This window comes from Streptomyces sp. NPDC059455 (assembly GCF_042750115.1).
Taxonomy (GTDB): domain Bacteria; phylum Actinomycetota; class Actinomycetes; order Streptomycetales; family Streptomycetaceae; genus Streptomyces; species Streptomyces endocoffeicus.
Genome location: NZ_JBHYVB010000014.1, coordinates 18,340 through 67,986 on the forward strand (window position 1 = coordinate 18,340; position 49,647 = coordinate 67,986).

Below are 49,647 nucleotides of genomic sequence, written 5' to 3' on the forward strand. Positions count from 1 at the left end.
GCCCCCCCGCGGTCCCAGCCCCCCCCCCCGCCCCCCCCCGCGCTCGCCCCGCCCCGGCCCGCCCCGGCCCCCGGGTGCGCCCCCTCATCCCTTCAGCGGACCGGTTACTTCACGTTGATCGCGGTCCAGGCGGCGGCGACCGCCTTGTACTCGGTGGAGTTGGCGCCGTAGAGGTCGGACGCGGCGCTGAGGGTGCCGGTGCGGGCGCCCGCGTACTTGGTCGTCGAGGTCCAGTACGTGGTCAGGGCCCGGTACCAGATCTTGATGGCCTTGTCCCGGCCGATCCCGGTGACGGTCGAGCCGTCGGAGGTCGGGCTGTTGTAGCTCACGCCGTTGATCACCTTCGCGCCGCTGCCCTCGGACAGCAGGTAGAAGAAGTGGTTGGCGGGGCCGGAGGAGTAGTGGACGTCGAGGTTGCCGAGCGTCGAGGACCAGTAGTCCTTGGACGCCCCGTCCTTGCTGGGCTTGTCCTGGTAGCGCAGCGGGGTGCCGTCGCCATTGATGTTGATCTTCTCGCCGATGAGGTAGTCACCGGCGTCCGCGGAGTTGCCCGAGTAGAACTCCACCGCGGTGGCCATGATGTCGGAGGTGGCCTCGTTGAGACCGCCGGGCTCACCGGAGTAGTTGAGGTTCGCGGTGGCCGCGGTCACACCGTGGCTCATCTCGTGGCCGGCCACGTCCATCGCGGTCAGCGCGTTGGCGTTGCCCGAGCCGTCGCCGTACGTCATGCAGAAGCAGGAGTCCTGCCAGAAGGCGTTGACGTAGCTGTTGCCGTAGTGGACGCGGGAGTACGAGCCCACGCCGTTGTTCTTGATGCCGTTGCGGCCGAGGAACTCCTTGTAGAAGTCCCAGGTCTCGGCCGCGCCGTAGTGCGCGTCGACGCCGGCGGTCTGGCGTCCGCCGCCCCATACGTCGTCCGCGTCGGTGAACAGGGTGCCGGTTCCCGAGCTGCCCTGGTTCAGGTCGTACGTCTTGTGGTTGCCCCGTGTGGAGTCGGTGAGGCTGTAGGTGGAGCCGCTCTTGGTGGTGCCCAGGGGCACCGTGCCGCTGTACTTGCTGGTGCCGGTGCCGGTCTCGACGCCCTCCCACTGGGACAGCTTCTTGCCCGTGGTGGCGTCGGTGACGACGTGCAGCTCGCTCGGGGTGCCGTCGGCCTGCGTGCCGGTGACGATGGTCTCCCAGGCCAGGACGGGCGTGCCGGTGGCCGCCCAGACCACCTTCCGTGGCGACTTGGCCTTCTCACCGGTGGTCGCCTTCGGCGCGGCCTTCAGCGCGGTGCCGGAGGCGGCCGAGGGGGCCACGGCGGCGTCGGTGCTCTTGACCGCTATCCGCGCGTCGGTGGCCTTGTTGACGGAGCGCGCGCCGCTGGTCTTCTCGTGGACGACCAGGTCGCCGCCGAGGACGGGCAGCCCCGCGTAGGTGCGCTCGTAGCGGGTGTGAACGGTTCCGTCCGCGTCCTTGATGACGTCGCGGACGAGGAGCTTCTCCTTGGCCCCGAGCCCGAGGGACTCGGCCTGCGCGGAGGCGTCGGCCTGGGCCGCCTTGATCGCGGTGGCGCGCTCGCCCGCGGTCAGCGGAAGCGCCGTGGCGCCCGCCTCGCGGGAGTGCTCCGGCTGGGCGCTGGCCTGGCCGGTCTGCACGCCGATGACGACCATGGCGGCGGAGGCGACGAGCGCCGCCACGCGGACGGTCTTCTTACGGGGGGAGGAAGCGATGGGTCTCACTCGGTCTCCTTGCCTTGGGGCCGCCGGGTCGCGGCCCTGCGTAGGGGGTACGGACAGCCATGGGTGGGCCGTCCGGTCGAGCAGGAGTGGTGCGAGTGGTGCACAGAGAGGTGCATGAGGGCCTTACCGCGGAGTCAGAAGACGTGCGGCGGGCCGACCAGAGATTGTCATTGAACGATCGATTGGGGTAGGCGCGTAACAAGAATTTGACTCGACGTTGTTCAAGTAGGGGCGAATTCGGTCAGCGAGGCATGAGACAACAACGGCTGGTTGATGCCGACTTATGCCACTACGTCATGCCCCTGCCGCATCGGTGCCTCCGGCCGGGGCGGGGGCAGGACCCGGCCGATCGCCCAGGTGGCGAGCGCGGCGGGGCGATCGGCGGGCGCGGAGGGCGGAGTTGCCGTGCGTTGCTGTGTACGCGACGAGAAGGCGATCTGGGTGCGGGGCGCGGGCGCGGCCGCGATTCCCGGGGGCACGGCCCAGCGTCAGAACTCCAGCACCGCCCGGTAGCGCGCGCGTCCGCGGCGGACGTGGTCGAGCGCCTCGTCGATGCGCGCGACCGGGAACGTCTCGACGGCCGGGCGGATGCCGTGCCGCGTCGCGAAGTCCAGCATCCGCCGGTTCTCCTCCGCTGATCCCACGACGCCGCCGACGATCCGTTTCTCGCCCGGCAGCAGGCTCAACGGGTGGAAGCTGAACGACCCGTGGGGAACGCCGACCACGGACAGCGTCCCCTGCGGGCGCAGCGCCGCGAGGTACGTGTCCCACGGCAGATCGGCCGAGACGGTCGAGAGGATGAAGTCGAACGAGCCCGCGGCCCGTTGCAGCCCCTCATCCGCGACGATGAACTCATGGGCGCCGAACCGCCGGGCGTCGTCCGCCTTCGCCGCCGTCGAGGAGATGGCGGTCACATGGCAGCCCCACTTGGCGAGGAACTGGATCGCGAGGTGGCCCAGGCCGCCCACGCCCACCACGGCGACCCGGTCCGTGGGTCGCACCCCGTTCCGGGCGATCGCCGAGAAGACCGTGATCCCGGCGCACAGGAGCGGCGCCGCGTGCTCGGAGGCGAGGGCGTCGGGCAGGGGCTGGACATACCGCCAGTCGCTCGCCCGCACCCGGGTGGCGAACGCGCCGCGGTCGCCGCGCAGCGCCGTGTCGTCCTTGTGCGGGCACAGATACTGCCGGCCGGTGAGGCACCACTCGCAGGTGAAGCACGCCCCGGCCACCGCGCCGACGCCCACGCGCTGACCCACGGCCAGGCGCGTGCCGTCGACGGCGCTGCCCACGGCCTCGACCACACCGACCGCCTCATGCCCCGCGACCACCGGGAACCGGGACAAGCCGTACACGTCGTCCACCAGGCTGACGTCGGTCTGGCAGACGCCGCAGTGCGTCACGGCGACGTCGACCTCCAGGGGCCCCAGGGGCTCCGGCTCGTACTCCAGCCGCTGTACGGGCCCACCGGCCTGCTCCACCGCGTATGCGCGCACGGACATGCGTCCCCACCTCATTTTCTAACTAACTAGTTGGTTGGATTTTTGTACGCTACGCGCCCATGCCCAACGCTGGCAACTAACCAGTTGGTAACCTGACTCCCGTGTCTCCCCGGAAAAGCGATGCCACCCGCCGCCGCCTGCTCGACGCGGCCACCGCCGACTTCGCCGCCCATGGCATCGCGGGCGCCCGGGTCGACCGCATCGCGGCCGCCGCGGACGTCAACAAGGCGCAGCTGTACGCTTACTTCGGGGACAAGCTCGGCCTCTTCGGCGCCGTCTTCCGCCTCCACGCCGACGCCGTCGTCGACGCCGTCCCGTTCACGGCCGACGACCTTCCCCGGTACGCCGTGCGGCTCTACGAGACCGCCATCGAGCGGCCGGAACTGATCCGCCTGGCCACCTGGGCCAAGCTCGAAGGAGTGGTCACCGACAACCTGGTGACCGACAACCTGGTGACCGAGTCATCCGCCGTCACCGTCAAACTCCAGGCGATCGCCGAGGCCCAGCGCGCCGGCCGTGTCACCGCCTCGATCGACCCCCAGGACGTCCTCGCGCTGGTCCTCGCCATGGCCCTGACCTGGTCCGCCGCCGGCCTCTCCGCCACGGCCGCCCCCGACGACCCGCCCAAGGCCCACGCCCGCCGCAAGCGGGCCCTCTCCCAGGCGGTCTCGGGGGGCCGCGGGGGGGGGGGGGGGGGGGGGGGGGTCTCTGGCGCGTGCCCCGGGGGGGGGGCCGCCCGGTTTGGGGGGCGGCCCTCGGTGGTGGTGCGCTGGTGGAACCTCAGACGCTGACGCCGAAGTCCTTGGCGATGCCCACCAGGCCGGAGGCGTAGCCCTGGCCCACGGCGCGGAACTTCCACTCCGCGCCATTGCGGTACAGCTCGCCGAAGACCATGGCGGTCTCGGTGGCCGCGTCCTCGCTCAGGTCGTAGCGGGCGATCTCGGTGCCGCCGGCCTGGTTGACGATGCGGATGAACGCGTTCCGCACCTGGCCGAAGTTCTGGCTGCGGGACTCGGCTTCGTAGATCGAGACCGGGAAGACGATCTTCTCCACGTCGGCCGGCAGGCCGGCCAGGTTGATGTTGATCTGCTCGTCGTCGCCCTCGCCCTGGCCGGTGACGTTGTCACCGGTGTGGACGATGGTCTGGTCCGGCGTGGACTTGTTGTTGAAGAACACGAAGTGCTGGTCGGAGTAGACCTTGCCGTTCGTGTTCACGGCGATGGCACTCGCGTCGAGGTCGAAGTCGGTGCCCGTGGTGGTGCGGACGTCCCAGCCGAGGCCGACCGTGACGGCGGTCAGGCCCGGTGCCTCCTTGGTGAGCGAGACGTTGCCGCCCTTGGACAGGCTTACAGCCATGGGGAGTCCCTTTCGTGGTCTCTATGGTCCGAGGCGACGGGCGAAGCCGTCGTCACCCTCCACAACGCCATGAACGCCCCGACAGGTTCCAGCTCTCTTTACTTTCTTTGCCAAACCCTGATGTCGGGGTACGACGAGATAACAAGATGACGCCGCCGGGGTCGGCAGGCGACCATGGGGGACATGCCCGCGCCCTATGTCATCCGAGGTTCGGTCTCCTTGCCGGAGGCCGAGTTGATGTGGCGTTTCTCGCGGTCCTCCGGGCCCGGCGGACAGCACGTCAACACCAGTGACAGCCAGGTCGAGCTGCGCTTCGACCTCGCCCGCACCGAGGCGCTGCCGTCCGTATGGAAGGAGCGCGCCCTGGAGCGGCTGGCGGGCCGGCTGGTGGACGGGGTGGTGACCGTACGGGCCTCCGAGCACCGTTCGCAGTGGCGCAACCGCGAGACGGCCGCCGTAAGGCTCGCGTCACTGCTCGCGGAGGCGACCGCGCCACCGCCCAAGCCGCGCCGCCCCACCCGGATCCCCCGGGGCATCAACGAGCGGCGGCTGCGCGAGAAGAAGCAGCGGAGCGAGACCAAGCGGGGGCGTACGGGGCGGGGCTGGACGTAGCCCCGGGACGAGCTGGGCGTAGCCCCGGACCGGGCTCGACGTAGCCCCGGGCCGGGCCGCCCGGGCCGCCTGGTCACCGTTCCCCGGGCCGCCCGGTCACCGTTCCCGGTCCACCCGGTCACCGTTCCCCGGCCGCCACGTCTTCGGCGCTCCTCACCTCAGCGCCCTCACCCCAGCGTCCGGTAGCGCCCCCTGAAGTACGTCAGCGGCCCGCCCTCCGCGGCCGGTGCCGCCGCGGCGAGCACCCGGGCCACCACCAGCGTGTGGTCCCCGGCCGTCACCCGCTGCTCGGTGCGGCACTCCAGCGTCGCCAGCGCGCCCACCGCGAGCGGCGCGTCCGTATGCTCGCCCCGCGCCACGGACATGTCCTCGAACAGCAATCTGTCGCTGATGCGACCTTTCATGGCGAATCGTCCGGCGATGTGCCGCTGACCCTGCGACAGGACCGATACCGCCCAGTGGGGCTGTCGCTCCAGGAGCTCGTCCATCCGGGACCCGTTGCGAACGCTCACCATCACCAGCGGCGGGTCAAGTGACACTGACATGAACGCGGTGGCCGTCATGCCGACGTCCTCGCCGCGCGGCCCCTCCTCCGGGTCGTGCGCGGTCACCAGCACCACACCCGCGGTGAACCGCGACAGCGCGATGCGGAACTCGTCCTCGCTCACCCCACCAGCATGGGGGACGGCGGGCTCGGCTGGGCTGGAAGGAGTCGTCGGGAGCACCCTTCGACGCTAACCGCCCCCGGCCGGTCCCCGCATCGGGCCCGGGGACCACTCAGGGTGTAGGTCGCGGGCCGTAGGCCCGGCGCCGAGCCGGAGGGTGTCCGGGCTTCCCGGGCGGCCGCCTTGCATGGCCAGGCGCCCTCGTTCCGGGATTTGCGATCACAAAAACTTGGAGCGCTCCCACCCGCGCTGTTGAAGAAGTGAACACGGTCTGTGACATGAGTCACAGCAGGCGGTAATTGTTGACCCTGTGTACCGAGTGGACAGCTCGCTGTGATTCAGTGGCCGTGGCAATCGGACGACAAGACGCCAGGAGTTTGCTGTCGAGGTCTCGGGGGAGTGCGATCGATGGAGACCGAGTCGGAGCCGTACATCCGCCTCGCGACACTGCGGCAGCTGCACCAGGTAGTCGCCGATCTGAACACCGCCCGCAGCCTCGCCGACACGCTTCAGACCGTCGCCGACGGTGTCATCGCCGGACTCGGCTTCGAGTTGTCGGCCGTCAACCTCGTCCGCCCCGACGGGGACCTCGTCGTCGCCGCGGTCGGCGGCAGCGCCGGGGCCGAGGCGCTGATGGCCGGGCGGGTCGGCTCCCGCTGCTCCTGGGAGCGCCGGCTGTCCATGGGCGAGCGCTGGGGCGATCTGCGCTTCATCCCGTACAGCGAGGGCTGGGTCCTCGACGACGACGACGTCCCGCAGTGGCACACCCCAGGGCCCGCGCCCCGCTTCCCCGACGAATGGCATCCGATGGACCGCCTGTTCGCCCCGCTCTACGCGGCGGGCGCCTCCGGCGGTGAGCTCATAGGCGTCCTGTCCGTCGACAAACCGCGCAACGGCCGCCACCCCGGCGCCTGGGGCCGCGAGGCCCTCCAGATGTACGCCTTCCACGCCGCCGTCGCGATCGGCAACGCCCGGCTGCGCGGCAACATGCAGCGCGCCCTGCTGCGCCTGGAGCGCGAACAGCAGGCGCTGCGCGCCAGCGAGGAGTCCTTCCGGCAGGCGTTCGAGTACGCGCCCAGCGGCATGGCCATCGCCGAGATGGGCGGCGATCAGCACGGCCGGCTGCTGCGCGCCAACGACGCCCTGTGCCGGCTGCTGGGCCGCCCGGCCTCCACGATGCGCCGCTTCTCCTTCTCCGACCTGGTCCACCCCGAGGACATCGGCACCCTGCTGCGCACCTCCGCCGAGGGCGGCCGCGCCGAGCTGCGGCTGGCCCGCCGCGACGGTTCGTACGTCTGGGTCTCGCTGCGCAACTCGGTGGTGGCCGACGCCGCCGACGGCCCGCGCTTCCTGCTCACCCATGTCGAGGACATCGAGGAGCGCAAGCGCCATGAGCTGCAGCTCGCCCACCGCGCCAGCCATGACTCCCTGACCGGCCTGCCCAACAGCGCCGAGCTGCGCGCCCGGCTGGCCGCCCGGCTGTGCGCCACCCCGCCCCGGCCGGGCGGGGGGTACGAGGACGGGGGCGCGTCGGACGGCGGTGTCGCGGGCTCCGGCGGGGTCTATGTGGACGCGGCGGGGCATTTGCACGGTTTCGACGATTTCGAGTGCTTCGGCACCCTGCCCCCGGTCGAGACCGCACCGTTCGACGGTCATGTGCACACCGTCCCGCCCAACGAGGACTCCGACATCGACGACGGCCACAAGGGGCTCGCGGTGCTCTTCTGCGACCTCGACGGCTTCAAGTCCATCAACGACCGGTTCGGGCACCATGCGGGCGACGCCGTACTCATCGAGGTCGCCCGCCGGCTGACCAACGGAGTGCGGGAAGGGGACACGGTCGCCCGCCTCGGCGGTGACGAGTTCGTCGTCCTCGCCGACGGCCTCGGCCGGGCCGACGCGGCTGACCTGGCGGTACGGCTACGGAACGCGATCATTCCGCCCATCCGGGTGGACGGCCGGGCCGTCCGGGTCGGCGCCAGCTTCGGTATTGGCTGGGCGGGCTGCGGAATGTCGGCCGAAGAAGTGCTGCACTCCGCTGACCAGCGGATGTACATCGAGAAGCGGTCCCGCTCCAAGGAGCGCCGCCGGGCCGGATGAGGTAGGGGGGCGCTCGGTCGCGGTAGGCTGCGCCGATGCGGCCCTGCCGCCGACAGTGAACCGATCGTGAATATTGGCCATCCGGACAGCACACGCCCTGTTGAGGCCCTCTCGACCCTGATATGAGCTGTCGTGGCGCGTTCTGATCCTGCGCCGATGGCCATATGCATAGGGGAGTGACGAGGGATGACGGCCGGCAACAACGGCTCGGGCACACCGGAGAACGACGACCCGTTCGCCTACCTGTATCGCTCGGAGGGCGATCAAGGGAATGAGGGCGGTCAGTCGGGCCAGCCGGGTGCCGCCCCCCGCACCGGTGGCTATGGCTACCCGGGCCCGGCGCAGCCAGGGGTTCCCCGCACCTCGTACAACCAGGTCCGCGCGGTGGGTGAGCGCAATTACGGCCAGCAGATCCCGAACCAGCAGCCGCAGGGGTACGGCCAGCAGGGCGGCTACGGTCGGCAGAACGCCCACTACGCCGCCCCCGAGACCCTGCCCGGCGGCGCGCCCGGCCAGCCCGGTGCGGCCGCCCCGCGCGGCGGCCATGGCGGAGGCGGCCGCGGCCCCAACAACAAGGGACTGCTCATCGGCGCCATCGCCGTGGTCGCGGTGGTCCTCGTGGGCATCGGCGTCGCCATGATCACAAACGGTGACGACAACAAGGACGACCAGGCCGACCCGACCGGCCAGCCCACGGCGGGCTCCTCCGTCCGGCCCAGCGAGCCCTCCGGGCCCGCCAAGGGCCCGGGTGACGAGAAGCTGCCCACCGAGGACGCCGCGAAGATGAAGCTGACCGGCGGTGCGGCCGCCGCGAGCGACATCAAGGGCGCCAAGGCCGCGGGCGGCACCTACGTCGGCGGGCTCAACACCCCGGGCTCGTCCGCGACCTGGAGCCTGGACGTGGCCAAGGCGAAGTCCTACCGGCTGTACGTCACCTACGGCGTGCCGGGCGAGGACCAGAGCATGTCGCTGACGATCAACGGCAAGAAGGAGACACGGCCGCTCAACATGAAGAACTTCTCGGGCGCGCCGAAGGGCGACTACGAGAAGGGCTGGACCGAGACCTGGTCGATCGTCCAGCTCTCCAAGGGCACCAACACGATCACCGTGTCGTGTGACCCCGGCGACAAGTGCGACGCCAACATCGATCAGATGTGGCTGGAGAAGGGCAAGGGCTAGGACCGGGACGGCGCTCGGCGGCTGCTCACGCCGCCGCCGGGTGCTCCGTCACCTCGACCCGCGCCAGCGCCTCGTCGTAGACCGCGGGGTCGAACTCGCCCGCCACCGGGGCCCTTACGGCCGCCGCCGACAGGGCGACGGCGCGGGCCAGCCGGTCCGGCCAGGGCGCCTCCTCGACCAGCCCGGACAGCAGCCCCGCGACCGCCGCGTCCCCGGCGCCCGTTGGATTGCCCGTCAGCCGGCGCGGCGGGGTGGCGCGCCAGGCGCCGTGTGCGGTGACCACGACCATGCCGTCGGGGCCCAGCGAGGCGGCCACCGCGCGTGCCCCGCGCCGCCGGGCGTCGCGCGCGGCGCGCAGCGGGTCGGTGGAGCCGGTGAGCCCGGCGAGCTCGTCGGCGTTGGGCTTGACGAGATGGGGGCGGGCGGCGATGCCCCGGCGCAGCGGCTCGCCGCTGGTGTCCAGCAGGGTGGGCACCCCCGCCGCATGCGCCTCCCGGATGAGCTGGGCGTACGTCCCGACGGGGACCCCGGGCGGCAGGCTGCCGCACAGCGCGACCGCCGACGCCTCGCGCAGCAGCCGGCCGTAACCGTCCATGAAGGTGGACCACTCGGGGGTGGTGACGATCGGGCCCGGCTCGTTGAACTGGGTGGTGTCGCCCGTGGCGGCGTCCACGACGCCGATGGTGCGCCGGGTGGTGCCGGCGATCGGGACCAGCGCGTCGGTGATCGTGCCGCGAGAGGCCTTGGGGCCGCCGCCGGGCGTGGCGATCTCGGCGAGCAGCTGCCGCAGCACCGCGCCGGTGACCCCGCCGACGAAGCCGGTGACGACGGTGTCATGGCCCAGCGCGGCCAGCACCCGGGCCACGTTGAGGCCCTTGCCGCCGGGCCGCTCGGTGACCTCGGTGACGCGGTGGGTGGTGTGCGGGCGCAGTTCCGGCACCCGGTAGGTGACGTCGAGGGCGGTGTTGAGCGTGACCGTGAGGATCACCCTGGCATCCCCTCTCCCGTCCCCCCGCCGGACGGAGACTCCTGTGCTGAATGCGACTGTGTGCCGAGCCGTACTCGTGCCCGAGCTATACCCGTGCTCGAGCTGTACTCGTACCCGAGCCGTACCCGAGCTGTACCCGTACCCGAGCCGCACTCGTGCCGTACCCGAGCTGCCCGTACCCGTGCCGTTCTCGTACCCGAGCCGTACCCGTGCCCGAGCAGTGCGTACCCGAGTCGTGCGTGCCCGTTCCCGTGCCCGAGCGATCATGCCAAAACGAGTGGCTTCGGCCCAGACCTCCGTGTCGTTCCGGACAGTCTCGGACGGTGCCAACACACCGTCACCCCGGCCTGAAATCAGGACACTTCAGCCAAGTTCGGGATGGACCACCCAAGTGCCCCGGCGCATTACGCCCCGCAGCCGGAAGTCGTCGTCGAGCACGACGAGATCGGCGTCCTTGCCGGGCTCGAGCGAACCCACCCGGTCGGCGATGCCCAGCACCCGGGCGGGGGTCGCGGACAGCGCCCTTACGGTTGCCTCGACGCCGAGCCCGTCGATCGTGGCGGCCCGCCGGAAGGCCCGGTCCAGGGTGAGGGTGGAACCCGCGATGGAACCGGCCGTCGGCCCGTCGCTGATCCGCGCGACACCGTCCTTGACCTCGACCTCCATGGGGCCGAGCGGATAGCGGCCGTCGCTCATGCCCGCCGCGCCCATCGCGTCGGTGATGAAGGCGACCCGGTCGGCGCCCGCCCGGTGGAAGGCCAGCCCCAGGACGGCGGGGTGTAGATGGGTGCCGTCGTTGATCAGCTCTACGGTGATCCGCTCGTCCTCCAGCAGCGCGGCCACCGGGCCGGGGGCGCGGTGCAGCAGCGACGGCATCGCGTTGAACAGATGGGTCGCCACGGTCGCGCCCGCCTCGATGGCCTCCAGCGTCGCCTCGTACGTCGAGTCGGTGTGGCCGACGGCCGCGAGGACCCCGCTGTCGGCCAGCAGCCGTACGGACTCCAGCCCGCCCGGCAGTTCGGGGGCGAGGGTCATCATCCGCGCGGTGCCGCGCGCCGCGTCCACCAGCTTGCGCACATCCGCCGGGTCGGGCGCGCGCAGCAGCGAGGGCTGGTGGGCGCCGCAGCGGTCGGGGGAGATGAACGGCCCCTCGAAGTGGATGCCCGCCAACTCGCCCTGCTCCACCAGCTCCGAGAGGGCGGCGGCCTGCCGGGCGAGGTCGTCCAGATCGCCGGTGACGGTGGAGGCGAGCATCGTGGTGGTGCCGTGCCGCCGGTGCGTATGGATGGCGGTCAGGGCCTCCTCGGGGGTGCCCGCCGAGAACGAGGCACCGCCGCCGCCGTGCACATGCAGGTCCACGAAGCCGGGGACGATCCAGCCGCCCGCCAGGTCGAGCGCCCGCTCGCCGCCGCCGGACGCGGAGCCCGTCGAGGACCCGGCCGCAGGTCCGGAGGTCGGTCCCGCCGTGGGTCCGGCTGCAGGTCCGGCCGTCAGTCCCGCCGTGGGTCCGGCCGCAGGTCCGGAAGTCGGTCCCGCCGCCGGTCCGGCTGCAGGTCCGGCCGTCAGTCCCGCCGCCGGTCCGGCCGCAGGTCCGGAGGTCGGTCCCGCCGCCGGTCCCGCAGTGTGTCCGGCCGCTGGTCCCGCCGCTGGTCCCGCCGCCGTGATGCGCGTGCCCTCGACCGTCACCCGCCCGTTGTCGACCACGCCGTCCGGCAGGACCACCCGGGCGCCGGTGAGATGCGTTCGCTGGACCATCAGGCGGTTACCTCCGTGGAGAGTCGGTCCCAGGCGAGCAGACCCGCGCCCAGGCAGCCGGCGGTGTCCCCGAGGGCCGCCGGGACGATACGGGGGAGCTGCTGGAAGGTGAGCCGCTCCTCGACCGCGGTGCGCAGCGGCGCGAACAGCGTCTCCCCGGCCTCGGCCAGCCCACCGCCGACGATCAGCACACCGGGGTCCAGCAGGGTGAGGGCGGTGACCAGGCCGTCGGCGAGCGCGCCCACCATCTCCCCCCACACGGCCACGGCCCTGGGATCGCCGGACCGGACGGCCTTGGCGCAGTCGGCGGCGTCCGCGGCCGGATCGCCGCTCGCGTCGGCCCAGGCGCGGCCCACCGCGGCCGCCGAGGCGAGCGTCTCCAGACAGCCGGACTGACCGCAGCCGCAGGCGGCGCCGCCCGGCCGGACGACGATATGGCCGATCTCGCCGGAGGAGCCGTGGGCTCCGGGGTCGATGCGCCCGTCGACGCCGATGGCGCCCGCGATGCCGGTGCCGACGGAGACGAACAGGAAGCGCTGGGCGCCCTCGCCCGCTCCTATGCGCCCCTCGGCCAGTCCGCCCAGCCGGACGTCATGGCCGAGCGCGACCGGGATCCCGCCCAGCCGATCGGTGAGCATCGCCCGCAGCGGGACGTCGCTCCAGCCGAGGTTGGCGGCGAAGACGGCCACCCCGCGGTCCTCGTCCAGGACCCCGGGCACGCCGACCCCCGCGGCCAGCGGGGGGCCGCCGAACCGCCGCTCGCCGATCGCGCGCAGCTCGGCGGCGAAGTCGAGGATCGCGGCCACGACCGCCTCGGGTCCGCGCTCCCGCTCGGTGGGCCTCCTGGCCTCGTGGAGGAGTGTGGTGTCCGCCCCGATCAGGGCGGCCTTCATACCGGTGCCGCCCACATCCAGGGCGATGACGTGTTTCACATGGAACAGTCTCGCGCGATCCACCATGAGAGGTCTAGTCCACTCGCCGCTTCTCGTCGGGAGATCACGCCGTCGCCCGTAGCGGAGTTGGTGTGAACCAGGCCCTCCGTTTGTGGCTGGGTGACACATCCCACTTACGCGTGTAGCGCCCCGCTCACCTGGGCAATTGGGCTCCGATACCGAAGCGATATGCCCATGGTGTAGACCTTGTGGAGGTTTGCAAGGCAGACTCGCTCGACCTCGGGGGAGGACTCTTGAGGATGAAGCAATCCATAGGGTGGGAAAACAGCAGTGCAGCGGCGACGGTTCTTGGGTCTGACAACGGCGGGTGTCGCGGCGGTGGCGACGGCACCAGGACTCACGGCCTGCGGCAGTGACAGCTCCGGGTCCGACGGTGATGTCACCCTGAAGGTGGTCGCGGCCGACTACGGCGACAGCACCGCCAACAGCTCCCAGAAGTACTGGAACAAGGTGGCCCGCGCCTTCGAGGCCAAGAACGGCGGCCTCAAGGTCGACGTCAAGGTCTACAGCTGGACCGAGGTGGACCGGCGGGTGGCCGAGATGGTCAAGGACGGTCAGGCCCCGGACATCGCACAGATCGGCGCGTACGCCGACTACGCCGCGCAGGGCAAGCTCTACCGCGCCGACGAGATGCTCTCCATCCCCACCCAGGCCGGTTTCATCACCTCGATCGCCCATGCGGGTGAGGTGCGGCGGGTGCAGTACGGGGTGCCGTTCGTGGCCAGCGCCCGGCTGCTCTTCTACAACAAGAAGCTCTTCGACCGGGCCGGGATATCCTCCGCCCCCACCAGCTGGGACGAGCTCAAGGAGGCGGCCACCCGGCTCAAGGCCAATGGGGTGAAGATCCCGTACGGGCTGCCGCTCGGCCCCGAGGAGTGCCAGGCCGAGACCATGATGTGGATGCTCAGCGGCGGTGGCGGCTACACCGACGGCAACGGCAGCTACACCATCGACTCCACCCAGAACATCGAAGCCTTCGAATGGCTGCGGGACGAACTCGTCGGCGCGGACCTCACCGGCCCCGGCTCCCCGGCCCGCACCAACCGGCAGGACACCTTCGACGCCTTCGCCCGCGGCGAGGTCGGCATGCTCAACGGCCACCCCACCCTGATGCAGCAGGCGTCCGGCCACGGCATCACGTACGGCACCGCGCCGCTGCCCGGCCGCAGGGGCAAGTCCCCGTCGACGATGGGCGTCGCCGACTGGCTGATGGCCTTCAAGCAGAACGGCCACCGTAAGGAGATCGGGAAGTTCCTCGACTTCGTCTACACCGAGGACAACGTGCTGGACTTCGTCACCGAGTACGACCTGCTGCCGGTGACCACCGCCGTCGAGCAGACGATGCTCGGCGACCGTGAGTACAAGCGGCTGTGGCGGTTCCTGGACGAACTGGAGAGCGCGGAGTTCTACCCGGCCGACAAGACCTCCTGGGCGGAGGTCAGCAAGCTGATCAAGCAGAAGATCGGCTCGACCGTGGCCAAGGGCGGCGACCCGGCGAGCGTGCTGGGCCAGATCCAGCGGGAGGCCGACGCCATGGAGAATGCGGGGGCATGACAGTGGACACGCCCGGCCCCGGCCCTTCCGACGACCCCGCCGACCAGGCCGGGGACCAGGATCAGGCCGAGGACCAGGGGCGGGAGCGGGATCAGGGGCGGGAGCGAGACCAGGGGCGGGACCAGGGGCGGGAGCGGGACCAAGGGCGGGATCAGAGGCGGGAGCGGGATCAGGATCCGGGCCCGGATGCCGGGCTGTCGGAGCGAGACCTGGCCGTGCTCGCCGTCGAGCGGCGCGGCTGGCCGGGCCCCGGCGCCAAGGAGCGGGCGATACGGGAGCGGTTGGGCCTCTCCCCGACCCGCTACTACCAGTTGCTGAACGCACTGCTGGACGACCCCAGGGCCCTGGAGCACGACCCGGTGACCGTCAACCGGCTGCGCCGGATCAGGGACGAGCGCCGCGAACGGCGCTGACGCGCATCGTCGGCGGGACGGCCGAGCCGTCGACCCGTGGGACGGTCGTGTGGCGTTCACCGATGCGGCGGTCGTGCGGTCGTGCGGTCGTGCGGCCGTGCGGCCGTGCGGTCGTGCACGGCGGGACACCCGCGGCGCGTTCACCGGGCGGGCGCCCGGGGCGTTCACCGGGCGGGCGCCCGCGGCGCGTTCACCCGGGGGACGCTCGGGCGAAGCCCGCCGTGCCGCCGGGCCCGGTAGGGTCACCGCCATGGGCAGCGCTATGGGAAGTCACCCCGTCCCCGTACCCACCACCTCCGCCGGCCGTGAGGGCCTCGCAGCCCTCCTCGAACGGCCCGGACGCGCCGTCGTCGGACTCGACTTCGACGGCACCCTCGCCGAGATCGTCCCCGACCCCGACCAGGCCCGCGCTCACCCCGGCGCCGTCCCCGCGCTCTCCCGGCTGGCCCCGGGGATCCGCTCCGTCGCGGTGATCACCGGACGCCCGGCCGAGATCGCCGTACGGTACGGCGGGTTCGCCGGGGCCGAGGGGCTGGACGGGCTCGTCGTCCTCGGCCTCTACGGCGCGGAACGCTGGGACGCGGGCAGCGGCGAGGTCCAGGCGCCCGAACCGCACCCCGGCGTCGCCGCCGTCCAGGCCGAACTCCCCGCCGTCCTCGAGGAGCACGGCGCCTCGCGCGGCACCTGGATCGAGGACAAGGGCCGCGCCGTCGCCGTCCACACCCGCCGCGCCGAGGACCCCCAGGCCACGTTCGAGCGGCTGCGCGCGCCGCTGCACGCCCTCGCCGAGCGTCATGGGCTGATCGTCGAGCCCGGCCGCTTCGTGCTGGAGCTGCGCCCGCCGGGCATGGACAAGGGCGTCGCGCTCACCGACTACGTACGGCGGACGGGCGCGGAAGCCGTGCTCTACGCGGGCGACGACCTGGGTGACCTGGCCGCGTTCGCGGCGGTGGAGCGGCTGCGGGAGGAGGGCGTGCCGGGGGTACTGGTGTGCAGCGGCAGCACGGAGGTGACCGAGCTCGCCAAGCGGGCCGACCTGGTGGTCGACGGCCCGGCGGGCGTGGTGGACCTGCTGTCGGCCCTGGCCGCGGCGGTCAGCGGCGAAGCCGCGTAGGGCGCGGCGGGACGGCGGCTGCTACCCGGACGGCGCCGGTCCGCAGCGCTGTACCCGGACGGCGCCGGTCCGCAGCGCTGTACCCGGACGGCGCCGGTCCGCAGCGCTGTACCCGGACAGCGCCGGTCCGCAGCGCTGTACCCGGACAGCGCCGGTCTACAGCGCCCGCAGCTGCGCCAGGAACCATGCCTGTGGCGGTAGCGCGGTCGCCGCGGCGGCGAGCCGCTTCGTGCGGTCCGCGCGCTCGCCGTCGCTCATGCGCAGGGCCTCGTGCAGCGCGCGGGCCGTGCCCTCCACGTCGTACGGGTTCACCACCAGCGCGTCCTCGCCCAGCTCGGCGTACGCGCCCGCCTCCCGCGACAGCACCAGCACGCAGCCCCGCTCGGAGACCACCGGGACCTCCTTGGCCACCAGGTTCATCCCGTCCCGGATGGGGTTGACCAGGGCCACGTCCGCCAGCCGGTAGGCCGCGAGGGACCGGGCGAAGTCGTCCTTCACATGCAGGGCGACCGGGGTCCAGCCCTCCGTGCCGTACTCCTCGTTGATCTCGCCCGCGATCCGCCGCACCCGCTCGGTGTAGTCGCGGTAGACCGCGAGGTCCTGGCGCGAGGGGTAGGCGAAGGCGACGTGCACCACGCGCTCGCGCCACTCGGGGCGGGTCTCCAGCAGCCGCCGGTAGGCCAGCAGCCCGCGCACGATGTTCTTGGACAGCTCGGTGCGGTCCACCCGGACGATCGACTTCCGGCCCGGCCCGATCTGCGCCCGCAGAGTGCTCAGCCGTTCGTCCACATCGGCCCGGCGCGACCGCTCCCGCAGGAAGTCCGCGTCGGCGCCCAGGCCGTGGACGCCCAGCCGGGTCTCCCGGCCCTCGAAGCGCACGGCCGTCGCCATGCCGTCACCGTGGCCGTCCTCGTTGCCGTCACCGTCCCGGACGATCTCCGCGCCCAGCACCGCCGCGCAGCAGTCGGCGAAGGTATTGGCCCAGCGCTCGGTGAGGAACGCGGCGCGGTCGCCGCCGAGGATGCCGCGCAGCACACCCGCCGCGACGTCGTCCGGCAGCAGCCGGTAGTAGTCCGGCGGGGCCCAGGGGGTGTGGGAGAAGTGACCGATCCGCAGATCGGGGCGGCGCTCGCGGAGCATCGCGGGCACCAGCGCCAGGTGATAGTCCTGCACCAGGACGACGGCCTCGTCCACCGCCTCCTGGGCGAGCGCGTCCGCGAAGGCCGCGTTATAGCTCTCGTAGGCCGCCCACTGCTCGGCGAACTCCGCGTCGAAGACCGGCTCGACCGGGGTCTGGTAGAGCAGATGGTGGACGAACCACAGCACCGAATTGGCGACGCCGTTGTACGCGGCGGCGAAGACGTCCGGCGCGATGTCGAGCATCCGCACCTGCTGGCCGGCGGTGTCACCGGGGTTCAGATGGCTGTCCCCGGCCCGCCGGGCCGCCTCGCGGTCGCCCTCCCCGAGCGCCGCGCACACCCACACCGCGTTCGCGTCCGGGCCGATCGCGCTGAGCCCGGAGACCAGCCCGCCACCGCCGCGCCGGGCGGTGAGCGAGCCGTCCTCGTCCAGGGTGTACGAGACCGGGCCGCGGTTGGACGCGACCAGGATCGGGGCGGTGCGCGGAACTGCCATGTCGCGAGCCTAGCCAGGCGCGGCCCCGCGCAAACGTACGTACGGTTTCTTGCCCCGTAGGTGCTATTCCGGTTCCGGCCACGTAAGCGCCAAGACACCAATCCCTCCGTGGAGCGCCGAGCCGTGGGCGCGGCGCCAAGGCGCTGTCCCTCCGCGAGCGCCGAGCCGAGGGCGCCAAGACGCAATCCCTCCGCGAGCGCCGAGCCGCTGAGCCGCTGACCCGCCGAGCCGCCGGCCCGGCGTCACGCCGCGCGCCGCGCCGTGTACTCCGGGATCTCGATCATCGGCGGCCGCTCCTCGGTGTCCACGGCCGTGGTGCGCGGCTCGAAGCCGTTCTCGCCCCGGTCGAACTGGGTCAGCCGCGGCCGCACCAGGTGGCCCCGGGCCAGCCGCAGCTGTGCGGTGCGGTAGATCGCGGCCGCCATCCGGCCGAGCGCCTGCCCGTCCTGGTGGCGGTGTTTGCGCACCCCGATGTCCACCTGGCCGAGCGCGTCGAGCCCCACTGTGTGCAGCGCGTCCACCAGCAGTCCCAGCTCGACGCCGTAGCCGACCGGGAAGGGCAGCCGCTCCAGCAGCGAGCGGCGCGCCGCATACTCCCCGCCCAGCGGCTGGACGAATCCGGCCAGCTGGGGCCAGTGCAGATTCAGCAGCGGGCGGGCGACCAGCTCGGTGACCCGGCCGCCCTGGCCCGCCACCTCGCCGAGCGGGCGGTCGTACATGCCCTTGACCAGCTCCAGCGTGGGGTCGGTCAGCAGCGGACCGACGATTCCCGAGACAAAGCGCGGTTCGAATTCCCGCAGGTCGGCGTCGATGAAGCAGACGATGTCGCCGCTCGTGGCGAGCAGAGACCGCCACAGCACCTCGCCCTTGCCGGGCAGCGCGGGCAGCCGGGGCAGCAGCGAGTCGCGGGGGACCACGGTGGCGCCCGCCGCCGCGGCGACCTCGGCGGTGCGGTCCGTGGAACCGGAGTCCAGCACCACCAGCTCGTCCACCAGCGGCACCGCCTCGCCCATCAGCTCACGCCGGATCGTGTCGGCGATCTCGCCGACCGTGGCCTCCTCGTTCAGGGCGGGCAGGACCACGCTCACCGTCGTCGCCGCGGCCCGCTTCGCGGCCAGCAGGCGATCCAGCGGACGGTCGTCGGCAGACCAGGAGCGGCGCTTCAGCCACCGCTCCACCTCATCCAGCACCTGTGTGTCTCCCCTGTTGTGATCGGGCCTGTTGTGATCGCTGTGATCCATCTCGCGCATCGGACGGCTAGCTCAACCATCCGGGCCTTCGGTTACAGTCTTGAACAACGCACGTGGCCGTCGTATGTCGGGGTCGACCTCGATGTTTACCGACGTACCGATGACGCTCGTGTCAACAAACGCCCGGGTCCGCCCGGTGCCATACCGCTCATCCAGAGGGGCAGAGGGAACGGCCCGTTGAAGCCCCGGCAACCCTCCAGCTGATCTCGCATTCCGCAGCGAGGCTCCCAGCTCGGGAAGGTGCCAATTCCGTCTCGTGGCGAAATGCGTCGCGAGGAAGATGAGGAGAAAGGGCCTCGCCATCCATGGCTGTGCAGTCAGTAGAAAGCTCAACCACTCCCTCCGCCTCCGGTGCCTTCGGCCCCGCCATCGCATTGTCCTGCCGGGAGTGCGGTGAGCGGTTCGAGCTGGGTCCGATCTTCGCGTGTGAGGCCTGTTTCGGGCCCCTCGAGGTCGCGTACGAGCTTCCGGCCGGCGACCCGGAGGGGCTCCGTCGGCGGATCGAGGCCGGTCCGAACAGCATCTGGCGCTACGCCCCGCTGTTGCCCGTCCCGGCGGACGTGGCGGATCTGCCGAGCCTGAACCCCGGCTTCACCCAGCTGGTCAAGGCCGACAACCTCGCCCGTGAGCTCGGCGTCACCGGTGAGCTGCACATCAAGGACGACTCCGGGAACCCGACCCACTCCTTCAAGGACCGGGTCGTCGCCATCGCCGTCCAGGCCGCCCGCACCTTCGGCTTCACCACCCTCTCCTGCTCCTCCACCGGTAACCTCGCCGGCGCGGTGGGCGCCGCGGCCGCCCGCGCGGGCTTCCGCTCCTGCGTCTTCATCCCGCACGACCTGGAGGCGGGCAAGGTCGTCATGGCCGCCGTCTACGGCGGTGAGCTGGTCGGCATCGAGGGCACCTACGACGACGTCAACCGCTTCTGCAGCGAGCTGATCGGCGACCCGGCGGGCGAGGGCTGGGGCTTCGTCAACGTCAATCTGCGGCCGTACTACGGCGAGGGCTCCAAGACCCTGGCGTACGAGATCTGCGAGCAGCTCGGCTGGCGGCTGCCGGACCAGATCGTCGTCCCGATCGCCTCGGGCTCCCAGCTCACCAAGATCGACAAGGGGCTGAAGGAGCTGATCGCGATCGGTCTGGTCGAGGACAGGCCCTACAAGATCTTCGGCGCCCAGGCCGAGGGCTGCTCCCCGGTCTCCGCCGCCTTCAAGGCCGGCCACGACGTCGTCCGGCCGCAGAAGCCGCGGACCATCGCCAAGTCGCTGGCGATCGGCAACCCCGCGGACGGCCCGTACGTCCTGGACATCGCCCGCCGTACGGGCGGCGCGGTGGAGGACGTGAACGACGAGCAGATCGTCGACGCCATCAAGCTGCTGGCCCGCACCGAGGGGATCTTCGCGGAGACAGCGGGCGGCGTGACCGTCGGCGTGACCAAGAAGCTGATCGAGGACGGTCTGCTCGACCCGTCCCTGACGACCGTCGTGCTCAACACCGGCGACGGCCTCAAGACCCTCGACGCGGTTGCCCCCACCACGGGTCCCTCTGCCATCATCCGCCCCACCCTTGACTCGTTCCGAGAGGCTGGCCTCGCATGAGCGTCAACGTCCGAATCCCGACCATCCTCCGCACCTACACCGGCGGCCAGGCCGAGGTCCCGGCCGAGGGCGCGACCCTCGCCGAGGTCCTGGCGGACCTGGAGAAGAACCACGCGGGCATCTCGGCCCGCGTCCTGGACGACACCGGCAAGCTCCGCCGCTTCGTCAACGTCTACGTCAACGACGACGACGTTCGCTTCGCCGACGGCCTGGCCACGGCGACCCCGGACGGCGCCGGGATCTCGATCATCCCGGCGGTCGCGGGCGGCTGCTGACCCCGCGTCCCCCTTCTCACCTTTGACATCGCCCCGTCCGGGGATAACCGGACGGGGCGATTCCGTGTGTGGAATCGCGATACAGTTGCCCGGATTCCCCGACGGTTCCGGGGTCGGAGCCACATATGAGAACTCGTCAAGTTGTGCGTAAAGTGTGAGCGCGAATTGTCGGGTTGGTTCCCTATGTCCCGCCCGGCTTACCCGAACTTCACATAATTTCTCACTTTTAACCGTTCGGCCGTGCCCAGAATTCTCGTCCGATTGACCTGTTGCAGAGGGCGTTGGGACGGATACATTCAGCGGCGGTCGACGCGTTCCGGCGCACACCCCCCACATCCGGGGGGTGAGGTCTGACCCGGGTCCGCGGAGTGCGGTCCTGCGCAAGGGCCAGCAATAGGGGAGTTAGGAATGGCTCAGGGCACCGTCAAGTGGTTCAACGCGGAGAAGGGGTACGGCTTCATCGCGGTCGACGGTGGTGCGGACGTGTTCGTCCACTACAGCGCGATCCAGATGGACGGGTACCGCACCCTCGAGGAAGGCCAGCGGGTCGAGTTCGAGATCTCGCAGGGTCAGAAGGGCCCGCAGGCCGACATGGTCCGCGTGGCCGTAGGCTGACGCGCCGACGCGACGCAGCTGAAACGAAGAAGTCCGAAGGGTCCGTGTCCCGAACAGGATACGGGCCCTTCGGCATGCCCGGACCCTCCCCCCCCCGTCCTCCGGACCACCTTCGGGCGCTTGCGCCCACCCGTCGCCCGGCCGCCACCCCTTGAGGACCACCTTCGGGCGCTTGCGCCCACCCGTCGCCCGACCATCTCCCCTCAAGGACGCCCTTCGGGCGCTTGCACTCGAATGGCCCGAGTGCTAATCATTGGCGTTAGCACTCTGACGTTGAGAGTGACAGAAGGACCGGGTCGGTGAGGCCCGCCATGGCCATGCGGGGCAAGGAACCGTGAGGCAGGCAGGCCGTCCGTCGCGGGCGCCAGCGCGGTCCGGAGCAATCCACCCCGTCTCTGGGAGGACCACTTCACATGGCCAAGATCATCGCGTTCGACGAGGAGGCGCGGCGCGGCCTCGAGCGCGGGATGAACCAGCTCGCCGACGCCGTCAAGGTCACCCTCGGCCCCAAGGGCCGTAACGTCGTCCTCGAGAAGAAGTGGGGCGCCCCCACGATCACCAACGATGGTGTATCCATCGCCAAGGAGATCGAGCTCGAGGACGCGTACGAGAAGATCGGCGCCGAGCTGGTCAAGGAGGTCGCGAAGAAGACGGACGACGTCGCCGGTGACGGCACGACGACCGCGACCGTCCTGGCCCAGGCGCTGGTCAAGGAGGGCCTCCGCAACGTCGCCGCGGGTGCCAACCCGATGGCGCTCAAGCGCGGTATCGAGAAGGCCGTCGAGGCCGTCTCCGCCCAGCTGCTCGAGCAGGCCAAGGACGTGGAGACCAAGGAGCAGATCGCCTCCACCGCCTCCATCTCCGCCGCCGACACCCAGATCGGTGAGCTCATCGCCGAGGCGATGGACAAGGTCGGCAAGGAAGGTGTCATCACCGTCGAGGAGTCGCAGACCTTCGGGCTCGAGCTCGAGCTCACCGAGGGCATGCGCTTCGACAAGGGCTACATCTCCCCGTACTTCGCGACGGACATGGAGCGTATGGAGGCGTCGCTCGACGACCCGTACATCCTGATCGTCAACTCCAAGATCAGCAGCGTGAAGGACCTCCTCCCGCTGCTCGAGAAGGTCATGCAGTCGGGCAAGCCGCTGCTGATCATCGCCGAGGACGTCGAGGGCGAGGCCCTGGCGACCCTGGTCGTCAACAAGATCCGTGGCACCTTCAAGTCCGTCGCCGTCAAGGCCCCGGGCTTCGGTGACCGCCGTAAGGCCATGCTCGGTGACATCGCCATCCTTACCGGTGGCACCGTCATCTCCGAGGAGGTCGGCCTCAAGCTGGAGAACGCCGGTCTCGACCTGCTCGGCCGTGCCCGCAAGATCACGGTCACCAAGGACGAGACCACGATCGTGGACGGTGCCGGCGACACCGAGCAGGTGCAGGGCCGCGTCAACCAGATCCGCGCCGAGATCGAGTCCTCGGACTCGGACTACGACCGCGAGAAGCTCCAGGAGCGCCTGGCGAAGCTGGCCGGCGGCGTGGCCGTCATCAAGGCCGGTGCCGCCACCGAGGTCGAGCTCAAGGAGCGCAAGCACCGCATCGAGGACGCGGTGCGCAACGCCAAGGCCGCCGTCGAGGAGGGCATCGTCGCCGGTGGTGGCGTGGCCCTGCTCCAGACCGTCTCGGTCTTCGAGAAGCTGGAGCTCGAGGGCGACGAGGCCACCGGTGCCCAGGCTGTGCGCCTGGCCCTGGAGGCCCCGCTGAAGCAGATCGCGGTCAACGCCGGTCTCGAGGGCGGCGTCGTGGTCGAGAAGGTGCGCAACCTGACCCCGGGTCACGGCCTCAACGCCGCGACCGGTGAGTACGTGGACCTGATCGCCGAGGGCATCATCGACCCGGCCAAGGTCACGCGCTCCGCGCTGCAGAACGCCGCGTCGATCGCCGCGCTGTTCCTCACCACCGAGGCCGTCATCGCTGACAAGCCGGAGAAGGCCGCCCCGGCGGGCGCTCCGGGCGGTATGCCGGGCGGTGACATGGACTTCTGATCGATTCGGCGCGTTCGTTCGCCGGTCGGTCGTACCGTCCAACGTCGGGGCGGCACCCTCTCCCAGGGGTGCCGCCCCGACGGCGTATCCGGGCCCGTGCGGATGCGGGCTGGTGCGGATGTGGGCCCGTGCGGATGCGGGCTGGTGCGGATGCGGGCCCGTACGGATACGGGGCCCGTGCGTATCCGGGCCCAGTCCCGGGCTCACCCGTGGCCGCCTCCAGGGCGTCACCCCGTGGCCGCCTCCAGGGCGGCGCGCAGATGGCCGTGCGCCTCGGCGAGGAGCTTCTCGGCGGTCGGGGCGTCCACCCCGCCCAGGATGGTGAGGATCGCGTTCTTCACCTCGCCGTCCGTGGCCGCCAGCGCGCTCTCGATCCGCTCGTCGGAGGCGCCGGTCGCCAGGAAGACGATCCTCCGCGAACGGGCGCGCAGCTTGTCGTTGGAGGCGCGCACATCGACCATCAGATTCCCGAAGGTCTTGCCCAGCCGGATCATGGTGATGGTCGAGATCATGTTGAGCACCAGCTTCTGGGCCGTGCCCGCCTTCAGCCGGGTCGAGCCGGTGAGCAGCTCCGGCCCCACGATGATCTCGATGCCGTGGTCGGCCGCGGCGGCGAGCACCGACCCGGCGTTGCAGGACAGCCCGACGGTGAGCGCGCCGCGCCGCCGGCCGTGCTCGACCGCGCCCACGGCGTACGGGGTGCGGCCGGAGGCCGAGACGCCGACCACGGTGTCGTCGGGGCCGATGCCGAGCCGGTCGAGGTCCCGGGCGGCCAGCTCCGCGCTGTCCTCCGCACCCTCGACCGAGGTCACCACGGCGTCCGGGCCGCCCGCGATCACTCCGACGACCTGCTCGGGCCGGGTGTTGAAGGTGGGCGGGCACTCGCTCGCGTCGAGCACCCCGAGCCGTCCGGCGGTGCCCGCGCCCGTATAGAGGAGGCGGCCGCCACGGGACATCCGTACGGCGATGGCGTCGATGGCGGCGGCGATACGGGGGAGCTGACCGGCGACGGCGGCGGGGACGGCGGCGTCCTCCGCGTTCATGATCCGGGCGATCTCGAGGGTTTCGAGCCGGTCGATCTCGGCGAGTTCGGGGCGGAACGCCTCGGTGGTCAGGGTGTCGAGCTGGGCGCGGAGCCGTGCGGAGTCGGCGGTAGTCATGGCGAAGCGGCTCTTTCCGGTACGTCAGCGTGAGGGTGGGGGTGACGGTGACTTGGAAGGGCGGTCACCGGGCGGAACAGTGACCGGTATCGGGGGTGGAAGCGCGAGGGCGGGACCGGCGGGGCCAGCGGGACCGGCGGGCGGGACCGGCGGGGCTCAGCGGTGCCCGCGGTGCCCGGGACCGGCGGGGCTCAGCGGTGCCCGGGACGCGGATCGTGGCGGTGCGCGAGCGCCTCGTACGACGCGGAGAGCGCGGGCGCCGCCGATTCGTAGGTCCGCTGGGCGACCCCTATGAACAGGCAGTCCACCACCAGCAGCTGGCTGGTCCGGCTGGACATGGCCGCCGGGCGCAGCTCGCTCTCGCGGGCGGTGGAGGTGGTGAGCACCAGGTCCGCGTACTGCGCGACCTCGCCGTTCGGCCGTCCGGTGATCGCGACGGTGGTCGCCCCGTGCTCGAAGGCCACCCGCAGCGGCTCGATGACGTCCGTCGTACGCCCGGAGTGGGTGATCGCGATGGCGACGTCACCGGAATGCAGCTGGACCGCGTTGGTGACCGCGAGGTGCGGATCGGCGTGGGCGTGGGCTATCAGCCCGATGCGCAGCAGCTTCTGGACCAGGTCCTGGCCGACCAGGCTGGACGCCCCGACCCCGTACACATCGATCCGGCGGGCGGCGGCCAGCGCCGAGACGGCCGCCTCGACCTGGCTGGTGTCCAGCCCGGCGGCGGTGTCGGCGAGACACTGCTGCTCCTCCCGCGCCAGCTTGGTGACCACGTCGGCGATCGGATCGTCGACCGCGATGTCCGCCGTGACGGCCGGGGCCCGGCCGGCGGCCTGCTGTGCGGCGAGCGCGGCGAGCGCGAGGCGCAGATCCCGGTATCCGGGGTAGCCGAGCAGCCGGGAGGTGCGGACGACGGTGGCCTCACTGGTGCCGGTCCGCTCGGCGAGCCCGGTGACGGTGAGCGCCGCGCAACCGGCCGGATCGCCCGCCACGGCTTCGGCGACGCGGTGCATGGAGCGGGTCATGGAGGGAGCTAACGTGCGGACCTTGGCGGCGAGGGCGGCCGGGGCGGGTGGGGCGGGCGGTGTGGGCGGTGTGGAAGGCGTGGGGTCGGGCTGCGGTGTGGAGTCGGGCTGTGGAGGAGGCATGAAAGTTTCCTTCAGGTCGCTACTCACCAGCGAAAACTATTTCCGGCCACGGTGCCCGTCAACCCTCCGGACGACGACGCGGCGAGTCGGCGAGCAGGCGCGGGGCGGACGGGGCGGACGGGGCGGACGGGGTGGACGGGGCAGCCGGGGCGGCCGGGAACCGTGGAGGAAGCGAACAGGCGCGGGGCGAGCCGAGGCGAGCCGGAGCGGACCGTGACCGTGGACGAAACGAACAGGCGCGGGGCAGCCCTTACGGACCAGTACGGACCAGTACGGACCGGGCCCGCAGACGAAGCGAACAGCGGACGAAGCGAACAGGCGCCAGGAGGAAGCAAAGGTGACAATGGGACCCATGAAGCTCGAACAGGCACTGCACGCGGCCCGCGCTCTCGTCCTGGCCGACCTCGCGGCGGGGGAGGTCGCCCGCGCCGACATCGTCTCGCTGGTCGAAGACGCGATCGCGCACCGGCGGTGGTGGGTCGAGCAGTGGCCGGAAGGCGTCGCGTACGTGGCCGGTCTGGTCGCCCAGGACGTCCAGGACGCCCTGCTGGAACGATACGGCCGCTGGCCGCTGTGCCCCGTCTGCACCCAGGGCGGCGACCTCCACGCCCTCGACGTGGAGCCCGAGTTGGGCCCCGACCCGCACTGGGTCTGTGGCAAGACGGCGGTCGCGGTGGCGCCCGTGGGATCGCTGGGCACCACCCTCTGATGGCCGTTCTGATCGACCCGCCCTCGTGGCCGGGCCACGGCCGCCTGTGGTCCCACCTCGTCAGCGATGTCTCGTACGCCGAACTCCACGCCTTCGCCGCCCGCATCGGCGCCCCGCGCCGAGGCTTCGACCGCGACCACTACGACGTGCCGAGCGAGCTGTACGCGAAGGCGGTACGGGCGGGCGCGGAGGAGGTCGGCAGCAAGGAACTCCTCCGCCGCCTCAAGGCGGCGGGCCTCCGCCGCCCCAAGCGGGCCGCGAACGCGGACTGACCGGGGCGGGGTCTGTTCAGCGCGCCGGGCGCGAAGGGTCGGGGGCCGCGCCGTACGCCGCTTCCGTACCCGCCGGGGAGGCCGACGTGGCGATGACGCGCGAGGCGGCCGTCGTGCGGTGCACGCGCATCGCGGCGACCGTCGTCGCCGCGCCCGTACCGGCGAGGGCCGCGCCCGTCCAGGCCACGGCCGGGTAGCCCCAGCCCGCGTCGATGACGAGGCCGCCGAGCCACGGGCCCACCGTGTTGCCGATGTTGAAGGCGGAGGTGTTCGTCGCGCCCGCGAGCGTGGGCGCGGCGTTGGCGAGGTTGAACATCCGGGCGTTGAGCGCGGGCGCGGTGAAGAAGGCGGTGAAGCCGAGCATCAGCGCCAGGCTCACGGCCGCGACCGCGCTGTGCGCGGTGAGCGCCAGCGCGCTCAGCACGACCGTCGAGGCGACGATGCCCCAGAACATCGTGCCGAACAGATGCGCGTCCGCGATCCGCCCGCCGATCACCGTACCCAGCAGCGCGCCGACCCCGAACAGCGCGAGCACGGTCGGCACCCAGCCCTCGTCCAGCCCCGCCACATCCGTCAGCAGCGGCCCGAGGTAGGAGAACAGGCAGAAGACCGCGCCACCGCTCAGCGCGGTGGCGGCCAGTGCCAGCCACACCTGCCGGTCGCGGTAGATGCGCAACTCGGTCCGCAGCCGCGGCTGGTCGTCCCCGGTCGGCACCTCCGTACGCGGTACGAGCGCGACGACCCCGACCAGCCCGAGCACCGACAGCCCGGCCACCGCCCAGAAGGCGGCCCGCCATCCCGCGTGCTGCCCGAGGAACGCCCCGGCCGGGACCCCGGCGATGTTCGCGATGCTCAGCCCGCCGACCATCACCGCCATCGCCTTGGCCCGCGCGTTCACCGGCACCAGCGACACGGCCACCGCGGCGCCCACGGCCCAGAACCCGGCACACGCGAGCGCGCTCACCACCCGGGACGCGAAGAGCACCCCGTACGACGGCGCCACCGCCCCCGCGATCTGCCCGAGCCCGAACACCGCCAGCAGCGCCATCAGCGTGGTCCGCCGCGGCAACCGCAACGTGGCCGCCGCCAGCGCCGGCGCCCCGACCACCATCCCGATCGCGAACGCCGATATCAGCAGACCGGCCGTGGGGATCGACACCCCCATGTCCCGCGCGACGGGTTGCAGCAGCCCGGACAGCATGAACTCGGAGGTACCGAGTGCGAACACGGACAGCCCGAGGACGTAGACCGCCAGGGGCATGCGGGAGCGAGCGGAATCCGCTGGGGAGGAGGAGGGCATGCCATGCTCAACCTCGTGGAACGACGTCGGCATTCCTGCGCGGAACACCGGGATGTGCGTTTCTCGAACGTTCACTCGATGGTGTGGACTGACGGTTGTGGCCTGGTGTCGTCACGCTGAGTGAGGAAGGATGGAGATGTGAACCCGCTGGGGGAGGCGGGTTGAGGAGATCACGGGGGGTGATCGACGTGACGGAGGAGACAACCAGCGAACTGAACGGCCCGGGCGCACCGGATGAATGGGCCGCCTATCTGGCAACAGCGGCCCCGGGACCGGAGACCGCGTCTGTACTGCCGGTCCTGGACGCGGAGAAGCTGTCCCGCACCGGCCGGATCGACGCACTGAAAGCTCTGGAGCGTCATACGGGGTGGATTCAGGCGCACCAGGCCCAGATCCTGGCCGCGTTGGAAGCGGACGCCGAGGCGGAGCTTCCGGCGGCCGTACGGGATCGCGACGCGGAGGCCGCCTGGAACTTCACCTGCGAGGAAGTGGCCTGTGCGCTGAAGCTGTCAGGCACGACGGCCGCAAAGCGTCTGGAGGTCGCCCGCGAGCTCGACCGGCACTACCCCACCACGCTGGGGATGCTGGAGCGCGGAGAGATCTGCTACATGCAGGCAGCAGCCGTCACCGAGGCATGCGCAGTCCTGGACCCGGAGGTGGCGGGGCAGGTCGAGGCCGCCTTGGTGGAGAAGATGCCAGGCATGGCCACCGGCCAGACCCGCCGCGCTCTGGCCCGCGAGATCCTACGAGCCGATCCGCACGGCGCCGAGCAGCGCCACCAGGCCCGTAAGCGCGAGCGGCAGATGGTCCACTATCCGAAGGACGACGGTATGGCGCTCTGGGGCGCCACCCTCCCGGCCGAGCAGGCCGCGGCCATGAACGCCGCTGTGGACGCCCACGCCGCCACCCTGCCCGACGAGGGCCGCACCCTGGAGCAGAAGCGGGTCGACGCCCTGGTTGACCTGGTGCTCAACCGCACCGACCCGGGTGCGGCGACTTCAGGTGTGCGGGCTTCAGGCGAACCGGCCCTGGGCGAGCCAACCCCGAGCAGGCCGGCCCCGGACAGGTCGGGCCCGGGTGGCTCGATCACAGGTGGCCCGACCACAGGTGGCCCGACCACAAGTGGGACGACCACAAGTGGGACGACCACAAGTGGGCCGACCACAGGTGGCCCGACCACAGGTGGCCCGACCACAAGCGGGCCGATCACAAGTGGGCCGACCGCAGGTGGCCGCTCAGCGGCGGTCGTCCAGGTCACCGTTCCCTTGGACGTCCTGATCGGCGACAGCGACGACCCGGCCCAGCTCAAGGGCTACGGCCCGATCACCGCAGGGCAGGCCCGAAGGGTCGCCTTCGCCAAGGGCACGGTCTGGCACCGCCTGATCATCGAGCCGAAGACCGGGATGCTGATCAAGACCGACCCCACCACCTACAAACCCACCGCCGAAACCGAGCGGCATGTCATCGCCCGCGACGCCTACTGCACCTTCCCGACCTGCCGCATGCCCGCCCACCGTTGCGACCTGGACCATATCGAGCCGTTCAACCACCACGACCGGGCGGAGGGCGGCCAGACGGTCCCGGAGAACCTCGGGGCGCTGTGCAGACGCCACCACCGCATGAAGACCCACCACCCCGGCTGGTCGGTGAAGCGCGACTCCCGAGCCGGCACCACCACCTGGACCGCCCCCACCGGTCACATGTACACCAACCGGCCCCATGACTACCGTCACTGATCGGTTCGGTTCCGCTCGTCGGTGCCCTGTTCGCCATGGACAAGGAGCCGTCCACCCCTGCTCTCGGCGACGCGCAACACGTCAGTCAACGCCTCGGCCAGCCGCCGGGCCAGAAAGCGGAGTTCACCGCCGCTCGCCTTGTCCTCGTCGAGCATGGCCCGAGCATGGGCGAGTAGTTGGGCGCCCATGGCGAGTTGGAGCGCCTCGACCTCGTCTGCCTTCCGGCTCAATCGGCTGTTGCCGTTGTCCGTCGCCAGATAGCAGGGCTTTCCCTCCGGGCTGGACCATGGCAAGAGGCGTAGACCGTTCATGTCATCAGCTCCGCTCAGCTGTTTCTGGCGGCGCCGAGATGGGCACCGCACGTAGTCAATTGGTTACGCAGATAACGCGGATGCCAATAGAATGAGACGCCTTGAACGGCAGCTTGCAAGTCGGTGACCTGCAGCGATGCTGGCCCTGATCACATAGCGAGAGGTCACAGCATTGGACGAGACCACCCCACCCGCTCACTTGAACCCGCTCCAGCGCTTCGGCCGTGACGTCAAACAGGTCCGTCTCGCTCGCAAGCTCACGCAGAAGCGCCTGGGCCAGGCGGCCGGCTACTCGGAGGCGTACGTCAGCAGGGTGGAGGCCGGGAAGCTCTGCCCAGACCCAGCGATAAGTTCGCGAAAGGCTGCGACACCGCGTTCGGCACGGGCCACCTGTTCGCGGACATGCTCCGGAGAATTGACGAGGGCGACCATCCCTCGTGGTTCACCCCGTATCTCAACCTGGAACGCAAGGCGTCACGGGTGCTGGACTACTCGGCGAACCTCGTGATCGGCATCCTTCAGACGAAGGACTACGCGCGGGCCATCTTCCGGTCATCCCATCCGCGGGAAGAAGCCGAGGTGATCGAGGGCAAGGTCGCAGCGCGTCTGAGTCGGCGCGAGGTTTTCGAGCTGGAGACTCCGCCGCTCCTCTGGGTGATCTTGCACGAAGCGTGCCTGCGAACGGTGGTTGGCGGCGCCGACGTCATGACCGGGCAGCTTGAGTACTTGTTGACGGCAGCCGAGTCACCACACGTCAAGCTTCAGGTCATGCCGTTCTCGGCAGGCGCTCCCGCCGCACACGCGAAGCCCTTCACCTTGTTGCGCTTCACGGATGCTCCCACGGCGCTCTACACCGAGACCCGGGTAGGAGGGAGGATGCACGACTCCGCACAGACGGTCGCCTCGGCCCTGGATGACTATGATCTGCTCAGGGCGCATGCGCTGTCCCCGGATCGATCACTGAGCCTGATCAGGACCGTGTCGAAGGAGTACCGCGAATGAGCGCCGACTTGGATCTCACGGCTGCCCAATGGGCCAGGTCTTCCTACAGCGACGGCAGTGGCGGCCAGTGCGTCGAGTTCTCCCGCACCTTCGCCCAGACCCACGGCGTCATCCCGGTCCGCGACTCCAAGAACCCCCACGACCCGGGGCTGATCGTCTCGGCAGCAGGCTGGTCGTCGTTCATATTGAGCCTCATACGTGGCGAGTTTCGCGCAGCCTGATCCCCCGCGCCCTCACCCGAACCAGTCCTCCGCCTCGTGAGACATGCCCAGCCGTGTCGCGGTTTGGGCAGCCTCGCGGAAGGAGACGCGGTTCCTCATGGCGACGGAGGCGAGGGCGGGGAGAGAGATGCGCCTGGCGGGGTTCGTGCGGTCCGGGGGTGGGTCGGCTGTCGTGATGGTGTCCGGGCTAAGGGTTGCGTGGAGCTCATCCTCCATGGCGATGTCGGCCGCGAGGTCTTCCGGAATTGGCTCCACGCCGAGACCGAGCCGGGACAGACCATCGGTGATCTGCGCCGTCGTAAGACCGGTCAGTTGGGTGGGGTGTACAGGTGGTCCTGGGGGATCGGGAGGGCTGAGCGCGCTCCCGCGAGAGTGTGAGTTCTCAAGGAGCTGATGTCGAGTCTCGTTGAGCTCCTTGCCCCAGTCGAGGGGGACGCAGCTGGAGGCGAAGGGGTGGACGTGGAAGCTGGCGTCCTCGGGGATCAGATGGTCGATGCCCTCGTAGTGCTGGCCGTGCCCGCTGAGCAGGATCCACAGCGTGTCGTCCCGCTTGGCCTCCCGTAGGAAGCGGCTGACCTGGTCCTTGACGAAGTTGAGCGTGATGCCGCGCCGGTGCTCCGCGACCTCTGCCGAGTGGAAGCCCCGTTCGGTGAGGGTCGCAGACAGCCGTGCGAGGTCGTCGCGGACGAACGGGAGCGAGCGGATGCCCGGCTCGTCGTAGTCGCTCGCGCCGATGAGCAGCGCCTTGTGTCGTGTGGTCATGGTGCGCCGCGCGGCCTCAGGGGCGCTTGAAGGTGAGGGTGAGCCCTCGATTGCTCTGTATCTGGCCGGTGCCTATGAGCTGGACGCCGCCGCTCGCGGTGACCTGGAAGGACAGTTAGGCCTCCGCGAGCGGGAGGGGGCCGCCGCGGGCGGCGACGTCGGCGAAGACTTGGTGGAGGGCGTCGACGGTCGCGGCGAGGTTCTTGCGCAGTGGGCCGAGCGGGACCATGCGCAGTTCGGGGTTGCCTCCGCCGAGAATGCCCATCGAGTCGTCGTCGCTGTCCTCGGTCACCTCGACCCAGAAGGGGAGTGCCTGGTCATCGAGGTGTACTGCGTTGTCGTCCATGCTGCCCCCCTGGCGTGCGCGGATGGTCCGTCAACTTTAGAGCCGCGAACGGCACATGTTACGCACCGAGCAGCTCCAGCTCAGTGGCCATGTTGTGGCGGGCGGCGGCCTCCCAGCGGTCGTGGCCGATGGGCGTGCGGAAGAGGCGGGGCAGGCCCAGCAGGTGGCGGAGGACGTTCGCGCGGCCCTCGCGGAAGGCGTCGTCGGGGACGAATCCGTACTCCTCGCGGACCGCGGCCGCGTAGGTGCCGTAGTCCTCGGGGGAGCCCGCCAGGACGGCGAGGTCGGCGTCGCAGAGGACTTCGCCGTTGGTGTCGCCGTCGGCGGGGTCGTGGTCGCGGGTGAGGAGGACGAGGCGGACGGTTTCGGCCACGCGGGGGTCCGGGACGCCGGCTTCCGGGAGGGCGCGTTCGGCGAGGCGGGCGCTGCGTTCCTCGTTGGTGGAGCGGTCGGGGAGGTAGACGGCGTCGTGGAACCAGGCGGCGAGGCGGATCGCGGCGGGGTCGGGGGCCTGGACGTGGGGGAGCAGTTCGTCCACCCGGTCCAGGACCGCGAGCAGATGATCGGTGGTGTGGTAGCGGCGCTGGGGTTCGGCCCAGCGGGTCAGGAGGTCTTCGCCGTAGGGAACGGGAGACGGGTTCGTGGCGTCGCGGGCGCTGGTGAGGAGGTCCGTCCAGCGGGTGAGCAGCGCGTCATGGGCTGGATGGCGGGTGGGTGCGGGTGCGGGCATGAGCCAATTGTGGGGTAGCGGTTTGCAGCGCGTCATGGGCCGGATGACGGGCGGGTGCGGGTGCGGGCATGGGCATGGGCATGGGCATGGGCATGGGCCAATTGTGGGGTAGCGGTTTGCCCTCTTGTGCGGTGTGGCAAGCTGTCCTGCATGTCTAGACCATTGCTCGAGGTGATCGCCCTGACTCCTGCGGACGCGATCGCCGCACAGGCCGGAGGGGCGGACCGCCTCGAACTGGTCACCGACATGGCCGCCGACGGGCTCACCCCATCCCGTGAGACCTTCGCCGCCGTTCGTTCGGCCGTCGATCTGCCGGTGCGGGTGATGCTCCGCGCGTCGGACGGCTTCGCGACCGGAAACGCGTTCGACGCGCTGTGCGAGACCGCCGCCGCGCTGCACTCGGAGGGGGCGGACGAGTTCGTCCTGGGCTTCCTGACCGACGACGGCGGGGTCGACCTGGCCGCCGTGACCGCGCTGACCGAGGTCGTGGGCGCGGGCGGCGGCGTGGACGGGAGCCGCTGGACCTTCCATCGGGCCATCGACCGCGCCGCCGATCGCGACGGCCTGCGCAAGCGGCTCGCCGACATCCCCGGCCTCGACACGTATCTCACCGCCGGGTCGGCGCGCGGCGTGGACGACGGTCTGCCGACCCTGGTCGCCGAGGCCGAGCGGGCCGGTACCCCGGGCTACGAAGCGCGCATCATGGCGGGCGGCGGGCTGCGCCTCGACCACCTGCCCGCCCTGCGGGCCGCCGGGATCAACGCCTTCCACATTGGCGGCGCGGCCCGCCCGGACGGCTGGTCGGGCCCGGTGGCCGCCGCCGCGGTCGGTCAGTGGCGTACGGCCCTGGACGCGCCCGTTCCGGTCGCCTGAGAGCGGGCCGCGCGGTGCTGAGGGCGGGCTGCGCGGTGCTGAGGCGGGCCGCGCGGTGCTGAGGGCGTGCCGCGCGGCGGCTGTGCCGACAAGCTCCTGCTGGGCTGGGTGCTGGGCCCGCACACCGAGCCCAGAAAACGGGGTTCGATACCGGGCGGCTTCTGCCCGGTATCGACCGTACGGTCATCCGCACGGCACACAACACCTCACGGGAGCTTGCCATGCACTTCGCCTCGATCCGCATCATCACCGAGGACGTCGCCCGGATCGTCGACTTCTACGAGCGGGCCACGGGCCTGACGGCGAAGCGGTATACGGACGACTTCGCCGAGCTCATGACATCGAGCGGAACCCTCGCCCTTGCGAGCACCCGCACGGTGCGGGTGCTCGGTGAGCGGGCGCCGCGGCCCGCGGCGAACCAGAGCGTGATCGTGGAGTTCCGCGTCGCCGATGTCGACGGTGAGTACGAGAGGCTCAAGGAGTTCGACGTCGAGATCGTGAACGAGCCCACCACGCAGCCCTGGGGCAACCGTTCGCTGCTGTTCAGGGACCCCGACGGCAATCTCGTCAACTTCTTCGCGCCCGTCACCCCGGACGCCCTCAAGCGATACGAGCAGCAGATCGCTGAAGCCGAGGCATAACGGTCAGGTCAGGTCGGCTCAGCTCAGCTCAGCCGCTCCGGCAGGGGTGCGCCGTGGACCACCGTCAGCCCCGACACCGCACGCGTCAGGGCCACGTACAGGCGGCGCAGCCCCGTGCGTTCGTCGGGTTCGCCGTCGACCACCGCGGCCGGTTCGTCCAGGACCACGTAGTCGTACTCCAGACCCTTGGCCAGCGTCGCCGGGACGAGGGTGAGGCGGGATTCCGCGCTGGTCTCCTCGCCGGGGGTGAGGTGGGTCAGGCCCGCCGCGTCGAGGGCCTGGGCCAGGGCCGGGATGCGGGCGTCGGCCGCGATCAGCCCGATCGAGCCCTCGTGCCTGAGGGCCTCGTGGCAGGCGGTGATCACGGCCGCGTCCAGTTCCGCGGAACCCACGGCCCGTACGGAGAAGTCGCCCGCCGCCTCGCGGATCGAGGTGGCCTCCGACAGGCCGGGGGCGATCGCGGGCAGCAGCCGGGAGGCGTACGCGATCACCTCGCGCGGCACCCGGAAGCCCTGGGTCAGCTCCTCGATCCCCGCCCCCTCCTTGCCCAGGTGGATCAGGGCCTCCTCCCAGCTGGCCGTCGCCCACGGGGTGGTGCCCTGGGCGATGTCGCCGAGCACGGTCGCCGAGCCGGTGCTGCAGCGGCGGCCGACCGCGCGGTACTGCATGGGGGAGAGGTCCTGCGCCTCGTCCAGGACCACATGGCCGAGGGACGGGGTGCGCTCGATGAGATCGGCGGCCTCGTCGATCAGCACCAGGTCCGCCGGGGACCACTTCGCGGACTTCACCCCGCGCGACGGCTTCGCCCACAGGATGGTCTTCTGCTCGTCGGCGTCGAGGACGCCCTCCGCGTGCTCGGCCAGGAAGTCGGCGTCGGAGAGTAGCCGCAGCACCAGCTTGGCCGGGTCGACCGGTGGCCAGATCGCCTTGACGGCCGCCTTCACGGCGGGGTTACGGGCCACCGTGTCCTGGACCCGGTCGTCGGGTGCCTCGCCCGCCTGTTCCATCCGGACCAGCACGGCGTGCGCGATGCGCCGCGGAAGCGCCTCGCGGGCCGCGCCGTAGCGGATGTCGCGGGTGAGCAACTCCTCGACGATCTCCTCCAGTTCGTACGCGGGCACCCGCCAGCGGCGTGAGCCGCGCACCACGACGCACGGCTCGGTGGGCCGGGTGACGTACGAGCGCAGGGCGCGGCGCAGCACCTCGGCCAGCCGGGCGTCGCCCTTGATACGGGCCGCGTCGGCGGAGTCGGTGCCCCGCGTCACCGCGCCCAGGGACGGCCGGGTCACCAGGTCCTCGACGGTCGCCTGGGCCACCTGCAGCTCGCCCAGGGCGGGCAGGACCTGCTCGATGTAGTGGAGGAAGGAGCGGTTCGGGCCGATGACCAGGGTGCCGGAGCGGGCCAGCCGCTCGCGGTGCGCGTACAGCAGATACGCCACCCGGTGCAGCCCCACGGCCGTCTTACCGGTGCCTGGCGCCCCCTGGACGCAGATGGTGCCGCCGATCCCCTGGCGGACGATCTCGTCCTGCTCCGGCTGGATCGTCGCGACGATGTCCCGCATGGGGCCGACACGCGGGCGCTCGATCTCGGACTGGAGCAGCTTGCTGGTCTGCGACCCCCCGGCGGAGCCGGAAAATGTCTCAGTGGTGGGGTCGGAGAGCCGTTCGTCCTCGTACGCCGTCAACTCGCCGCCCGTATAGCCGAAGCGGCGGCGCAGCCCGATTTCCATCGGCGCCTTCTTGGACGCCTGGTAGAAGGGCTGGGAGACGGGGGCACGCCAGTCGATGACCATGGGGTCGCCATCCGCGTCGTGCACATGGCGGCGGCCGATATAGAAGCGTTCCCCTTCGGCGCCCTCCGCCACCTCCGCGCCCGGCGCGTGCAGATAGTCGAGGCGGCCGAAGAAGAGCGGGGTGTCGGCGAGGTCGGCGAGGGCCTTGATGCGTTCGCTGACCTGGTGGTGCAGCGCTTCGGCGTTGACCCAGTTCGCGGCGACGTCCCGGAGGTCGAGGGCCTCCACGTCGGCGCGCATGGCGCGCAGCGCGGCGCGGGACGCGGTCAGATGGGCGCGCTCCCGCGCGAGGGGGTCTGGGTGGTCAGGGGCGTGCGAGGGCACGGCGTAGCCTCCGGCGAGCGAGTACACAAAAGCGAGTGCACAAAGCGGATGCGCGGTACGTAGCGGTACGTACATGACGCGCGATACGAGATGCCCACCGGTTTCCGGCCGGTCGGCGGCTCTCCCGTTCGGAACGCGGGAGGCGGCAAGACCGGCGATTGTAGCCAGGGCATGTCGGGGAGGCGAATGAATTATGACGGGGCGGTCGCCCTCGGCCAGTCAGGCGAGCCGCAGCGCGCGGAAGGTCACGCGCTGGTTGAAGGTGCCGGGTCCTGCTGACACCCACGATCCTTCCGGGTGGGGAACGCCCCGGGCAGAGCCGCCAGTCACCGGTCCCTCATGACAGAAGTCATGGGGTTATGAGGGCATGGGTGACCGGTGATTGGCGACCGCGACGGCGACGGCCCGAATGTCAGACGTCCTCGTCCGCGAGCAGTTCGCTCGCGTCCACGATCCGGTACGCGTACCCCTGCTCGGCCAGGAACCGCTGGCGGTGCGCCGCGAAGTCCTGATCGATCGTGTCGCGCGCGACCACCGAGTAGAAGATCGCCGGGTGGCCGTCGGCCTTCGGGCGCAGCACCCGGCCGAGCCGCTGGGCCTCCTCCTGGCGCGATCCGAACGTGCCGGAGACCTGGATGGCGACCGTGGCCTCGGGGAGGTCGATGGAGAAGTTGGCGACCTTCGAGACGACGAGCACCGACAGCTCGCCCTGCCGGAAGGCGTCGAAGAGCTTCTCCCGCTGGGCGTTGGTGGTCTCGCCCTTGATGACGGGCGCGTCCAGGTGCTCGCCCAGCTCGTCGAGCTGGTCGATGTACTGCCCGATGACCAGCGTCTGCTGCCCCTTGTGCCGGGCGACCAGCGCCTCGGTGATCCGCCGCTTGGAGTCGGTCGTGGCGCAGTAGCGGTACTTCTCGTCGGTCTCGGCTGTCGCGTACGTCAGCCGCTCGGCCTCGGTCAGATTGACCCGGACCTCGACACAGTCGGCGGGCGCGATGTAGCCCTGCGCCTCGATCTCCTTCCAGGGGGCGTCGAAGCGCTTCGGCCCGATGAGCGAGAAGACATCGGACTCCCGGCCGTCCTCCCGGACGAGCGTCGCCGTGAGCCCGAGCCGCCGCCGCGCCTGCAGATCGGCGGTGAACTTGAAGACGGGCGCCGGCAGCAGATGCACCTCGTCGTAGACGATCAGGCCCCAGTCGCGGGAGTCGAACAGCTCGAGGTGCGGGTAGATGCCCTTCCGCTTGGTGGTGAGCACCTGGTACGTGGCGATCGTGATCGGGCGGATCTCCTTCCGCGTACCGCTGTACTCACCGATCTCCTCCTCGGTGAGCGAGGTGCGGCGCACCAGCTCGTGCTTCCACTGGCGGGCGGAGACGGTGTTGGTGACCAGGATCAGCGTGGTCGACTTGGCGGTGGCCATCGCACCCGCCCCGACCAGCGTCTTTCCGGCGCCGCAGGGCAGCACGACGACGCCCGAGCCGCCATGCCAGAAGCCCTCCACGGCCTGCGTCTGATACGGCCGCAGCGCCCAGCCGTCCTCGCGCAGCTCGATGGGGTGCGCCTCGCCGTCCACATAGCCGGCCAGGTCCTCGGCGGGCCAGCCCAGCTTCAGCAGCGTCTGCTTGATCTGGCCGCGCTCGGAGGGGTGGACGACGACCGTCTCCGGGTCGATCCGTGCGCCGACCAGCGGCTGGATCTTCTTCGACCGCAGGATCTCCTCGAGGATCGGGCGGTCGCTGGTCTCCAGGACCAGCCCGTGGGTGGGGTGCTTGAGCAGCCGCAGCCGCCCGTAGCGGGCCATGGTCTCCGCGACGTCCACGAGGAGGGCGTGCGGGACGGGGTAGCGGGAGTACGCCACGAGGGCGTCCACGACCTGCTCGGCGTCGTGCCCGGCGGCGCGGGCGTTCCACAGCCCGAGCGGGGTCACCCGGTAGGTGTGGATGTGCTCGGGCGCTCGCTCCAACTCGGCGAAGGGCGCGATGGCGCGGCGGCAGGCGCCCGCCTGCTCGTGATCCACCTCGAGCAGGAGCGTCTTGTCGCTTTGGACGATGAGGGGTCCATTCACGCGCCTGGGTCCTTTCGTACTGCCGGCCAAAGAACCAGTGTCCCCCATCGAGAAGGCGTGGCGGAGAGCCACAGGGATACTCCGGGCGGCTACGGGCAAGCGGCGAAGACGGATATGGATCGACGGGGCCACGACAACAGAGCCCGAGCTACCTGGGCGGGAGGGAGTCCCAGTGATCAGCATCGCTGGATGGGAGATCCGGCGGACGGCGGACAAGCGGACGACGGTAAAGCGGACGGCGGAGAAGAGGTCGGGGGAGAAGAGGCCGGCGGAGAAGAGGCCGACGGAGAAGAGGTCGGGGGAGAGGCAGTCCGCGGAGAAGAAGCCGCAGGCGGGTTCCCGGACGGCGGGGGGCCGGAAGAGGGCGAGCGGACAGGGCCAGAAGAAGGCGCCGGGCGGTCAGAACAAGGCGCCGGGCGGTCAAAAGAAGGCGCCCGCGACCGGGAAGAAGCAGAGCGCGAAGTCGCCAGCTGCGGAGACGCCGACCGCGAAGGCGCAGTCCGCGAAGGCCCGGGCCGCGAAGTCGCCGACCGCGAAGGCCCAGTCCGCGAAGACGCAGTCCACGAAGACGCAGTCCACGAAGGCGCAGCCCGCGAAGGGCCAGCCCACCACGGGCCGGACCACCAAGACCCCCGAACCCCAGGGCGCCCCGGAGAAGGCGCTGCTGCAGCGCACCTCGTTCGGCGCGCGCTTCGCGCGGGTGATGGTGCTGCTCCTGGCGTTCGTCTGCATGGTCGGCTTCGCGGCGGCGCTCGCCAAGGCCACGCTCGTGCCCTCGCCCGCCTCCGTCGACCTCGTCCACACCAATCTGCATCCGGGACGCTCGCTGCGCGCCTACGTCGACCAGCCCGCCTTCCAGGACACGGTGAAGCAGATCGGCGGCAATGTGCTGCTCGGCGCGCCCTTCGGGGTGCTGCTGCCGATGCTGGTGCCCAAGGCGCGGGGCGCTGTGCGGGTGGTCGTGGTGACGGCTTTGGTGATGGTGGCCGTCGAAACCGTTCAGGGGCTCATCGTCGAGGGCCGGGCCTTCGACATCGACGACGTCATCCTCAACACGTCGGGCGCATTGCTCGGCTATGTCGTGGTCGGCCGCTGGCTCGGCCACGCCCTGCACCCGCGCCGCCGCCACTGGTGGCACCGGTGGACCCGGCGAGGGATCGAGACACCGCCCGCGGCGTGAGCTGTCCCTGTGTGCCGTGGCCCCACCCCGTCCCCGGACCGGACGCCCTCCGGGCGTGTTACGTGGCGTCCTCGGCCAGTTCGGCGGCGCCCGTGATGCGGTGCAGGGGGTACGTACGGACCTCGTCGGCCGTGTGGTCGTACGCCGTGACGAAGCCGCCCTCGACCCGGACCGGGGCGATTACGCGCTGGGTGGCCGCGCCGTTCGCGTTGACGTAGCCGATCCAGACGTTGGAGCCGGTCAGGGCGGCGGCCTGCATGGTGGCGAGGGTGTCGGCGGAAGTGGTGCGGGGCAGCCGGTCGCCACCGGCGGCGGACCCGGACCTTGATCCGGAACCGGCCCCGGCCCCGGACCTGGATCCGGCCCTGGCCCCCGGCCGCGAGCCGGAAGCGGTCTCCGGCCTTGCCTCGGCCGCGACCACCGGTTTGTGGGGCGCGGTCGCGGCGAGGTCCCCGGCACGGATGGCGCGCACCGCCGCGCCCAGCAGGGTGGCGTCGGGCACCGGCGGGCCCTCAGGGACCGGGACGGGCGGCCTACGGGGCGGGGTGCGCTGGGCTTCGGCGCGGCTGATCAGCACATCGCCCTCGGCGGATTCGGCGGCCGGGGCGTATCCCATGGCCCGCAGCCCCTCCAGCAGGGTGTCCGGCGGCGCCTGGGCGGCCAGCACGGTGGGGGCGAGGCGGCGCAGCCGCATCCCCGCCGAACGGCGGTCGGCGAGGATCTCGGCGAGCAGCGCGTCGTCGTCGCAGCGCAGATACGCGGAGGCGGCGCCGATGCGCAGTCGGCCGTGCTTACGGGCCACGTCGTCCACGAGGTAGGCGAGCGGCTGGGGCACCGGGGTGCGGGAGTGCGCGGCGAGGAAGGTGTGCACATCGTCGGCGGTCCGTCCGGCGTCGAGTGCGCGCCGTACGGACTCGGGCGTGAAGCGGTAGACGGTCGCGCCGCCCTTGGACTCGACATCGGCGAGGATGCCCAGCGTCTCGGCGAGCGGCCGTTCCAGCGGGCCGGGCGCGACGGCGGTCAGGTCGGCCTGGAGCAGGACGTGGTCGAGGGGCTCGGGAAGCAGCGGCGCTAGCAGCCGCGCGGCCTGCGCGGACGCGAGGTCGCTCTCGGCGGCCGTCGGCTCGTCCGGGTGGCGTTCCAGCAAGGCGCGGCCGTGGGCGGAGAGCGCGCCCCGGCCGGTGACCCCGAGCATTTCGGCCTCGGCGACGGTCCAGCGGGCCAGCCGCGAGCGCAGGTCCTCGCCGGTGGGCGGGGCGCCGGTGGGCGAGGCGGCGGTGGAGGCGGTTCCGGGGACGGCCGCGGAAGACCAGGTGGCGGCGGACGATGTGGCCCCGGCGGCGGACGATGCGGCCCCGGGGGCGGACCCGGAAGGGGTGGCCGCACCGGGGGCGCCCGCGGTGGGGGCCGGGGCCCCGCGGTGGCCGGTCGGCCGCTCCCACCGCAGCCGGGCCAGCAGGACGTCGCGGGCGGCCGCGGCACCGTGCGGGAGGGCGGCCAGGAGTTCCAGGACCCGGCGGCGGACCTCGGGGGCCGGGGAGCGGTCGAGTTCCGGGCCGAGCGCGGCGAGGGTGCGGCCTCTGCTGTCCCGGCCACCGACCAGGCCCGACGTACGGGTCGCGGGCAGCCAAGCCGCGGCGAGCCGCGCCCAGCGCTCCTCGGCGGGCAGCCGCAGCCAGTCGTCGTAGGCGGGGGTGGGGGCGTAGCGCTCGTCGGTCTCGCCGTCGGAGGCCACCAGCCCGGCCGCGTAGGCCAGCTCGATCCAGAAGGCGGCCACCGGTTCTGACACGTCGATTGCCACGGCGGTTCGCTTGAGGTCGCGGACGCTCAGCCCGCCCGCGCGCAGGACGGGCGGCCCGGCGGTCTCCCACTGCCCCAGGAGCTCTTCGACGGTGGCCAGGGCGGTGAACGTCTGGCCCGCCGCGGTGTTGTCCACAACCTGTGGATCGTGCTCGACGGTGGGCGAGAGCGGCGGAGCGAACGGCTCGGGGGCGCGGTGTGCGCGGCCGTGGCGCAGATGCAGGGCGGCCTCGCGGGGCAGTACGACATTGCGCGGGCCGGACGGCAGCAGCAGCCCGTGGTCCAGCAGCCAGCCGATGGGCGGGGTGGGCGAGGCGACGGACGCCTCCCCGTACGGCGGCCCCCAGGTCAGCTTGGCCAGCACGCCCGCCGCGCCCGCCGGTGCCCCGTCGAGCAGCGCCGCCATCCGGGCGCGGTCCCGGAACAGCTCGGCCAGGGCCGCCGCCGCCGTGACGGGATCGTGGGTGGGCGACTGCCCGGCCGCCGCCAGCAGCTCCTGAAGCCGCCCCGGCGACATCCCGGACGTGGCCTCCTGCACGGTCGGGCCGAGCCCGGTCGGGGAGGGTGAGGTGGGCGAGGGCGCGAGCAGCTCCCGAGCGGTCCGGACGAGCCGGAGCCGATCGTCCCCACCCCAGATCAGGGCCTGCTCGCGCAGCGTGGCCACGGCCCGCGGCAACTCGGCGACGATCGCGGCGCGTTCCTCGGCGCGCAGCGGGGCGCCGATGCCCGCGGTGGTCGTCCCGGCGCCTCCGGGACCCCCGAGTTCCTCCGAGCCTTGGGAGTCCCCGCTGTCCCCGTTGTCCCCGGTCTCCTTCGAGTCTCGTGAGTCCCCGTTGCCCCTGTTGTCCCCGGTCTCCTTCGAGTCTCGTGAGTCCCCGCTGTCCCCGTTGTCCCCGGTCTCCTTCGAGTCTCGTGAGTCCCCGTTGCCCCTGTTGTCCCCGGCCTCCTCCGGCTCCGGGCCCTCGTCGCCCGTCAGCAGGTCCCGCAGGGTCTCGTACGAGCACGGGTCGGGCGCGATGGCCAGGGCCTCGGCGGTCTGTTGCGCGAATCGGTCGAGACGCTCCACGGCTCGTACCACCGAGGCGCGGGTGCCCGCGCGGGTGGCGAGCTGGGTGAGGTCGTTCGGGACCGGGGAGAGCAGATCGGGGCGGGCGCGCAGCAGGGCGGCGAGGGCGTCGTCGGGCCGGGTGCGCAGCTCATCGGCGAGGGTGCGCGGCACCCCGCGGCCACGGTCGCCGTGGCCGCCGTCTCGTGGGCCGCCGCCCGGGGGGACGCGATCCTGCGGACCGCTGCCCCCGTGGCCGGTGTCTGCGGGCAACTCATGCCTCCCGGTTGCGCGAGCTGGTCTCTTCGGGCATGTCAGCCCTCTCGATTCCATGAACTGCTCATTCGATCCACAGTACCCGCGGGGTGCGGGACGGAGGGGGTGCGGCGGGATTCCGGTTCCGCGCGGTACCGTCGGAGCCGACTGATACGCCGACGGTGCGCATTCTCAGGGGTCTTGGTGGGGATCGAGAGCGAAAAGCTCGTCTACGACTATCTGAGCCGTGTCGGTGACCTGGCTCAGCAGCAAGGTCTGTCGTCCGGTGAACGTATGCGGCTGGTCTCCGGGCTTCGTGCCGATATCGACCATCGACGGGCCACCGGAGGGGCGGACAGCCCGGCCGGGGTGAAGCGGATCCTGTCCAAGCTGGGCTCACCGGCCGATGTGGTGGCCGCCGCGGGTGGCCGAGGCCCCGACCCGGGGTCGGGGGGAATGGGCGGTGACCCCAGTACGGAGGGCGGCGGTGCGGGCGGCGGTGTGGCGCCGCGAGGGGCCGCCGGGGCGGCGCGGGCGGCCCGGGACAAGCTGGCCGGGCTCGCCAAGAGCAGCGGTCTCACCGGTAAGGTGCCCGCCCCGCGCGAGGAGGACGCCCCGGGGGTGCCCGGCAGCGGCCGGAACGGGGACGGCCGCGCCAATCGCACCCCGGGCGACGGCAGCCCCTCCCTGATCAAGCCGAGGCCCGCCACTCCCGCCACGCCCCCGTCCAACGCCGCCTCGCCGCCGCATCTCGCGGGCGAGGACGAACTGGGTCCCGGCGAGTCCGACATGGACTGGTGGCACGTCGAGCCGGGCCCGTTCGCCCAGCCCGAGCAGCGCGACGCGCAGTACGGCGCGGTCGAGGGGTTCACCGGCGGGATCGAGATCCCCGAACTGCTCGGTAAGGGCAAGTCGGCCGAGCAGGAGCGCCAGGAGCGGCGGGAGGCCGAGGAGAAGGCGGCGGCGGAGAAGGAGGCCGCCGAGGCCGAGGCCGCCGCGGAGGCGGAGGCGAAGGCCGAGGCCAAGAAGGCGGAGGCCGGAGGCAAGCCGCGTAGCGGGCTGCGCCGCGTACTGCTCGGGCCCGGTAAGGCGGGTAAGGCGGCCGGTCAGCCCGAGGGCGGGGGTGGCGTCCCCAAATGGGTGTCCGGGCTCGGCCCGGTGCTGCTGGTGGCGGTCGGACTCCTCGTGGCGGGCGCCGCCCTGGGCAACATCATCCCGATCGCGTTCGGCTGGGTGATCGCGTACTACAGCACCTACCGCCGCTCCCCGGCCGAGGCGAGGTGGGCCGCCCTGGGCATGCCCGGCCTGGTCGCGGCCGGGGCCGCGATCTGGCTGTACGGCCGAGCCGACCACAAGTGGGGCAAGGCGATCCCCGAACACGGCTGGAAGGACGCCCTGACCGAGACCTGGCCCTTCGTCGTCCGGGGCGCGGCCATCGCCTCGGTGCTGTTCCTCCTCTGGCGCGCGAGCCGCAGGCGCTGACGCCGGGCGCCGGCCCTGGTCCCGCTCAGCCTTGGCCGGCCTCGCTGCTCAGCCTTGGCCGGCCGCTCGCGCTCAGTCTTGCTCGGCGGCCTGCCAAGGCGTGCCCGGGACGACCAGGGGGCTGCCGGTCACCGGGTCCGGGACGACCACCGAGTCGAGGCCGAAGACCTCGTGCACCAGCTCCGCCGTGACGATGCCCTCCGGGCGGCCGCGTGCCACGATGCTGCCGCCCTTCATCGCGATCAGATGGTCGGCGTAGCGGGCGGCCTGGTTGAGGTCGTGCAGGACGGCGACGACCGTACGGCCGCGTTCGTGGTTGAGCTGGCGCACCAGGTCCAGCACCTCCACCTGGTGGGAGATGTCCAGGTACGTCGTCGGCTCGTCCAGCAGCAGCAGATCGGTCTCCTGCGCGAGCGCCATCGCGATCCATACGCGCTGCCGCTGCCCTCCCGACAGCTCGTCCACCGGGCGGTCGGCGAGCGCCGTCACGTCCGTGCGCTCCATGGCGTCCGTGACGGCCCGTTCGTCCTCCTCCGACCACTGCTGCCACCACCGCTGATGCGGCTGGCGGCCACGGGAGACGAGATCGGCGACGGTGATCGCCTCGGGCGCGACCGGGGTCTGCGGAAGCAGCCCCACGGACTGAGCGATCTTCTTCGTCGGGATACGCGCGAGATCCGTGCCGTCGAGGAGCACGGCGCCGCCGCGTGGCCGCAGCAGCCGCCCGAGGGCGCGCAGCAGGGTGGACTTGCCGCAGGCGTTGGGGCCGACGATGACCGTGACCTCGCCGTCGGGTATCTCCAGGTCCAGCCCGTCCACGACGGTGCGGTCCTCGTAGGCGAGGGTCAGCTCGCGTGCGCTGAGCCGGTTCGGCTGGTTCGGCTGGTTCGGCCGGTTCGCGGAAGCGGTTTCCGCCGGACTGGTTTCCGCCGGACCAGCCGGACCGGCTTCCGCCGGATCGGGTTTCGCCGGACCCGCCGGACCGGTTCCCGCCGGACCCGCCGGATCGGCTTCCGGGCTCGTTCCCGTTGTGGACGCCGAAGCGGTCATGCGGCGGTGCCTCCCTTACGGCCGCGTCCCCCGGAAGACAGCAGCAGATGGATCAGATACGGGGCGCCGACCGCGGCCGTCAGCACACCCACCGGCAGTTCGGTCGGCGCGAACAGCTTGCGGGCCAGCAGATCGGCGGTGACGACGATGAACGCTCCGGTCAGGGCCGAGCACAGCAGCGGAATCTGGGCGGTCCGGGTCATCCGGCGGGCGATCTGCGGGGCGAGCAGCGCCACGAAGTCCACCGGGCCTGCCGCGCCCGTCGCCATCGACGCGAGTACGACGCCGAGGGCCACCAGGCCCAGCCGCACTCGCCCGAGCCGTACGCCCAGCGCGGTCGCCGTGTCGTCGTCCATGGACGCCGTGCGCTGCGCCCGCGCCGCCCACAGCACACCGGGCAGCAGCACCAGCAGCGCCCAGCCGAGCGGAGTGGCCTCGCCCCAGCCGCGTCCGTTGAGCGAACCGGTCATCCACACCTTCGCCTGCTGGGCCACGAGATAGTCGCCCTTGGTCAGGAAGAGATGGGTGATCGAGCGCAGCGCGACCGCGAAGCCGATGCCGATGAGCACGAAGCGGGCCGCCTGGAGCCCGCCGCGCCAGGCGAAGACGTACACCAGCCCGGCGGCGGCGAGACCGCCCGCGACGGAGAGGTACGGCAGGACGGCGTAGGAGCTGACCCCGTAGGTCATCGCGCCCACGGTCACCGCGCTCGCGCCCTGGCTGACGCCGATGATGTCGGGGCTGGCGAGGGGGTTGCGGGCCACCGTCTGGATCAGCGCGCCCGCGATGCCGAAGGCGGCGCCGACCATCAGGCCGAGCGTCATCCGGGGCAGCCGCAGCGTGCCGACGACGAGATCGTTCGGGGTGGCCCGGCCGAGGCCCCACTGGGTGTGGAGGACGGTCTTCACGGCGTCGCCGGGGGCGATGAAGCTTTCGCCGACGCACAGATACGTCACGCAGACGGCGGCGGTGGCCAGGGTCAGCCCGATCGCGACGAGGGCCGAGCGGCGGTGCAGCAGGAACGATCCGCCACGTCCGCCACGGCCGCCGTGCCCCTTGCTCTTGACGCGGATCAGCCCGTACCCGGCCGGGCGGACCCCCGCGCGGACCGTACGGACGTCGGTACGGCTGTCGGTACGGCTGTCGGTACGGCTCTCCGTCGCGCTCACGCGGCCACCGCCTTCCGGCGCACCAGCGTGACCAGGAAGGGCACCCCGATCAGCGCGGTCATCACGCCCGCCGGGACCTCGCTCGGCGGGAAGACGACCCGGCCGACCACATCCGAGACCAGCAGCATCACCGGGCCGATCAGGGCGGCCATCGGCAGCACCCAGCGGTGGTCGGTGCCGACGATCGCGCGGGCGATATGGGGGACCGCGAGGCCGATGAAGGCGAGCGGACCGGCGGCGGCGACCCCGACGCCGGTGAGGATCGTGGCGCCGAGGGCGGCGACGATCCGTACGACCGCCACGTTCTGGCCGAGCCCCTTCGCGACGTCCTCGCCGAGCGCCAGTGCGTCCAGACCGCGCGCCACCGCGATCACCAGCACCGTGCCGACCAGCAGGAACGGCCAGATCTGGCCGACGATCCCGGTGTCCCGCCCGGTGAGCGAGCCGATCTGCCAGAAGCGGAACTCATCCAGGGCCGCCGCCTTCGTCGTCAGCACGCCCGTCGTCACGGACACCAGCAGCGCGTTGATCGCGGCGCCGGAGAGCGCGAGCTTGACCGGGGTCGCGCCGCCCCGCCCGCTGGTGGCGATGGCGTAGACAGCGACCGACGCCAGCCCCGCGCCCGCGAAGGCGAACCAGACAAAGCCGCTGAGCGTGTGCACCCCGGCGAAGGCGATCGCGAGCACCACGCCCACCGAGGCGCCCTGGCTGATGCCGAGGATGCCGGGGTCGGCGATCGGGTTGCGGGTGACGCCCTGCATCACGGTGCCCGCCATGGCGAGCGCCGCGCCGACCATCAGCCCGATGAGGGTGCGCGGCAGCCGCAGGGACCGCACGATGTCGGCGGCGTCGCTGGAACCGCCGTGCAGCAGCGCGTCCACGACCGCGCTCGGCGCGATTTGGCGGCTGCCCACGGCGAGGCTCAGCAGGACGGCGAGCAGCAGGGCGACGACGGCCACGGCCGTCCAGCCGAGGCGGCGCCGGACCAGGGAGGCGCGGACCGGGGAGGTGGGAACCGGGGAGTTGGGGGCCGGGGAGGTGTGGGCCGGAGAGGTGCGGACCGGGGAGGCGCGGACCAGGGGGGCTCTGGGAGGGCGGTTGCTGGTCCGGTCGGCGGTCATCGCGTCCGTTCGCTCGTCGGCTACGAAGTTAGGCGAGGCTAAGTGTATGGGGTGGGCCGAGGCACAATGGCGGGCATGTCTTCGCACTCCGCTCTCACCGTCGGCTTCGACCTCGACATGACCCTCATCGACTCCCGGCCGGGCATCAAGGCGGCGTACGAGGCGCTCTCGGCCCGGACCGGCACCTACATCGACTCCGACCTCGCCATCACCCGGCTCGGCCCGCCGCTGGAGCAGGAGCTGGTGCACTGGTTCCCCGATGAGCGCGTCGAGGAGATAGGCGAGCTCTACCGCGAGATCTACCCGGAGTACGCGATCGCGCCCACCCTGGCCATGAAGGGGGCGCGGGAGGCGATCGAGGCCGTGCGGCGGGCGGGCGGCCGGGCCATCGTCGTCACCGCGAAGCACGAGCCCAACGCCAAGCTGCACCTGAGCCACCTGGGCATCGAGGCGGACGCGGTCATCGGCTGGCTGTGGGCCGAGGCCAAGGCGGAGGCGCTGCGGGAGTACGGGGCGACGGTGTACGTCGGGGACCACACGGGTGACGTACGGGGCGCCCGTACGGCCGGTGCGCTCTCCGTGGCGGTCGCCACCGGGCCCTGCGCGGCGGACGAACTGCTCACGGCCGGCGCGGATGTCGTGCTGGACGATCTGACGGCGTTCCCGGTCTGGCTGTCGGGCTACATAGGCGATCGCACGGCGGGCTGAGCCGCCCAGCTCATGAGCTCACCGGCTCATGAGCCCATCAGCTCACGCGCTCATGAGCCCACCAGCCTATGAGCCCAGCCGGTTCGCCTGATGCACCCGGTTCGCCTGATGCACCCGGTTCACCCGGACGGCGGTACGGGGGGCGGTGACACCCGGGCGGTGGCCGCGGCCTCCCGCCGCTGTGCCGCGATGGAGCGCAGCAGCCCGACGGCGGCGAGGGCGAAGCCGACGCCCATCAGCATGCAGACGAAGTACGCCACCGAGGGCAGCGGATCCGCGCCCAGGAAGAGCGGCGCGACGGTGACGAGCGTGGCCACCGCTCCGATGGCGAAGACGATGACGCCGGACCGGATGAGCCGGTCGCCGGGAAGGGACGCCTCTCGAGGGTGGCTGGGGGAGCCGCCGCGGTGCGGGGTTTCATTACTCACCGGACCAGGGTAGATCCGTGCCAGAGCGCGCATAGGAACCACCCGGGTACGTCTTGTCACCAGGCTCGGGACCATTAGCCTTGGTGGTGGCGGGTCTTACGACCCGCTGTAGTGCTATCGAGAGCTGTTTTTCCGTGTTTTCCGACGAGCGACGAGGACGAGACAGACGTGCCTACCGGCAAGGTCAAGTGGTTCAACAGTGAGAAGGGCTTTGGCTTTCTCTCCCGCGATGACGGTGGCGACGTCTTCGTTCACTCGTCGGTGCTTCCGGAAGGCGTCGACTCACTGAAGCCGGGGCAGCGCGTGGAATTCGGCGTGGTGGCCGGAAATCGCGGGGATCAGGCATTGTCCGTCACCGTTCTCGATCCGACTCCCTCCGTGGCGGCCGCCCAGCGCCGCAAGCCGGACGAGCTGGCGTCCATCGTCCAGGACCTGACCACCCTGCTGGAGAATGTCACGCAGCAGCTGGAGCGCGGCCGCTATCCGGACAAGGCGCACGGCCACAAAATCGCGGGCATGCTGCGGGCGGTGGCCGACCAGCTCGACGTTTGACCTGAGTCCCAGCTGAGTCCGGGCTGAGTCTGGTCCGAGTTCGACCTGAGCGGCCCGGCGCGCATCGGCACATACGACATTCCGTCATACGACATTCCGCCAGCGGAGCCGGTGGGGTGTGCAGGCCGCGCCCGTTGGCGGGT

The 49,647-nt window shown here is 71.6% G+C and carries 44 protein-coding genes, 1 pseudogene and 1 riboswitch; of the genes and pseudogenes, 22 read left to right on the plus strand and 23 right to left on the minus strand.

Features of this window, described 5'->3' with window-relative positions:
* Positions 1-104: 104 nt before the first annotated feature.
* Both ACFXB5_RS07070 and ACFXB5_RS07075 read right to left on the minus strand, forming a co-directional pair.
* Complete coding sequence (locus ACFXB5_RS07070; RefSeq protein WP_385203465.1) at positions 105-1,724, minus strand: M4 family metallopeptidase; 1,620 nt, start codon at positions 1,722-1,724, stop codon at positions 105-107.
* A 488-nt stretch (positions 1,725-2,212) separates the two neighbouring features.
* Complete coding sequence (locus ACFXB5_RS07075; RefSeq protein ID WP_385203468.1) at positions 2,213-3,223, minus strand: NAD(P)-dependent alcohol dehydrogenase; 1,011 nt, start codon at positions 3,221-3,223, stop codon at positions 2,213-2,215.
* 101 nt (positions 3,224-3,324) lie between these two features.
* Here ACFXB5_RS07075 and ACFXB5_RS07080 point away from each other — a divergent pair, with 101 nt between their 5' ends.
* Positions 3,325-4,014, plus strand: a complete 690-nt coding sequence (locus tag ACFXB5_RS07080; RefSeq protein ID WP_385203470.1) for a TetR family transcriptional regulator — start codon at positions 3,325-3,327, stop codon at positions 4,012-4,014.
* Here ACFXB5_RS07080 and ACFXB5_RS07085 read toward each other — a convergent pair.
* Positions 4,004-4,579: a TerD family protein gene (locus tag ACFXB5_RS07085; RefSeq protein WP_201852443.1), complete on the minus strand. Its 576-nt coding sequence runs from the start codon at positions 4,577-4,579 to the stop codon at positions 4,004-4,006. The genes ACFXB5_RS07080 and ACFXB5_RS07085 overlap by 11 nt on opposite strands.
* Positions 4,580-4,753: 174 nt before the next feature.
* On the opposite strand from ACFXB5_RS07085, the gene arfB reads away from it, so the two are divergent.
* A complete protein-coding gene (gene arfB / locus ACFXB5_RS07090) occupies positions 4,754-5,191 on the plus strand; it encodes an alternative ribosome rescue aminoacyl-tRNA hydrolase ArfB (protein ID WP_385203473.1) in 438 nt (145 codons plus the stop codon).
* A gap of 167 nt (positions 5,192-5,358) precedes the next feature.
* Here the strand turns inward: arfB and ACFXB5_RS07095 are convergent, their stop codons facing one another.
* Positions 5,359-5,916, minus strand: coding sequence for a flavin reductase family protein (locus ACFXB5_RS07095; protein WP_385203476.1), 558 nt, complete (start codon positions 5,914-5,916; stop codon positions 5,359-5,361).
* 348 nt (positions 5,917-6,264) lie between these two features.
* On the opposite strand from ACFXB5_RS07095, the gene cdgB reads away from it, so the two are divergent.
* Together cdgB and ACFXB5_RS07105 are read left to right on the plus strand one after the other, a co-directional pair.
* Positions 6,265-7,956 (plus strand): diguanylate cyclase CdgB, encoded by a 1,692-nt coding sequence (gene cdgB, locus ACFXB5_RS07100; RefSeq protein ID WP_385203479.1) that lies wholly within the window; start codon positions 6,265-6,267, stop codon positions 7,954-7,956.
* Between the two features lie 186 nt (positions 7,957-8,142).
* The gene (locus ACFXB5_RS07105) at positions 8,143-9,135 is read left to right on the plus strand and encodes a carbohydrate-binding protein (RefSeq protein ID WP_385203483.1); all 993 of its coding nucleotides are present in this window, start codon (positions 8,143-8,145) and stop codon (positions 9,133-9,135) included.
* Positions 9,136-9,160: 25 nt separating this feature from the next.
* Here the strand turns inward: ACFXB5_RS07105 and ACFXB5_RS07110 are convergent, their stop codons facing one another.
* From ACFXB5_RS07110 to ACFXB5_RS07120, 3 genes are all read right to left on the minus strand, one after another.
* A complete protein-coding gene (locus ACFXB5_RS07110; RefSeq protein WP_385203486.1) occupies positions 9,161-10,123 on the minus strand; it encodes a 1-phosphofructokinase family hexose kinase in 963 nt (320 codons plus the stop codon).
* A 363-nt stretch (positions 10,124-10,486) separates the two neighbouring features.
* Positions 10,487-11,878 (minus strand): N-acetylglucosamine-6-phosphate deacetylase, encoded by a 1,392-nt coding sequence (nagA, locus tag ACFXB5_RS07115; RefSeq protein WP_385203488.1) that lies wholly within the window; start codon positions 11,876-11,878, stop codon positions 10,487-10,489.
* Positions 11,878-12,810, minus strand: coding sequence for an ROK family protein (locus ACFXB5_RS07120; protein ID WP_385203491.1), 933 nt, complete (start codon positions 12,808-12,810; stop codon positions 11,878-11,880). The genes nagA and ACFXB5_RS07120 overlap by 1 nt, the downstream gene beginning before the upstream one ends.
* 291 nt (positions 12,811-13,101) lie before the next feature.
* Between ACFXB5_RS07120 and ACFXB5_RS07125 the strand changes: the two genes are divergently transcribed.
* From ACFXB5_RS07125 to otsB, 3 genes are all read left to right on the plus strand, one after another.
* On the plus strand, positions 13,102-14,385 hold the full coding sequence (locus ACFXB5_RS07125; protein ID WP_385203494.1) for an extracellular solute-binding protein: 1,284 nt from the start codon (positions 13,102-13,104) through the stop codon (positions 14,383-14,385).
* A 194-nt stretch (positions 14,386-14,579) separates the two neighbouring features.
* Positions 14,580-14,798: a DUF3263 domain-containing protein gene (locus tag ACFXB5_RS07130; RefSeq protein ID WP_121825225.1), complete on the plus strand. Its 219-nt coding sequence runs from the start codon at positions 14,580-14,582 to the stop codon at positions 14,796-14,798.
* Between the two features lie 250 nt (positions 14,799-15,048).
* Entirely contained in the window at positions 15,049-15,912 is an 864-nt protein-coding gene (otsB, locus tag ACFXB5_RS07135) for a trehalose-phosphatase (RefSeq protein WP_385203497.1), read from the plus strand.
* A 156-nt stretch (positions 15,913-16,068) separates the two neighbouring features.
* On the opposite strand, the gene ACFXB5_RS07140 is transcribed toward otsB, so the two are convergent.
* Together ACFXB5_RS07140 and ACFXB5_RS07145 are read right to left on the minus strand one after the other, a co-directional pair.
* Positions 16,069-17,547 carry a trehalose-6-phosphate synthase gene (locus ACFXB5_RS07140; RefSeq protein WP_385203500.1) on the minus strand — a complete coding sequence of 493 codons (1,479 nt, stop codon included), beginning with the start codon at positions 17,545-17,547 and terminating at the stop codon, positions 16,069-16,071.
* Positions 17,548-17,789: 242 nt separating this feature from the next.
* Positions 17,790-18,737, minus strand: a complete 948-nt coding sequence (locus tag ACFXB5_RS07145; RefSeq protein WP_385203503.1) for a glucosyl-3-phosphoglycerate synthase — start codon at positions 18,735-18,737, stop codon at positions 17,790-17,792.
* Positions 18,738-18,942: 205 nt separating this feature from the next.
* A riboswitch (SAM riboswitch) is annotated at positions 18,943-19,084 on the plus strand.
* Between the two features lie 18 nt (positions 19,085-19,102).
* On the opposite strand from ACFXB5_RS07145, the gene thrC reads away from it, so the two are divergent.
* The 4 genes from thrC (at position 19,103) to groL (ending at position 23,324) form a co-directional block, all read left to right on the plus strand.
* Positions 19,103-20,395: a threonine synthase gene (thrC, locus tag ACFXB5_RS07150; RefSeq protein ID WP_385203505.1), complete on the plus strand. Its 1,293-nt coding sequence runs from the start codon at positions 19,103-19,105 to the stop codon at positions 20,393-20,395.
* On the plus strand, positions 20,392-20,670 hold the full coding sequence (locus tag ACFXB5_RS07155; RefSeq protein WP_037960442.1) for a MoaD/ThiS family protein: 279 nt from the start codon (positions 20,392-20,394) through the stop codon (positions 20,668-20,670). Before thrC ends, ACFXB5_RS07155 begins: the two co-directional genes overlap by 4 nt.
* A 408-nt stretch (positions 20,671-21,078) precedes the next feature.
* A complete protein-coding gene (locus ACFXB5_RS07160) occupies positions 21,079-21,285 on the plus strand; it encodes a cold-shock protein (RefSeq protein ID WP_009716982.1) in 207 nt (68 codons plus the stop codon).
* A gap of 413 nt (positions 21,286-21,698) precedes the next feature.
* Positions 21,699-23,324 (plus strand): chaperonin GroEL, encoded by a 1,626-nt coding sequence (gene groL, locus ACFXB5_RS07165; RefSeq protein ID WP_020870491.1) that lies wholly within the window; start codon positions 21,699-21,701, stop codon positions 23,322-23,324.
* Between the two features lie 227 nt (positions 23,325-23,551).
* Here the strand turns inward: groL and murQ are convergent, their stop codons facing one another.
* Positions 23,552-24,484 (minus strand): N-acetylmuramic acid 6-phosphate etherase, encoded by a 933-nt coding sequence (gene murQ, locus ACFXB5_RS07170; protein ID WP_385203510.1) that lies wholly within the window; start codon positions 24,482-24,484, stop codon positions 23,552-23,554.
* Positions 24,485-24,675: 191 nt separating this feature from the next.
* On the minus strand, positions 24,676-25,659 hold the full coding sequence (locus tag ACFXB5_RS07175; RefSeq protein ID WP_385203512.1) for a MurR/RpiR family transcriptional regulator: 984 nt from the start codon (positions 25,657-25,659) through the stop codon (positions 24,676-24,678).
* A 325-nt stretch (positions 25,660-25,984) separates the two neighbouring features.
* Between ACFXB5_RS07175 and ACFXB5_RS07180 the strand changes: the two genes are divergently transcribed.
* Together ACFXB5_RS07180 and ACFXB5_RS07185 are read left to right on the plus strand one after the other, a co-directional pair.
* On the plus strand, positions 25,985-26,341 hold the full coding sequence (locus ACFXB5_RS07180; protein WP_020870494.1) for a hypothetical protein: 357 nt from the start codon (positions 25,985-25,987) through the stop codon (positions 26,339-26,341).
* Complete coding sequence (locus ACFXB5_RS07185; RefSeq protein ID WP_256650257.1) at positions 26,341-26,613, plus strand: DUF4031 domain-containing protein; 273 nt, start codon at positions 26,341-26,343, stop codon at positions 26,611-26,613. Before ACFXB5_RS07180 ends, ACFXB5_RS07185 begins: the two co-directional genes overlap by 1 nt.
* 16 nt (positions 26,614-26,629) lie before the next feature.
* Here ACFXB5_RS07185 and ACFXB5_RS07190 read toward each other — a convergent pair whose 3' ends face one another.
* A complete protein-coding gene (locus ACFXB5_RS07190; protein ID WP_385203515.1) occupies positions 26,630-27,874 on the minus strand; it encodes a Cmx/CmrA family chloramphenicol efflux MFS transporter in 1,245 nt (414 codons plus the stop codon).
* 218 nt (positions 27,875-28,092) lie between these two features.
* Here ACFXB5_RS07190 and ACFXB5_RS07195 point away from each other — a divergent pair, with 218 nt between their 5' ends.
* On the plus strand, positions 28,093-29,649 hold the full coding sequence (locus tag ACFXB5_RS07195; protein ID WP_385203516.1) for a DUF222 domain-containing protein: 1,557 nt from the start codon (positions 28,093-28,095) through the stop codon (positions 29,647-29,649).
* On the opposite strand, the gene ACFXB5_RS07200 is transcribed toward ACFXB5_RS07195, so the two are convergent.
* Complete coding sequence (locus tag ACFXB5_RS07200) at positions 29,643-29,960, minus strand: hypothetical protein (RefSeq protein ID WP_385203519.1); 318 nt, start codon at positions 29,958-29,960, stop codon at positions 29,643-29,645. The genes ACFXB5_RS07195 and ACFXB5_RS07200 overlap by 7 nt on opposite strands.
* A gap of 172 nt (positions 29,961-30,132) precedes the next feature.
* On the opposite strand from ACFXB5_RS07200, the pseudogene ACFXB5_RS07205 reads away from it, so the two are divergent.
* Positions 30,133-30,962 (plus strand): annotated as a pseudogene (locus ACFXB5_RS07205) (Scr1 family TA system antitoxin-like transcriptional regulator).
* Positions 30,959-31,183, plus strand: a complete 225-nt coding sequence (locus ACFXB5_RS07210) for a DUF397 domain-containing protein (protein ID WP_385203521.1) — start codon at positions 30,959-30,961, stop codon at positions 31,181-31,183. Before ACFXB5_RS07205 ends, ACFXB5_RS07210 begins: the two are co-directional and overlap by 4 nt.
* Positions 31,184-31,195: 12 nt before the next feature.
* Here the strand turns inward: ACFXB5_RS07210 and ACFXB5_RS07215 are convergent, their stop codons facing one another.
* From ACFXB5_RS07215 to ACFXB5_RS07225, 3 genes are all read right to left on the minus strand, one after another.
* Positions 31,196-31,945, minus strand: coding sequence for a caspase family protein (locus ACFXB5_RS07215; protein WP_385203524.1), 750 nt, complete (start codon positions 31,943-31,945; stop codon positions 31,196-31,198).
* A 115-nt stretch (positions 31,946-32,060) separates the two neighbouring features.
* Positions 32,061-32,291 carry a hypothetical protein gene (locus ACFXB5_RS07220; protein WP_385203527.1) on the minus strand — a complete coding sequence of 77 codons (231 nt, stop codon included), beginning with the start codon at positions 32,289-32,291 and terminating at the stop codon, positions 32,061-32,063.
* A 58-nt stretch (positions 32,292-32,349) separates the two neighbouring features.
* Complete coding sequence (locus ACFXB5_RS07225; RefSeq protein ID WP_385203530.1) at positions 32,350-33,021, minus strand: hypothetical protein; 672 nt, start codon at positions 33,019-33,021, stop codon at positions 32,350-32,352.
* 150 nt (positions 33,022-33,171) lie between these two features.
* On the opposite strand from ACFXB5_RS07225, the gene ACFXB5_RS07230 reads away from it, so the two are divergent.
* Together ACFXB5_RS07230 and ACFXB5_RS07235 are read left to right on the plus strand one after the other, a co-directional pair.
* Positions 33,172-33,894 (plus strand): copper homeostasis protein CutC, encoded by a 723-nt coding sequence (locus ACFXB5_RS07230; RefSeq protein ID WP_385203532.1) that lies wholly within the window; start codon positions 33,172-33,174, stop codon positions 33,892-33,894.
* A gap of 221 nt (positions 33,895-34,115) precedes the next feature.
* Positions 34,116-34,535: a VOC family protein gene (locus tag ACFXB5_RS07235; RefSeq protein ID WP_385203535.1), complete on the plus strand. Its 420-nt coding sequence runs from the start codon at positions 34,116-34,118 to the stop codon at positions 34,533-34,535.
* Positions 34,536-34,558: 23 nt separating this feature from the next.
* Here the strand turns inward: ACFXB5_RS07235 and ACFXB5_RS07240 are convergent, their stop codons facing one another.
* Positions 34,559-36,652, minus strand: coding sequence for a HelD family protein (locus ACFXB5_RS07240; RefSeq protein WP_385203621.1), 2,094 nt, complete (start codon positions 36,650-36,652; stop codon positions 34,559-34,561).
* 412 nt (positions 36,653-37,064) lie between these two features.
* Complete coding sequence (locus ACFXB5_RS07245) at positions 37,065-38,714, minus strand: DNA repair helicase XPB (protein WP_385203538.1); 1,650 nt, start codon at positions 38,712-38,714, stop codon at positions 37,065-37,067.
* Between the two features lie 172 nt (positions 38,715-38,886).
* On the opposite strand from ACFXB5_RS07245, the gene ACFXB5_RS07250 reads away from it, so the two are divergent.
* Positions 38,887-39,894, plus strand: a complete 1,008-nt coding sequence (locus ACFXB5_RS07250; RefSeq protein ID WP_385203540.1) for a VanZ family protein — start codon at positions 38,887-38,889, stop codon at positions 39,892-39,894.
* Between the two features lie 58 nt (positions 39,895-39,952).
* On the opposite strand, the gene ACFXB5_RS07255 is transcribed toward ACFXB5_RS07250, so the two are convergent.
* Positions 39,953-42,889: a helicase-associated domain-containing protein gene (locus tag ACFXB5_RS07255; RefSeq protein WP_385203624.1), complete on the minus strand. Its 2,937-nt coding sequence runs from the start codon at positions 42,887-42,889 to the stop codon at positions 39,953-39,955.
* Positions 42,890-43,198: 309 nt separating this feature from the next.
* Between ACFXB5_RS07255 and ACFXB5_RS07260 the strand changes: the two genes are divergently transcribed.
* Positions 43,199-44,476 carry a hypothetical protein gene (locus ACFXB5_RS07260; protein ID WP_385203543.1) on the plus strand — a complete coding sequence of 426 codons (1,278 nt, stop codon included), beginning with the start codon at positions 43,199-43,201 and terminating at the stop codon, positions 44,474-44,476.
* 72 nt (positions 44,477-44,548) lie between these two features.
* On the opposite strand, the gene ACFXB5_RS07265 is transcribed toward ACFXB5_RS07260, so the two are convergent.
* The 3 genes from ACFXB5_RS07265 to ACFXB5_RS07275 are packed head-to-tail and all read right to left on the minus strand — an operon-like array spanning position 44,549 to position 47,816.
* Positions 44,549-45,526, minus strand: coding sequence for an ATP-binding cassette domain-containing protein (locus tag ACFXB5_RS07265; protein ID WP_385203544.1), 978 nt, complete (start codon positions 45,524-45,526; stop codon positions 44,549-44,551).
* Positions 45,523-46,695, minus strand: coding sequence for a FecCD family ABC transporter permease (locus ACFXB5_RS07270; RefSeq protein ID WP_385203546.1), 1,173 nt, complete (start codon positions 46,693-46,695; stop codon positions 45,523-45,525). Before ACFXB5_RS07270 ends, ACFXB5_RS07265 begins: the two co-directional genes overlap by 4 nt.
* Positions 46,692-47,816: a FecCD family ABC transporter permease gene (locus ACFXB5_RS07275; protein ID WP_385203548.1), complete on the minus strand. Its 1,125-nt coding sequence runs from the start codon at positions 47,814-47,816 to the stop codon at positions 46,692-46,694. The genes ACFXB5_RS07270 and ACFXB5_RS07275 overlap by 4 nt, the downstream gene beginning before the upstream one ends.
* A 66-nt stretch (positions 47,817-47,882) precedes the next feature.
* On the opposite strand from ACFXB5_RS07275, the gene ACFXB5_RS07280 reads away from it, so the two are divergent.
* The gene (locus ACFXB5_RS07280) at positions 47,883-48,524 is read left to right on the plus strand and encodes an HAD family hydrolase (protein ID WP_385203551.1); all 642 of its coding nucleotides are present in this window, start codon (positions 47,883-47,885) and stop codon (positions 48,522-48,524) included.
* 119 nt (positions 48,525-48,643) lie between these two features.
* On the opposite strand, the gene ACFXB5_RS07285 is transcribed toward ACFXB5_RS07280, so the two are convergent.
* Positions 48,644-48,985, minus strand: coding sequence for a hypothetical protein (locus tag ACFXB5_RS07285; protein ID WP_385203554.1), 342 nt, complete (start codon positions 48,983-48,985; stop codon positions 48,644-48,646).
* Positions 48,986-49,120: 135 nt separating this feature from the next.
* Here ACFXB5_RS07285 and ACFXB5_RS07290 point away from each other — a divergent pair, with 135 nt between their 5' ends.
* A complete protein-coding gene (locus ACFXB5_RS07290) occupies positions 49,121-49,504 on the plus strand; it encodes a cold-shock protein (protein ID WP_014177506.1) in 384 nt (127 codons plus the stop codon).
* Positions 49,505-49,647 lie beyond the last annotated feature (143 nt).

Excerpts from the sequence above, each read along its gene's own strand:
- ACFXB5_RS07105 (WP_385203483.1), top strand. The coding sequence starts at position 8,143 with ATGACGGCCGGCAACAACGGCTCGGGCACACCGGAGAACGACGACCCG.
- ACFXB5_RS07220 (WP_385203527.1), bottom strand. The coding sequence starts at position 32,291 with ATGGACGACAACGCAGTACACCTCGATGACCAGGCACTCCCCTTCTGG.
- ACFXB5_RS07235 (WP_385203535.1), top strand. The coding sequence starts at position 34,116 with ATGCACTTCGCCTCGATCCGCATCATCACCGAGGACGTCGCCCGGATC.
- thrC (WP_385203505.1), top strand. The coding sequence starts at position 19,103 with ATGGCTGTGCAGTCAGTAGAAAGCTCAACCACTCCCTCCGCCTCCGGT.
- ACFXB5_RS07285 (WP_385203554.1), bottom strand. The coding sequence starts at position 48,985 with ATGCGCGCTCTGGCACGGATCTACCCTGGTCCGGTGAGTAATGAAACC.
- cdgB (WP_385203479.1), top strand. The coding sequence starts at position 6,265 with ATGGAGACCGAGTCGGAGCCGTACATCCGCCTCGCGACACTGCGGCAG.
- ACFXB5_RS07085 (WP_201852443.1), bottom strand. The coding sequence starts at position 4,579 with ATGGCTGTAAGCCTGTCCAAGGGCGGCAACGTCTCGCTCACCAAGGAG.
- otsB (WP_385203497.1), top strand. The coding sequence starts at position 15,049 with ATGGGCAGCGCTATGGGAAGTCACCCCGTCCCCGTACCCACCACCTCC.
- ACFXB5_RS07275 (WP_385203548.1), bottom strand. The coding sequence starts at position 47,816 with ATGACCGCCGACCGGACCAGCAACCGCCCTCCCAGAGCCCCCCTGGTC.
- ACFXB5_RS07155 (WP_037960442.1), top strand. The coding sequence starts at position 20,392 with ATGAGCGTCAACGTCCGAATCCCGACCATCCTCCGCACCTACACCGGC.
- groL (WP_020870491.1), top strand. The coding sequence starts at position 21,699 with ATGGCCAAGATCATCGCGTTCGACGAGGAGGCGCGGCGCGGCCTCGAG.
- murQ (WP_385203510.1), bottom strand. The coding sequence starts at position 24,484 with ATGACTACCGCCGACTCCGCACGGCTCCGCGCCCAGCTCGACACCCTG.
- ACFXB5_RS07215 (WP_385203524.1), bottom strand. The coding sequence starts at position 31,945 with ATGACCACACGACACAAGGCGCTGCTCATCGGCGCGAGCGACTACGAC.
- ACFXB5_RS07230 (WP_385203532.1), top strand. The coding sequence starts at position 33,172 with ATGTCTAGACCATTGCTCGAGGTGATCGCCCTGACTCCTGCGGACGCG.
- arfB (WP_385203473.1), top strand. The coding sequence starts at position 4,754 with ATGGGGGACATGCCCGCGCCCTATGTCATCCGAGGTTCGGTCTCCTTG.
- ACFXB5_RS07180 (WP_020870494.1), top strand. The coding sequence starts at position 25,985 with ATGAAGCTCGAACAGGCACTGCACGCGGCCCGCGCTCTCGTCCTGGCC.
- ACFXB5_RS07280 (WP_385203551.1), top strand. The coding sequence starts at position 47,883 with ATGGCGGGCATGTCTTCGCACTCCGCTCTCACCGTCGGCTTCGACCTC.
- ACFXB5_RS07140 (WP_385203500.1), bottom strand. The coding sequence starts at position 17,547 with ATGGCAGTTCCGCGCACCGCCCCGATCCTGGTCGCGTCCAACCGCGGC.
- ACFXB5_RS07210 (WP_385203521.1), top strand. The coding sequence starts at position 30,959 with ATGAGCGCCGACTTGGATCTCACGGCTGCCCAATGGGCCAGGTCTTCC.
- nagA (WP_385203488.1), bottom strand. The coding sequence starts at position 11,878 with ATGGTCCAGCGAACGCATCTCACCGGCGCCCGGGTGGTCCTGCCGGAC.
- ACFXB5_RS07190 (WP_385203515.1), bottom strand. The coding sequence starts at position 27,874 with ATGCCCCTGGCGGTCTACGTCCTCGGGCTGTCCGTGTTCGCACTCGGT.
- ACFXB5_RS07265 (WP_385203544.1), bottom strand. The coding sequence starts at position 45,526 with ATGACCGCTTCGGCGTCCACAACGGGAACGAGCCCGGAAGCCGATCCG.
- ACFXB5_RS07185 (WP_256650257.1), top strand. The coding sequence starts at position 26,341 with ATGGCCGTTCTGATCGACCCGCCCTCGTGGCCGGGCCACGGCCGCCTG.
- ACFXB5_RS07200 (WP_385203519.1), bottom strand. The coding sequence starts at position 29,960 with ATGAACGGTCTACGCCTCTTGCCATGGTCCAGCCCGGAGGGAAAGCCC.
- ACFXB5_RS07075 (WP_385203468.1), bottom strand. The coding sequence starts at position 3,223 with ATGTCCGTGCGCGCATACGCGGTGGAGCAGGCCGGTGGGCCCGTACAG.
- ACFXB5_RS07225 (WP_385203530.1), bottom strand. The coding sequence starts at position 33,021 with ATGCCCGCACCCGCACCCACCCGCCATCCAGCCCATGACGCGCTGCTC.
- ACFXB5_RS07160 (WP_009716982.1), top strand. The coding sequence starts at position 21,079 with ATGGCTCAGGGCACCGTCAAGTGGTTCAACGCGGAGAAGGGGTACGGC.